Raw genomic sequence first — 57,671 nt, 5'->3', positions numbered from 1 at the left:
TATTGGAAACCAAACATTGGACGAGAAACTAGAACTAATACTGGAAAAATTAAAAGAAGTTAATATTGTTATCCGCAATGACACTAGTATGTAATTTTTTCACAAATAATCTTGTGGATTATTGTCAACTGGGCACACAGGTGGATATTCCGGATCATAGCCTGTCCCGATTTTCGGGATTGACCCCTTTCTGACGATTTAAATTGACCCCCAGCTGGTGATGCAAATTGACCCCTATCAAAAGTTATTTTTCAGGAATGAAGTAAGAGGATATTTTGAAGCGCAGTTTGTCTCGAAGCTCGGGATTGACTCTTCTGATCAATGGTTTTGGTTTTTTAGTAAATCCTTAAGATAACGGTTCGAATTGTGCCACCCTTTTCGGTCTAAATGTGCCAGTATGGAAAATGAAATCTTCAAAATGCTTGAAAATTAAGTTTTGATTTGCGTTATGGGTTGGATTTCAGCCCCTAACGCAGTTGAGAACTTTGATATTAATTATAAATTGAAGATTCTGTAACGTAACTTTTCCAGAATTTAGGGACTTACTCCTCTCTACAAGAAATTAAAGGTAAGTCTATTTATCTATCGTCCCGTCTGCATTAGAAGAGGATTAGTAAATTTTAAGGTGAAAAACACCCTATTAGGGCGGGATTTTGGTTTTTGATTGTAATTAGAAAGCAAGTTGGGATTAGTTGATGGAATTGAAAAGAGAATTGATAAATTAGGGATGACTAATCAGGATTGGAAATCAGGTTAATTTGAGGGATTTTGTATTGGTTAGTCAGAATGCGAAAAAGAAAAGCCATCGCTCATTTGTCACATTTACAAAGCCACTCAGGCCAACCGACAAACCAAGCTTTGCAAAAGAGCCAAATCTCTGGCCCTACGAGAATTCCAATATTTGCCGGTATTTTGATTTACTGGCGTTTTTTTGATTTCCAATATTCGCCAAAATTTTGTAGTTTTGGTAAAAATTGGAACTAATATGCCAAAAGTCATAGAGAACAGATTAATTGATGAATTTAAAAACCGGGAGTATTTTACTCGGGAAGACCTGTTTGAATTCTATCGTTATTTCGAGCCTGATCTTAAAAAGGGAACCTTTGGTTGGAGAATATATGATCTCAAAGACAAAAACATCATTAGACAAATCAAGAGGGGTCTATATGTTATTTCATACAAGCCCAAATACAAACCGGAAATATCGTCAGAGCTTATTAAGCTCGCCAAGCGAATTACAAACAAATTTGAGGATGCCAGATACTGCATTTGGGAAACGGAATGGCTCAATGAGTTTTCACAACACCAAGCCAGCAGACGTATCATCCATATTGAAATAGAAAAGGATTTCACTGAGTCCTTGTATTATGAACTAAAAGACTCATCAAGAAACGAGCTATATCTCAACCCTGATGATAAAGTCATCGACTTTTACATCGCTGAAAGTGAATACCCAGTAATTATTAAAAAACTAATTACGCGCTCCCCTATTGCCAAAAGAACGGAGAAAAGAGTGGAGTTTTATACTCCACTACTTGAGAAGATTTTGGTGGACCTCTTTGCAGAAGAAAGACTATTCTATTACCTGCAAGGCTCTGAATTGATGCACATCTATGAAAATGCTATTAGCAACTATGGCATAAATTTCACCAAGCTTTTTAGCTACGCTAAACGAAGAGAAAGAGAACAAGAAATTAAGCAGTTCATGACGAACCACATGCACCACCTCGTACAAGACATCATTGAATGATAAAGGAACATTGTTTTACTGATGAATGGTTAGAGGGTTTTAAGAAACAAAAAGACCACAAACGAATTGACAAAATCATTTTGGAAAAGATGATTTATGCTTTGCATTTGCTGGAGAGGCTGAAAAGCAATGGACTTGATTTTGTTTTCAAAGGAGGTACTAGTTTGGTACTTTTATTAGAAACAGGAAACCGATTCTCCATTGATATCGACATAATCAGTAAAACTGACCGGAAAGAAGTGGAGAGTATTTTGCAAAAGGTTATAGACTCTTCCAATTTCACGAGTGTTGAACTAGACGAACATCGCAGCTACAAAAAAGGAGTACCAAAAGCACACTACAAATTCAAATTTGATTCCAAGCGACAAGGTTCTGGTACCATTCTATTAGATGTTCTAATCGAAGATTCAATTTATCCAGATGTGGTCGAAAAACCTGTGATTACCAAATGGATCGAAACAGAAGATGAGACTCTGGTCACCATGCCATCTATTGATTCAATTACAGGGGATAAATTGACTGCATTTGCTCCTAATACTATCGGCATCCCCTACTTCAAGGGTAAAGACAATCAGCCGTTCTCTATGGAGATATGCAAACAGCTTTTCGATCTGAGTAAACTCTTTGAGAACATTAAAAACATGGATGTGGTGGCGGCCAGTTTTCAGGTATTTGCTGAGCATGAAATTGTTTATCGGAAAAATGGAAACCCAGATGCAGAACTCACTCCGGATATAGTACTTCAAGACACGATTGACACTTGCATCATCCTGGCCAAACGAGATCGAGGCAATGATGATGAAAAAGCAAAGTTCAAAGAATTGCAAAAAGGGATTATTGCGTTTGGTACTGGTTTTCTAATGGAAGGGAACTTTAGAATTGATGATGCAGTATCCGCATCTGCTCGGATTGCATACCTGGCAGCAAAAATCAAGATGAATGACCTTTCACCTATTGTTTATTATGAAGGTCAAGACATTAAAAATTGGACCATTGAAGATCCGAATTGGAACTTCCTGATGCGATTGAAAAGACTTCCAGATAAATCTGCTTTCTTCTATTGGTTCAAAACTGTTGAACTTTTAACTTCCAAACAAGCATAGCTATGAGATTGAATGAACAAGAAACACACTATCATTTAATCGACCCCATTCTTTTTTCTACAATTAGTCTTGCGAAAATGTACATTCAGTTATGGATGGGGTTTCAAAATGAAAAAATCTCCACGATTCAATTAAAGTGAGTTATTTAATGTTTACAGGACCTTCTCAGTATGGATTAGATGATACAGCTCAGTTTACTACTTATTCCTTAATTCAAATTACATCTTCATTGATTTCCTTAAATGAAAGTTATGAAAATTTAGTAGTCCAGTCTCTCTTGGAAGAATCGCATGAATTTAGTGTATCAGAGTTTTTCAAAAAGCATATGGAAATAAAAGGAGAGCTTAAATATGCAAACAACATTTAACTCAGTAGAGAAAATCCCTTATACCGATCCCTATCGGTAGGCCCTGTTTGATACATTCATCTATCAGGGTAACCGAACTGAATTGAGGTGGTAGTAGGTTTTTGACAGCCTTAATCATTGTGATTTAGATCAGTGAATGAAGTTGATGGTTGTGTCTTATTCGTGATTGCAAAAGAAACTTGGTGTTAGTTAAAAGAGTTAAAAAGTAAATCGATAAATTCGATTTGACTAATCAGGATTCGAAATCAGCTCAAATTGAGGGGTTTGTTTTCGTTGGTCAAAATGTCAAACCGACAATATAAAGTTATGAAACTACATATTTTTGGAGCATCGGGAAGTGGAGTAACAACGTTAGGGCAATTACTTGCAAAAAAATTGGGAGTGAAATATTTTGACAGTGATGACTATTTTTGGCTTAAAACAGAACCACCTTTTACTCACAGACGAGATCCAAACGAAAGAAATCAACTTATTTCCAAAGATTTAAGTGAAAAAGAAAATTGGATTTTGGGCGGTTCAATCATTCATTGGGGAAACAATTTATTTCCCGATTTTGACTTGATCATATTTCTATACCTTCCAAAGGATATAAGAATTGAAAGACTTAAAAAACGGGAATTGGAAAGATCTGGTGACATCATTTACACAGACCCAGAAAGAGCAAAACAATTTAATGATTTTATCTCTTGGGCAACAGATTATGACCACAATACAGGACTTGCCAACAGGACCTTAAAAGCTCATAAGACTTGGTTGGCACATACCAAAAATCCTGTTTTGAAAATTATTGGAAACCAAACCTTGGACGAGAAACTAAGACTAATACTGGAAAAATTAAGAGAAGTTAATATGATTTTCCGCAATGACACTAGTATGTGATTTTGTCACAACTAATCTTGCGGATAATTGTCAACTGGGCACACAGGTGGATATTCCGGATCATAGCCTGTCCCGATTTTCGGGATTGACCCCCTTCTGACGATTTAAATTGACCCCCAGCTGGTGATGCAAATTGACCCCCGTCAAAAGTTATTTTTCAGGAATGAAGTAAGAGGATATTTTAAAGCACAGTTTGTCTCAAAGCTCGGGAATGGCCACTTGGATTAATGGTTATGGTTTTTTAGCGTATCCCAAACATAACGGTTCGAATTGTGCCACTCTTTTCGGTCTAAATGTGCCAGTATGGATAATGAAATTTTCTAAATACTTAAAAATTAAGTTTTGGTTTGCGTTAGGGGTTGGATTTTAGGTCCTAACGTAGTTGAGAACTCTGGAAATTATAATCAATTGGATTTTCAAGCCTATAGCTTGTTCAAAATCTAGGGATAAACCATTATAGACTAGAAATTAAGGATAAGTCTATTTTTCTCCGTCATTCCATCCGCATTAGAAGGAGATTAATAAGTTTATTTTAAAAATACAGCAGCAAAAATACAGCATAACGTGATATTGTCACCCAACAAACGAAAATTCTCTATTTATTTGAATTTCGAAAAGCTAGACTGTATATTTACGTGAAATAATCACGTAAAATCATGTTGATCAGATTTGTAATAGAGAATATGTTCTCTTTTGGAGAAAGAAAAGAGTTTACAACTATTCCTAATAATAGACTAAAGACTCTACAGGATCATAAGTATAATGTAGATGGTTTTGAAATACTTAAACTTTCATCTATTTATGGAGCAAATGGGGCAGGTAAATCAAATTTGATTAAGTCTTTATTTCAATTTCAAAAATTGATTACGAAAGAGGAAATCCCGTTTAAATTAAAGGATACGCAATTTAAATTCGGAAATCAAAAGGAGCAAATCCTAGCTATTGAATTTATTCAAGACAATACGGCATTATATTATGCAATCGTAATCTCTGAAGATAAAATATCAACCGAAGAACTGTATGTCTCAGGTTTAGGAAAAAAAGAAGATAAGTTAATTTTCGAAAGAAAAACACTAAATAAAGAAACTACAATCAAATTTTTAGATGACTTTGAGAATGATGAAAAAAGTCAGGTTCTAAAAACAGTCTTATTAGAGGAATTTGTGAAACCAAATGAACCTGTATTAAAACTGCTTTCAAACAGAGATAATAAATTCTTAAAAGACGTAAAGAAAGCTTATCACTGGTTTTCAGAAACCTTAGAAATCATAACTCCAGACTCTAAGCCTAGAGCATTAGCGCATATAATCGATACTGATATTGAATTTAAAAAATACGCAGAAGATCTAATGTGTTCTTTCAATATTGGAATTACTTCATTGGGAACAGAAAAAAAGAACATTCGTGATTTTTTTGGTGAAGACAATGAGAATGAACTTGATAAACTGATTAAGGCTGTCGAGGACGCTCCTAAAAAGATGATTGGATTAACAAGTAGACGTGGTGATGAAATAATTTTGGTAAAGGAGAATGATACCATTTGGGTGAAAACTTTAAAAGTTGGACATTCTTCAAGCGATAAAACTGCATTTTTTGATTTGGACGAAGAATCTGATGGAACAATAAGATTATTGGATTTTGTTCCAGCCTTCAAGAATGTAATTTCATCAGAAAAGGTCTATATCGTTGACGAAATAGAAAGGAGCATACATCCCTTATTAATAAAAGAACTTGTTAAAAAATTCTCTTTAGATAAAAAGACAAAAGGTCAATTGATATTTACAACACATGAATCTAACTTATTAGATCAAGAAATATTTAGGCAAGATGAAATTTGGTTCGCAGAAAAAGACATAAACGGATCCACAGATTTGTATTCATTGAGTGATTTTAAAGAACATAAAACCATAGATATTAGAAAAGGATATTTAAATGGAAGATATGGTTCTATACCTTTTTTAGGTAATTTAGAAGATTTAAAATGGCACGATTATGATTTTAACAAATAGGCTTTTTGAAAGACAAGCTCCAAGCAGAGAAGCAAAAAGCTTATATATTTTCTGTGAAGGCAAAGAAAGAGAATACAAGTATTTCAAATATTTTGAAAGAATTGACTCTCGTATTAATGTCGAGGTATATAAATTAAATCCACATGATGACAATTCGCCCCAAGGTCTTCTTGATCTTGCTGAAAATTCATTTATTGGAGACAAACCAAAATTTACTTTACAAGAAAACGATGAAGTTTGGATTGTTTTAGATTCTGATCCTGACAAATCAAATAGTCGGGAGGAGCAAATAAAAAAGATTAAATCTGAATGTGATTTAAAAGAGAATTGGTTTGTTGTAGAGAGTAATCCATGTTTTGAAGTCTGGTTATTTTTCCACCAAAATGATAAAGTTGAGGAATTTGAATCTGATGATGTTTGTAAAAGTTGGAAGAAAAAAGTAAATGAAAACTACGAGGGTGGATTTGACTCAAGAAGACATCCTATTTTTATAGAAGAAGCCATCGAAAATGCGGAAAGAAATTTTAAAGCAAATGAAAATAGAAAACCTTTGAAAGGTTCATCTGAAGTTTATCTTTTGGCAAAAACTATTTTTAATGTCATCAAGGACAAAATTAGAAAAGTGAAAAACAACTTATAATTAGATTTTTTTCGAAGAAGATCAATGAATGGCGATTATTCTAAAAATGGCATTGCCAAGACAGTCATTAAATACGCTTGTTCAAGACATTTGACTTTAATTATTAAAATTACCCTGTTTGATATTCCGGAGCATGTTGAGGCCTCAAAATCGGAATCAATTGGTGATGCGAAAGTAACCTGATTGGCACGATTCGACTGACACTCCGGCGGATATTGACCCCCTAAAGTAAGAATTTCATACAGATTCAGGAACATAGCTTGTACCTCTTACAGGATTGACCCCCGGTTGATGATGTAAATTGCCCCTCCCAAAAGTTATTTTTCAGGAATGAAGTAAGAGGATATTTTGAAGCACAGTTTGTCTCAAAGCTCGGGAATGGCCACTTGGATTAATGGTTTTGGTTTTTTAGCGGATACCATACATAACGGTTCGAATTGTGCCACTCTTTTCGGTCTAAATGTGCCAGTATGGATAATGAAATTTTCTAAATACTTAAAAATTAAGTTTTGGTTTGTGTTAGGGGTTGGATTTCAATCCCAATTGCAAGAGAGAACATTGGCAAAGATGATAAATTAAAGTCTGAGGGAAAAAGTATTGGATATTCCGGAGCAAAGCTTGTCCCGATTTTCGGGATTGCCCCCTCAGAATCGGAATGTTTTTGTTTCGTGAAAGTGGCCTGATTGGTCAGATTCGACTAACATTCCGGCGGATAACCTGTCCCGCTTGCGGGATTGACCCCCTATCTCGGTTTAACTTGTGCATTGGTCCTCGTTTAATTCATGAGTTTTTTCTTTGGTTCTATAGCGTTTCACCACTTTTAAAAGGTTTAGACACTTCTCTTAGCCTATCCTTTTTTGTGATTCTTAATGTTTAGAATTTTAAAAGCACAAAAACACCCTGTAGTTGGTATTTTTTTTATGATTAATTTTTAAAAACTTAGTATTTTATAAGTTTTTACGTAGAATACTGTTCCTTCTACTACAGCTTATGTCATTGTTTTCTGATTTGTAATTTTTACCATTACATTGTTTTTATAAAACCACGAAGCATGAGATTTAGGATTCATTTGAGCAAAGCGGAAAGGAGTAGTTACCTCCCCATTAATTATCAGTATGAGCTTTCTTCTGCAATCTATAAGACGATTGACAGGGCTAATAGCGCTTTTAGTCAGTTTCTGCACGAGCAAGGTTTCTTGCTTATAGCAACAAATACCGACTATTTACATTTTCAAGACTGTCATTTGAAGGCTTCAACATTGTCAAAGAAGCTGGGATAATTCATCATTTTGGAGATCATGCTTCATTTGAAATAAGCTTTATGGTTGATAAGGCTACTGAAGGTTTTATTCAAGATTGTACTTGGTTCATTGGTATTTGATGGCTATAAATCGATTATCAAGAGAAATGATGGTGATTCTTTTTAAATCCAAGGCTGATTTGAGAAAAATTGGGGGTGTTCTTTCACATTTTTCAATCAATGTCTATCCAACTATTCTTACAAAATTATTAGATTAAGGAGAAAATGGTCAATTTGGGTTTGAATATTTATTACATCATAGTAATAGTTATTCTTTCGAAAGTGGTTTTGATTTCTCAAAAGAATTGGATGATATCTTTATATAAAATAAGGTTTTTAACACATCGATTTCATTATAATGTTATAATTAAGATGAGGATTTGGGTGCTAATCTTAATTTGCAAAAATTTACATTTATCTTGTCATTAACTAAAGATGTGATTACTGATTAAAATTTTATAACCTTAATATCTAAATCTATTTCGAATTCTCCCCTATGTTTGACCAATTCTACCAACAAGCTTCCGATCAGCTAAAGGTTTCATTTCTCACTGCTATCCTTGAACAAGACGAGCAGCTTAAGGAGAAGTTTATCAACTATTACCTCAAGCCTTCTGACAAACAGTTGGCGCTGACTGTGACAGATCAAGATGATTTTATATTGGCTAGTAAGGATCTGATCAAAGCAAATCTTGAATCCATCAGATTTGATGAACTGAATTTGAGTGACTTTGTACCTACTCACAATGGATATATCCAAGGATATGATGCACTGGAACAAATGGCTGAGGAAGAAATCAGTAGAATCATAGGCGTTCATGTTGCTGAAGTGGAGAGATATTGTTCTATCAATCATTTTGATCTGGCTTTCTTATATATGATCGGCATATATAGAGCTTGTTTGGAAGCTAAGCTAAACAAGGAATACTATGAAGTTCCTGAGCCTACCCTGACGATGCTTAATGTATTTGAAAATCATTTAGACAGCTGTCTGCCTATCTTCAAGGCTATACAAATTCCCGAAGATCAGCTCTTCACCATTGCAACAGTTCTTTTTGATCAGCATAATGAATTAGAAGCTAAAGATTCACATTTTCTATTGTTTTTTGAGGCATGTCTATACAGCCTAATTCATTCTGGATCGGAAGCGAGTATCCTGCTTGATGTCATAGAAGAGAAAAACAAAGCAACACATTTGCCATGGTTGTACACCGAACTACATAGAAAAACTGGGGGAATTGAAAGCTACGAGAAATCTGCACTTAAATATTATCAATCAAGTGTCCATGTAGCTCTAGACCTTTTGGATCTATATAAATCCACAAATAGCAAAAAGTTCAGAAACATCGCCAAGCAATTATGGGATAAAGGTCATTTTCATCATGAATTTGCTGAGCTGTACTTTGAGGTTCTCAACCTAGACGAAGACCCAGACTTATACCTAGAAGTCACACAATACCTGATTAAGAGAAAATTCTCCAAAAAACATTACAAAATTATCCAAAAGCTGATGAAAGAGGAAGGTCGGATGAAGTATTTGAGAACACTCCAAAATGACCACCCTGCATACATTACAGCCTTATGTATGGAAGGTAAATATAGTGAAGCACGCAATCATGCACTTCTCCATACAAACAGATGGAACATTGTCGAGACAATGACCCCTTGCTTGGAGCATGACCCAGAGCAAGGTATAGTCGTCCTTGCGCAAAAAGTTGAAGAACTTCTTCTCAACGAACGAGGAAGAAATTTATATGCAAGAGTAGCTACAATTCTAAAAGTTGCTAGGGAAATACCAGCTATTCGGAGTCAAACTGAAGTGCTGATAAATAAAATAGTCTATACCAACGGTCGCTTGAGTGCATTGAAAGGTGAATTGAGAATCGCTGGTATTATTTAATCAGCTTAATAAGCTCTTTTTTAACCATTCGGCTTATGAATATTTCCAGAAACCATATCTAGTATCTCCAAACCTTAACTAAATTGTTTAAAACGTTTTTTTAAAACAACGTTTTTTATGTAATATTGTTGAATATAAAAAACACTAATGGAAAAGCTTATTCAAAAATATTACCAAAAGCTTGACCGAACCAAGCTGCTCAAACTTAGATCACAAATGTTTGATATTGATTGGTCCAATAGGTTTATAGGAATCAAAGGTGCTAGAGGCGCGGGAAAAACCACCCTACTCTTCCAATATATTTTACTGAAGCAGCTTCCTACTCAAGAAACACTTTATGTAAGTCTAGATGATTTATATTTTACCGAAAATAGCATTTTCAGTTTGGCGGAGCAATTTGTAAATGAAGGTGGTAAATATCTTTTGATAGATGAAGTCCACCGATATGCCAACTGGTCTTCTGAGCTTAAGAATATTTATGATGACTTTCCCGACTTACAGGTAGTATTTACAGGATCATCCTTGATTCATATAGAAAATGCCCGTGGAGACCTAAGCCGAAGAGCTGTAGTCTATGAACTTCATGGTCTGTCGTTCCGAGAGTTTTTGGCATTTCAGGATATTGGCCAATTTGATAAATTGTCTTTAGACGATATATTGAACAGGCATGTGGAGCTAGCTAGACCAATTGTAAATAAGATAAAACCCCTTTCATTTTTTAAGGATTATCTGACATACGGTTACTTCCCCTATTATCTTGAAAATAAAGATGCTTATTTGCAAAAATTGATGGAAACTATCCTCATTGCGCTAAGCACTGACCTTCCTTCAAGCTATAATCTTAGCTATGCAAGCGTTGAAAAGATCAAACAATTACTGCACATCTTGGCAGAAAGTGTTCCTTTCAAACCAAATATTACCAAACTTAGTGAACGCATAGGGGTAGCTCGCAATAGCTTGCTTGATTTTCTGCGTTACTTGGAAGAATTACGAATTGTCAAGCGTTTGTATGCAGACACCAAGGGGATTGGACTTTTGCAAAAACCCGAGAAGCTCTACCTCAATCATCCGAATATTTTTTATGCGCTTTCTTATCAAGAAGCAGATAAAGGAAGTATTCGGGAAAGTTTTTTCATAAATCAAGTTTCCGTGGTCCATCCAATCGAATATTCAGCAAAGGGTGATTTTAAAGTTGGTAAAGATCTATTTGAAATTGGAGGAAAGTCAAAATCACAAAAGCAAATCCAAAATGAACAAAATGCTTATATTATAGCTGACAACATCGAAATAGGCCATAAAAACAAAATCCCCTTGTGGCTTTTCGGCTTCCTTTATTAACCTATGAACATCACAGGAACTCATATCGCATACCTCCAAATCTGTCATAGGAAACTCTAGCTTTTTGCCAATGGAATACAAATGGAGTATACTTCCCAGATAGTGGCTGAAGGAAAACTAATCGCAGAGACTACCTATTTGGATAGCGCAAGAAAATACACTGAGCTAGAGTTGGATGGTATCAAAATAGATTTTTATGATGTCAAAAACAAAGTGATTCATGAGGTAAAGAAATCGTATAAGGTAAAGAAGCGGAGCGCAATCTGTTGGGAGGAAACAAAAAAGGAGGCGCAAAAGTATTTATCCAAATGAACCTGGCAGAAGAAGTGCCGAATTTATCTGTATCCGTTCAGCAGCTACTAATGAAAACATGTTTTTAATAGTGATGGAACTTTAAGGGATTGGATGCAGTCACAGTGGCTGTACTGTACAAGAATAAATGGGTCATAGAAGTGTTTTTCAAGCAGATTGAGCGGAATTTCGAGCTTAAATATTTTTTGTCGGACAGCTCGAACGGAATCAAAATCCAAATATGGATGGCTTTAATCTTTAATCTCTTGTTTACAGTGCTACACAAGCGAATAAAAGAAGCGGAGGATTTTTCCACCATGGTCATGGTGGCATCAAAAAATTTATGTTCCTCTGTCAGTCTGGAAAAATTTCAACTCTATACCGAAGCTTACTTTAAAAGTATATTTTAAAAAGACATTCAAAACGTATAAATCCAATTATTTCTCACTGGATAGGGGGTACTTTTTGAACTATAACAAAAAAGTCCTCTAATATCATTTTAGAGGACTTTATTCTAATTTTCGTAATTATGGTGGACGACAGTAAAAATTGACACAGAAATACTTTTTAAACACCAATTCCGGAGTTGATGACTCGTAGTCTATTTCGTTGCCAGAATTCTTTCTTTCATCTCCTCAAATTGCAAGGAAATACACTATAAATGATTTTAATTTTTGAGATTCTGTTTCCTTTAAATTTGAACTATCGATATGTATTATTTTATTAATCTTACTAATTTTAATTGAAAGTCGCAAGTATCTGATTGCATCTTTGTCAAAGCTTCATTTTGATTTTTTTGACATTGAGTAAATAGCTACAAAGGTCTATATCAATAATATTTTAGGGAGAATTTCCCCAAATGCTTTGATTAAACCCTCTTTCAAAATAAAGCATGTAAATGCATACATATACCTAGCACGTCTAGTCCACCTATGATTAAAACGCTATCTACGAATTTCAATTAAAATGGTTATTTTTTAGTAAATTACGTCTTAATCACCTTACGCTAGATGGCATTATAAATTACGATACAAAATGAAAGGAATGAAGTTTAAAATATTGATACTTTTCTTACTTATTTTCAAATTAAGTTACTCTCAAAGTGACGAACTTGACGGCAACAAATTGACCTATGTCAGAAATGTTATAGAATTATTTAAGCAGAGTAATGTTGATAGTATTTCAAGTGTAATGAATTACCCATTGCGGAGAGCATATCCGATACCGAGTGTAAAAAACGAAATAGAATTTAAATTGAGATTTACTGAAATATTTGACAAAACACTTATTGACAGAATTGCAAATTCAAAGATAGAACAGTGGTCTGATGTTGGTTGGAGAGGCATTATGTTGGACAATGGTGTTATTTGGATAGACAGTTACCAAGGACAAATAATTGCTGTAAACTATCAAAGTGACTTTGAAAAAAAACAAATTCAAGAACTCATTGAAAAAGAAAGAGAAAAACTCCACAGCTCATTAAAAACTTTTGAAAGTCCGATATATAAAATAATGACTCAAAATTATCTTATCAGAATAGACAAATTATCGGACTACAAATACAGGTATGCTTCTTGGAAAATTGGCGAAGAAGAATCATCAAAACCTGACATAATTATAAACAACGGGGAATTAGAGTTTGAAGGAAGTGGTGGGAATCACGTTATTACTTTTACAAACGATATCTATACATACAAAATTTACAGAAATATTATCGGAGAAGAGGACTCGCCAGACACTACTCTTGAAGTTGAAAAAAACGGAAAAATAATTCTAACGGAAAACGGAAAACTAATAGCAGAATGAAAAAACAACGACCCTCTAGTCGTGTATACGGCATCGAGCCATAAGCACTCAGCTTGTCCCACCAATGCTGGAGTGCGCATACACCACGACGCACGCAGTCTTCCAAAAAGGAAGCAGGCTCACAGCACTACCGAGTTATCGGCATGCGGGTCTCCCCGAATCATTCCTAAAAGAAGTGAAAAGTAAGTTCGGGGCAGGTTGTATCACCTATACATGCTTACCCTTCTCTTAAATCTTCCTCTTCGAGATTTCTATAAACTCAGTTACAGTTCACTGGATTATATATTGTTTTTTAAGGTAATAGAATAACCTTCACTCCTTCCCTTTCCCTAAATTACACTGATCCTAATTTTTTTTTTGACTTAGAAAAGTTCAATATTTGAATAATTATATACTTTATTAGTTTTTCGCTAAAAGTAGACGAATGGTCGAGAGGGATACGGGACACGGGAGTAAGACGATTGAAAATAGGGTGTTTTTGGAAATAAATAATATTATTTTACATAAATTTGTATTATTTTAATATAAAGAGGTCACTAAGTATAGAATGTATATTTTACCGAGTAGGCGATAAAAGAAAGTAAAAAGTTTGATGACTCTCATTTGTTACCAGTATTTAAATCAGGAAATTTTCCATAATCGAATGAAAATATCAAATATGATACGGAAAGTCTAATTTTTGTAGGGTAAGGTAATGTTGTTGTTTTAATGCTTTTGCCCCACCTATCAACTATAGTTGCAGGTGAAGTAGCATTTTTTCGGTGTTAAAAAGGTTATGAAAAAATTGACCAAGTAATAACTTGGCTCAGCAAGATTCTATCAAGTCTCCTCTCCAGGATTAGCTTCATGGATTTAATTAGGTAAATTTTGGTTAAAAAGTAAAATGCATACACTTATAATTTAAAAATATTTCCCATAACTAATTTTTGCGCATTGAAAATGCATTTTTGTCCATTTTGGGAGGATTACCTAAAGCATAATTAAAGGAAACACTATTTAAATAGGCGAAAACCTCAGCAATTTCTTCCTTGCTCATTCCCAAATAATGAATGATCTCTTCCTTCTTTTCAAAAAGATTCCCTGAAGTGCTATAACTTCTAACTAATTTTTGCATAGTCAAATATACTATGAAATTTTATCCTGTCAAAAAACAGAAACGCAACAAAAAAAGCCATTCGCTAATACGAATAGCTTGCCAAGTATGGCTCCCCCTATCAACGATGGTTGCAACCGGAATAAGGCATTTTTGGTTTTAAAAGAAGTAATGAAGGAGTTGACTAAGTAATGCTTTTACGCAGCAAGATTGTAAAAAGTAATCGCACCAATATTGTCTTTATGGATTAGATAAAATGATGATTAGATAGTAAAGTATATTTGCATTGAATGAAGAAACTTTACATCATAGCAGGTTGTAATGGAGCAGGTAAAACTACTGCTTCTTATACCATTTTGCCTGAAATCCTGGACTGTAAAGAGTTTGTGAATGCAGATGAAATTGCAAAAGGATTCTCTCCTTTCCAACCAGAAAAAGCTGGTATTGATGCGGGAATATCCATGCTGAAAAGAATCAAAAAGTTGTTGGAGTTAGGGGAGAATTTTGCTTTTGAAACGACACTTTCTACAAGGAGTTACGTACAATTTGTTGAAAGAGCAAAGGATTTAAATTATCAGGTGACCTGCTTGTTTTTTTGGTTAGATTCCGATGAATTGGCCGTTTCTAGAGTAGCAAGGCGAGTAAAAGAAGGCGGACATCATATACCTGAAGATGTTATTAGGAGAAGATATTAGGGCGGTCTTGAGAATTTTTTCAGATTATTTCTGCCCAAAGTCGATAACTGGCTATTTGTAAATAATTCTGGAGACACTTATGAAATAGTGGCAGAAGGAGGCGTTAATGACGTTACAATTAATAACAAGGAATTGTGGGAGGGTTTAAAACAAAAATATTATGGAAACTAAAGAGCAACTAAAAGAGGAAAGAGACAAAATAGTTAAAGGGCTTGAAGAAGCTTATAGGAAGCTAGTGGAATTCAAAAAAGCGAAGAATAGTCCATTAGTTGTCATGAAAAATGGTGAAATCGTGGAGATTGATCCAAATGATGTGCAACCAACCCTTTCATACAAGCGTAGTCAAGGTTGATTCATTAGCTCTAATTTCACGTTTTTAAAAAACTTGCAACCATAAAAAAACCTCCTCAAATTAAAATAAATGGGGATAAAAAAAAAGAGGTCAGAAATGATCTCTTTTTTGAATTTGCTCCCCATACCATGATCAGGAACCTTTTGTTTAAATTAAATATATCTTTTAAAATGATACGGATTCTCAATATTAAAATTAGTAAATGGTATTAATCCGCCTGTAGATGAATAATTTTATAAACTTTGCTATAAAATACTAATGTCTATCCAACACTAACAATCGTTTGTATTCTATTTTAAGGTTAAATTTTAACTTTAATATCTGTACTAGTATTTATGTTCATTTTTCCCCAACAATCAAAAAAGCAAACTAACTTATTCAAAATTAAAGATACTCTGTGCTCACCTATGTGATGTAAAAATTTAATAAAATGATAAAATACTATCATTCATTCTAGTGGATATATGTAGTATCATTATCATGAATATGTATACGCCAAAAAGAACTTTCATTTACTCAGCCCTTGTAGTTGTTATAATCCTGCTTCATTTTTCGGGTACCGCCAAACTCAGTATTTATGCTTTAGATGAAGCAAAAAACGCAGTAGCGGCTTTTGAGATGTATGAAAACAATGATTATTTACTTCCTAAATTCAATGATCAACCTCGATACGACAAACCACCTCTTCACTATTATTTTTTCATAATTGGCTATAAAATCTTTGGTTATAATCCCTTTGGAGCACGTTTTTTTCCTGCTCTTGCAGGACTTTTATGTATGCTTGTCTGTGCCAAATTTGTGAAAGCACAATTTGGTCATCGGGCTACATTTTTCTTTTTACTTCTTATTGCTGCTAACATACATTGGATGGTTCAATTCCATATGGCTGTTCCTGACCCCTTTTTAATCTTATTTTTAACAACATCTTATTTATATGGATTTAAATATTATGAAAGTAGATATCAAGTAATTAAGTATCAATATTATTCCTACCTCCTACTAGGCTTAGCGGTCTTGAGTAAAGGACCTGTTGCGCTATTGCTCTACATCATCACTTTTATACTCTTTATGCTTTTCCAGAAGCGTCTTAGTCTAAAACCTTGGTTTCGTTTTTTTCCTGTATGCTTATTTATTTTAGTAGCAGGTTCATGGTATGCTTTGGTAGGATTAACAACCGACGGGAATTGGCTAGGAGAGTTTTTTCTGAAGCATAATCTTTCCCGCTTCAGTAGTCCAATGGAAGGTCATGGTGGTTCATTTTTGAAAACCTGGTTATTTGTATTCATTGGACTATTCCCATTTGTTATATTTTTACCGAAGGCAATGCATTTTTTATATGTCAAAAAGTTAAGAGAATATGGGGATTCAATTTCAAAAAATAGCTTTTTGCTTTTTGCCACTTTAGCAGGTTTCATAATACTGATATTTTTCAGTTTTGCTTCTACTAGATTGCCCAATTACACGGTCCCTGCCTACCCTTGGTTTATGATGTTGCTAGCGGTTTACTTTGGGAAAGTTAAATCAATTAGCCCCCTTATATTTGTTTGGGGACTAAGTTTACTTTTTGTGTTGACGATTGCTTTTGGAGGATATTTTGGGCTTGCCGAAATCTCCTATTTATCCGATAATAAACGCCTCGCAATATATTTTTTAGCAGGTCTAGTTCCTCTAATTTTCTCCATGGTTTTCATTAGAAAAAAACAGAAACTGAGAGCATTTGCAGGAGTTTCATTAAGTTATGCAACAGTCTCCTTTATCTTTTTCCTTTCAGTAATGCCTGCTTTAGATCAGCAAAATCCTGTCTTACTCACCAAATCAATATGGGACAAAGGCGAGCGAGTTTACTATTATGAAAATTTCAATCCTGCATTCGTGTTTTATTTACGGGCACCCATAGAACGATTGGATCCTTTCACAGCTAAAAGTGGTGATTTGATTATTAGTAGAAAAAAGTATTTGCCAAAACTGGAAAGTGAAGGTTATCTCTATGAAATTATCGCAGAAGAAAATGACTTATTTGAATCTCCGATAACGGTAATTCTTCGCTTGAATTCTACTCCTTAGCGAGACTAATACAGATATAGATTTTGTGTATATGAATTGATTGAGACGAAAGTTCAACCATGCTAATGGAAGTTTCAAAACAATAGCCTTTGCCATAAGATAAGAGGCATATCCAATCCACATCCCTGCCAATACGTCCAAAAGAAAATGCTGCATCAAATAAACTCTACTCACTGCCACAAGAAAGGCTAAGGCAAAAAGAAGAAACTGATAAAAAGGGTTTCTTGCTTTAATTTGAGCTAAAAGAGCTGCTATCAGAAAAGCTGTTGCTGTATGTCCCGAAGGAAAAGTATTGTAGAAAGCAATTTTAACACCTTCTACTGCATGCAGCGACAAATCATTAAAATACAGCATTGGTCGAGGGGCTCCATGAAAAAATACTTGCTTTCCAAGTAATATGAAAATAAAATGAATGAGTGCACCTACACTTAATATAAACCCGTAGGCAGATTTTTTGAAGAAAATTATTGGCACAAAAAGCAACAACATCAATCCATCACCGAGGTGTGTTACATACTTGAAAAATAAATCCGAAATCGGCTGATGAAGATGATTGATATAAATGGAGAAGCCTTCATTGCTGTAATTCAATAAAATTACAAAAATCACTATGCTGCTGAAAAGCATGTAAAATGTAAATGCAGGAATATCTTTATTGAAAGTCATTGATAAAGATTTTTTAAAAAAAGCGAGTTGTTAAAACTCGCTTTTTTGCTACATAAAATTTGTTTCTAAGTATTAAAACCTTCCAGTAATTTGAATACCAAATAACGTGGGTGGGCCTGCTATAAAAGTAGGTGTACCAAATAATAATCCTGTATTTCCAGCGTCAATGAGATATTCTTCATTTAGCAAGTTGGATCCATAAATCGCAAACTCCCATTTTCTATTTTGTGTGTAGTAACCTGCACGGGCATTAAGCAGTCCATAACCATCTTGTGATATACTTTCTTGGTTTTCTTCTTCAAAAAATACCTGCGACTTATAAGTATAAGATGGTCTAATAAATAATCCTCCTTTACCAATAGGGAAATCTCCTAGAACTCCAAAAGAAAAACTATGCTTCGGTGTTAATCTAAATCTATTTCCAGCAAGTTCTTGTGCATTACCATCATTGTCAGTATCATCAAACTTAGCATCGATAAAACTATAATTACCGAAAACTGACAGGTTTCTTGTAAAGGCATACCTAAAACTAGTCTCAAAACCAGCGGCACTTGCATTACCTGCATCTCTTGTGAATGCTTGGATTGTCCCACCTTGATTCTCTACGACAGTAACTTGAAAATTTGAATAATCATAATAATATGCGGCTAAATCATAGCTAAATTTTTTATATAATCCCTTTAATCCCAATTCGTAAGACCAAACGATTTCCGCATTAAGTTCCTCTGCTCCGTCAGGATTTACTTGAATTACATTTGGTCTTCTACCCCTGGAGATATTGGCATAACTATTCAAGTTGTCGTTAATAGTATATGCCAAAACGCCACGACCTACTACAGATGTAAATGATCCTTCACCTTTCACTCTTCCATCGGTAGGTCTGAAGATTAAATTAGGAGCTGCTCCAAACGGATTGCCTAATGCTAAACTTACAACACTTGGCGATCCTTCATATATCGCCTCGTATCCATTGTTCACTATTTCGTGCGTGGCTCTTAATCCCAAGGTAATTGCTAATTTATTGAAATTGTAAGTTCCGTCTGCGAAAGCCTCGTAAGCATTGACTTGACCATAATTTTGATTACTTTCAGTATGTCTTCCTTTTAAAGGGATCCCCAGGAGCGCTCCTGCTGCTAAAAATGGTGTACCATCATTGTTGAAGTTTGGCAATATAGGAAATGCGCCACCTGAAGCTGCATTTAACAAAGGACTCACTAAGGCTACGAAACTATTCTCATTTGTAACGAAAGGAACTTTTTGATATCCATTTTCATGGAAATACGAACCTCCAAAGAATCCAGTGAAATTTCTTTTATTGTCGTAGGCAAATCTAAGTTCTTGACTAAATTGTCTTCCGAACGCTATTTCTGAAAACGATAAAACAGGAAGTTCACTTCCATCTGCATCAAAAGCCTCATCTGAATCAAACTGTCTGAAAGCTGTGATTGAATTCAAAGTAAGGTTGTTGTTCAATAATTGATCGACCAACAGGGTAGTTCCCCAAACATTTCTTTTTATTCCCAAATCTTCGCCTGATTCCAGGTTAGTGGTTCTAAATGGATTTGGTTCTCTTCCTATTGGAGCGACAGTTCCACTTATGAAAGCTGTTCCAGGATAATTATCTTTTTGGTAATTATAGATCAAATCTACGATCGTTTTTTGTGTTGGCAACCACCTTAAAGAGCCTCTCAGTGCACCTGTTTCTTTTCCATTTAAATTACCACCAGAGATATTTTCTATAAAACCATCTCTTTTATTGTACTGACCCGCAAGTCGAAAAAATAATTTATCGGAAATTGGAGTATTTACAAAACCAGAAGCTAGCTGTTGATTATAATTGCCGTAGCCAAGTGTAAGCTCTCCTGCAAAGTCCCTTTGCGCTTTGTTTTGTACGAAATGAACAGCACCAATTTGTGCCCCCCTACCAAATAAAGTCCCTTGAGGACCTTTTAATACTTCCACCCTTTCCATATCAAAAACTTCAATAACCGAGCCTCTTGACTTAGAAATAGAAACACCATCTTGAAAGACAGATACCCTTGGCTCTACTCTAGAATCGCCATTGTCGGAAGTTATCCCTCTTATTACAAAACCTGGATTATTGGGACTTTGTAACTGTACTTGGAGACCAGGAACAAATTCAGAAAGCGCATCAATTTCACGAATATTGAAATCATTGATAAATTTTTTATCATAGGTTGTTACTGCAACTGGTACTTTTTGTATGTCTTCTTCCCTTCTTTGAGCCGTGACAGTTGCCCCTTCTAAAAGTATATCGTTTTCTGACAGAATAAAATCAACGATAACTTGATCAGAACTATCGAGTGTGAAGGATCTTACTTCGCTAGAATATCCAATAAAACTCGCCTCTAATGTATAGGAACCAGGCTGAATGTTAGTCAATCGATATTGACCTCCAATAGAAGTACTTGTTCCTAAATTCGATATCTCTTTTACACGGATACTTACCCCAGGAATTGAAGCACCAGATTTATCTACCACTTTCCCACTAACAGTTCCAGATGTTTGGGCATGGCTTAGACTAAATATGTTTATGAGAATGGTGATTAGTAAAATTTGTTTCATTGATGTGTTTTTTAATTCTCCACAAATATGATTATTGCTCAGATCAAAGCGATTAATAAATAATTAAGATACGAGTTTTTAATATTAAGCTTTTTGGAAATTTTTTGTTCATTTAAATAAAACATCTCAATTTCCACAAGGCAATTTCCAAATAGTGGAAAATAATAACCAGATAAAATTATATTAAAAATGGTATTAACATAATATTAAATAGCAACCATTTTTGAAGAAATACACTTTTCAATAGAAATAAAGATTCACAATTATTTAACTTTCATTTAAACTAATCACTGCTAATACTCTTGAGATAAAGTGTGTTATTGCATTTTTATTTAATTACCCGAATTTAATATCTCAAATATGAAAGTAAGTGTTCTCATGGCGGTGTTCAATACGCCATTTGATTTAGTCAAAAGAGCTCTAGACTCCGTGATGAACCAAGATTTTTGTGATTTTGAATTTATTGTGATCGATGATGGCAGTTCTTTGGCCTTGAGTCAGCAACTGTTGGAATACAGCGTAATTCATCAAAATAAAGTAAACTATATCCGCTGCAAAAATGAAGGTCAATCGTATGCAATCAATCGAGCTGTACATTTTGCAAAGGGAGACTACATTACCATCATTGACAGTGATGATGAATATAAAATCAATCATCTTTCTACTTGTCTTCAAGAAATCCAAAACGCTGATCTGATTTCTTCACTCACGGAAACGATTGTATCCAAAAAAGAAGATTATTACGTCGCTGATAAAAACGATTTACATCAGAACATTCATGTTGACGATTGTATTCTTTTTGCAACTCTCTTTGGTAAAAAAGAAGTCTTTAAAAGCATTCATTTCGAAAATAGGTATGCAGCAGATTCATTTTTTTACGAGCAAGCTTCCAGAAAATTTAAAGTCAGAAAATCACTTCACAGAACTTATATTTATTACCGAAACACCTCTACCAGTATCACCGCCTTACAGAAACAAAGTAGAATAGTTAATTTTTAAACCATGATTCAAACTTCAGGAAATGTAATTTTTGCTTCTCTTTTTACTGGGGTCTATGACGTCAATCGCAATGAATTGCTACCAGCTGATGATTTTCGAATAATACAAAAGTGGTGCGAATCCATTCAAAAACTGAATCTAAGAGGAGTTGTTTTTCACAATAATTTCTCTGAGGAGACCATCAAGCAAGCTAATGCAAAGCATATTCAATTTGTAAAGGTAGATTTCGATAAACGATTGAATGCGAATGTTTACCGATATATTGTCTATTTGGATTTTTTGAAAAAGAACCAAGAAAGCATTCAACATCTATTTATGACAGATATCGCAGATGTTGAAGTTATAAAAAACCCTTTTGAAGAGCTCCTTTTTGCGCAAAAACCTGACAGTTTATTCTGCGGTGATGAAGAGGAAAAATTAAACAATCGCTGGATGTTTGATCATTGCAACCATTTACGAGCTTTGGTTCCAGGGTTTTTGGAATTTGAAGAAGAAAACCAAACCCAAACCTTGTTGAATTGTGGAGTCATTGGTGGAAGCATTCAGGTTATCATTCCATTTTTAGAACTGCTTTCACAGATTCATCTAGAATATACCATTAGCAATAAGACACCTTTTACCCTAGACATGGGAGCGTTTAATTATATCGCTAGGACTTATTTCAAAGAGCGATTGACACATGGATACCCAGTCAATACTCGATTTAAGTCATACGAATCCAATCGAGAAGATTGTTGGTTTAGGCATAAATAGGATTTACGATTATCTGCAAAGACTCCAGTTTACAATGATTTCACTAATAAATATGCAATTATTAATCGACTACTCCGTTGATAGCGCCTGAAAAAAGTTGTCACATTTTGTTAGTGTAGCTTCTTGTAATCATCTGCCTACAATAAAACCGTGAACAATAGTTCAGTAATAGTTCAATAGTTGATACAATAATATATTGGCTATGAACATCAATATTTTCTTGAAGTTCAGCTTGAATTTTTTGAACACATTCAAATAGAATAGTTTTTTCTTTGTCAGAAAGATGAAGTGCTTCTGAAACCTCGTAATGAAAAAAGCTGTGACTTTTTAATTTATCATTCAATGAAGTTGCCCTGATTAAGTCAGGATGAAAAAACAAACCCCAACCCATCATCTTCTCATGCTGTTCAATTTCATTATCTATTTCAATAGTTTGATTGGGTGCAATACATATTAAATTACCGTCTTGAAAGTCAATTGGTTTTCTGCCATATTTGACATTATTCTTACAATAGTTTTTGAACATAACAGAATAGAAGTCAGTAGAAATTTTAGAATTCCCCTCCACCTGTTCACTTACTTTACTGAAATCTAAAACAGCTACTAATGGGTGATGACTGTTCCCCAGATTGAATAATTTATATAAGTCCGCAACGCTACGAAGATGAATTACTTCTCTCATTTCCTTTCAACTAATTCTTTCAAATGTTCAACGTAAAAATGACCCCGTTTTTCTGCAAAGAAATCTAAAGATAATAAGACCGCACATTGAAGAAAAAGCCCCAATCCGAAGCCTTTCCAAAATCCATAATTTGATAAGGCATACATTAAAACAATCCCAAAAAACATCATGGCTATTTCAAAATAGCGATAATTAACAAAGTTATTCATCACCTTCTCCATCCTTGGAATTTCTTCTGATTGAATTTTATGAAATTCTTGCTTTAATATATTTTCTACTCTCGCATTATCTACAGGACTTCTTGTAAAAACTGTTGCCCCGATAATTATTTGAACTATAGAAAAAAAGACTAGAGGAATGGCTATACCTTTCCAAAAGGTCTCTTTTATAACAAAGAAGAAATAAATGGATATAATTACGGCGAGAATACCGAAACCTATAAATAATAAGCTTTCAGCTTTTTCAGCATTGAAATACTTCTCAATTAAATTCATCTTTCTATTAATTTAAAGTCCAAATTGTGATTTAATACCACCTAGGAATATAGCATCATCATATTGTTGACGGTTTGCCATAAGGGTTTTAGCATCTTCACCAGCAGTATACCGCAGTTGATTTTTGCCATCTGTAGCAGCTTCAAAGATTATTTCCGCCACTGTATTTGCTGGAGAAGCATTTTGAGCCATTGATGGCATAGCTGTCATCAAAGCACCGACAATATTTTGATATTCTGTCATACTTTCATCATTACTAAAATCAAAAGATCTTCCACTAAAATCCGTTGCTATCATACCTGGTTCAACAATTTTCACCTGTCCTCCAAATTGCCCTACTTCATAGTAAAGTGATTCGGAAATTCCCTCTACTGCAAATTTTGTCCCATGGTACAATGTACCCAAAGGAAAAGTCATCTTCCCTCCTATCGAAGAAATATTGATGATAATACCTTTTTTATTTTGTCTAAAATGAGGTAAAACAACTTTAGTAACATCTAAAAGCCCAATAACATTAGTATTGAACTGTCTTAGAATTTTATCCCTACTAAATGCTTCCAAAGGCCCATATTCACCAAAATCAGCATTATTGAACAATCCCCAGACAGCTGTATGGTAGAATTGCAGTGCAACTGGACAATAATTACATTTAAGAACTATAAATTAGCTGAAATAAAAAATCAATCTATTAATCCCATACAAAACTGCATGTTAGACATACAAATGGAAGTTTTTAAATCTTCTCGGTATGACAGCTATATATATAAAGACACAAAATTCGGACAGTTTCCTATTTGGGACGGTGGACTTAAATTGCTTATCACGTCTGACAGCAAATATGAAATTATAGAACTACTGAAAAAATACCTAGACAACAGTGATGTTTGCCATTTCCAGATTTATACCCAAGAAAAACACATTGGAAAGTGTTATGACGGTTTTATGCATTGCTAGCTCGACAGCAGTGTCTATAAATTTACGACAGAACAAAAAAAATACGCTGACAATGAGATTGACAATTATCTAAAAAATGAAGGACAGAACGACTGGTACTAACACAGGTTTTGGATTATCTAATGTCCTAAAAAATATCTTTAGAAAATTCTAATTTTAATGTAATATTTCAAGATTTGAGCCACTAAATAAAAAAAAGCAGATTTGAGTTCCGATTTTTATAAAACATCTATACTTCCTTTTTCTGGAATAATCATCAAATTGTGTAGGGCATATACCAATTCACAAGAGGATTTTGAAGATTATTACCAGGAAGTATGTTTGCAAATTTGGAGGAGTAAAGAAAACTTTCGTGAGGAATCCCAATGGAGCACTTGGGTTTATCGAATTTCGCTAAATGTTTGTTTGACTTTATTGAAGAAAAAGAAAAGCAACAGTCAGCCTTTTGTATCCGATTCTTTGCCTGCTCAAGAAACAGAAGACAATTATGCATTTTCTGACGAATCTCTAAATCTGCTCTATGATGCTATTCGAAAACTATCAGAAATTGATAGAGCCATTATCATGCTCTATTTAGAAGAAAAATCATATCAGGAAATCGCTGATATTATGGGTACAAATCCAAACAATATTGGTGTTCGTGTTCAAAGAATTAAAATGAGATTAAAAAAAATATTAGATGGAAAGATCAATTGAAAATATTTGGAAAGAAGGCTTTCAAAAGAATGATAACTTAATAGCACCGGAGATAGATAACCTTTACAACCAAAAATCAATTCATATCATTGATAAGTTCAAGCGGATGTTTCGCAACAACTTGATCGCAATTGTAATAGGATCATTTCTCTTTCTGATTATTTCCTATTATTTGGACATTCCGGTAATGGGAGCACTATTTTTTATAACGCTGATGGTGCATGTCTTTATAAACAAGAATTTGTTGAATAAATTGGAAAGGATTGATCAAGGACAAAATAGCTATCAATACCTCAAGGCTTTCAGCAATTGGATCAAAAAACAAATAGCCATTAATAAGCGATTCTCTAAATTTATGTATCCCATTTTCTTTTTGTCTTTTGTTTTGGGGTTTTGGTTTAAAGATGCTGAAGGCACTGACCTGGGACATAGACTTGTTGATAAAACTCTAATACGTTTTCCGGAAACCTATTTGATTCTTGGAATACCCTTGATGGCTATAATCATTGCCGTCTTAATTATGGGGCTATTGGCATATTTTGGTGGCCGGATTTATAGTTGGGATTTGAACATAATTTACGGAAGGGTATTGAGAAAATTGGATGAATTAATGACTGATTTAGAAAGTTTACGCAGTTAAAAACCCCTCTCAAGACTTGATTTAAAAGCTTTTTTAGATTTAAAAAAAAGATGGTTTTTTGTGTAATATTTTTTGCCTCCAGCCACTAAATAAAAAACAATAAAATTAAGTGGTATGACATTACAAGAGGCAACAAACTTTTTCGAAAGTTTAAAAACTGAAACTTCTGCAACTTCTGAAATAAAAATTTATGAAAAATTTCTGCATGTTCTGCACGAATTGAAAAATAGAGGATTCTCAAAAGAAGAAATTCAATCTATCGAAACTGAATTGAAGAATTTAAATTTAGGATCGAATCCTAGGAATAGGAAAAAGTACTTCGCAAAAGCATTTCGTAAATTTGAAAAATACTTAAAGGATACGTTTTCTTTAACTTCAATTGGACATTATACTAATTTGGGTATAGCTATTGGTTCATCTTTTGGAGTGCTTATTGGAGTTTTGTTATTATCAAGTCTTGAGCGGTCTTTAGGAATCGCCTTTGGAATTAGCCTTGGTTTGCTAGTTGGTATAGTAATCGGTCGTTATATGGATTCTCAGGTAAAAGCTGGAGGAAATTTGATTTAACAAATACCACTGCAAACATTCTCTATCCCCTGATTACTTAAACTATTATTTTCAAATGAATTTCCCCAAAAAATTTTGGTTAGGATATCTATGTTTAAAATTTAACAAATATGGAATCGAACATGACGAAAGCGACAAACACTGGAATGATTGTAAAATGTGCGAGATTCCATCTAAACTCTAAAAACAAATTATAAATAGATGAAATCATTAATAATAACAACACTTTTAACAGCATTCTCAGTCATGAATGTACTTTCACAAGATATTTCAGGGGTGTGGCATGGAATTGCAACCAACCCAGACAATAAAGAAATAACCTTTGTTTTTCTTTTTGAGAGAAATGGTGGAGCTTATAATACAACTATGGCTGTCCCTAATTTTGATATATCTGGCATTAAACCAAAAGCGACCACTTTTAAAAATGGAGCACTAAATATCGACGGTTCAAATGTTGGTATGAAATACGAAGGAAAATTAAACGAAACCACACAGTTAATTGAAGACGAATATACTGAAGGTGGTACTAAGCTCATTTTAAATTTAAAAAAGGGAAATCCAAAAAGTGCAGCCCTCAGCAGACCACAAGTGCCGGAAAAGCTCTATCTATATTTTGAGGAAGAAGTTATTTTTGAAAATCCCAGGGCTATTTTAGTACAGGCAGCAACAATTACACGTCCAATAGGAAGAGAGAAATTCCCAGTGGTTATTTAATCAGTGGAAGTGGAAGACACGACAGAGATGGAAGCATTCCTACCCACAAGCCTTTTTTAGTGCTTTCAGATTACCATACACGTAAAGGCATTGCTGTATTGCGTTTTGATGATCGAGACTTCGGAGAGTCTACGAAAGAAAATAGTTAACAGCACATAATAACACTTATTCAACTCCAATTTTAAAATCTTTAGGTGCACCTGATGAGAATATCAGAAAATTCATTCAGAATGAAACCGAAACTGTTTAAAAACCTTGGAACGTCTATTTCTCATACTATAATCCAGCTGATGAATTTGAAAAATTAACTATTCCTATATTGTCTTTAAATGGAAGCAAGGAAACTCAAGTTAATACAAGCACCAATCAAAGTACCATACGAAATGCTTTAATCAAAGGTGGGAATAAGAAATATAAGGTGATGGAGTTAGAAAACCTGACCCATTTATTTCAAGAATGTAAAACAGGTAAAATGAATGAATATAAAGAGATAGAACATACGATGTTTCCAATTGCCATGAATTAAATTTCTTGTTGTATTTTGGAAATAGTTCGTTAAAAATAAAAAATGAATACAAGCAACAGCCAACACATATAGTAAACCATACAAAACACGACTAATAACCAATTTAATAAAAGTGCACCACCAAGAAAAAAAGAATATTTTGAAAAAGAAAAAAACAAAACGAATACTCAGAACCGTATTTATTCTTGCAAGCATAGGCTCCTTGTACTTCGTACCATGGATTTTGGTAAAGGCTTGGATTTTACCACTCCCTGATACGGTTCAAGAACAAATAGATGAAGCAATTGAATATGGATTTGATGGTCTGATTGTTTACGTGGATCAAACTGGAAAGCCACCAGAGTTTTATGCCGCAGGCTGGCACGACCGAGAAAATAAAATACCTGCCTACCCGCAAGCGCTATTTAAGATTGGCAGTATCACCAAATTATATTTGGCTGTTGCTACCGCCAAATTAGTTAAAGAAGGGCGTTTATCTTTAGATAAAACACTCGCTGTATATTTTCCAGAACTCGCCGGAAGAATTCAATATTCGGACAAAATCACCTTGAGAATGATGCTTCAGCATCGCAGTGGCATTCCCAATTTCGTGGACCATCCAGATTATTGGAAAAAACCTCCAAAAGGCCGACAAGAAATACTTGATTACGGACTGGATTTGCCTGCTGACTTTGAACCGGGTGAAGATTATGGTTATTCAAATACCAATTACATGTTGATTGAAGACCTCATGGATAAAATATTGGGCTATCCACACCAACAATACATAAAAGACGAAATCTTAAACCCACTTGGGCTGAAAAACACTTTCGGTTCGCTTAGCGAAGTGGATTTAGACGACGTGATGAGTGGCAATTATGTTGGCGTTGATAAAGATTTTAAGTATGAAGACACAGGCTTAATGCTAGCTACTGCTGAGGATGTGGGTAAATTTTTGAAGGCATTAAACGATGGCTCGGTATTTAAGGAGGGGGAACAGGAGATATATTCTTCTATTTACGTGTACGAACATACAGGTTTGCTCCCTGGCTATCAGAGTATCGCGAAATACCACAAAGATATGGATATGGTAGTCATCCAATTCAATAATACTACCAACTTTGATGGGTATGAATGGAGTATAGCGGAAATGGTCTATAGCCGAATTGTAAAAATACTAAAGAAGCAAAATAGCTAGTAGTTCTGTTAGAAATTATGACAATGAAAATACTAAAAATATAACTCAGTGATATTAAAATAACAAAATGAAACACATCTTACAAGCAATTTTGACTTTCGGAATCATCATCCTCATTCAACAGTTTGGAAATGCTCAGACAAATGAAAACCAACAGTTTTTACAAAAAGTAGGTGTTTTGGATAGTCTCTTTTCTGGGGTCCTAAACGAGTCAAGAAAAATCTACATTCAACTTCCCGACAGCTACAACCCTGAGAAAAAGCAGAAATATCCGGTATCCTTTATTTTAGATGGAGAAATATTTCTTCCAACACTTAACGCTGTGCATCATTTTTACAGTGGCGGATTTATGCCCGAAATGGTACTGGTCGGCATCTCCAATAAAAAAAACAGATTAAGGGATTTAACCACATCAACCATAAATACCCAATTTGGGATGCCTTTTAATGAAAAAAATGGGGAAGCTGATAATTTTAGAAAGTTTGTCGAAACAGAACTTATTCCTTTTATAGAAAACAAATATCCAGTTACCCACTATAGAACATTAATTGGTCATTCTTATGGAGGCTTGTTTACTATTTCCACGTTAATTAATCAACCTGGTTTATTTGCGAATTACTTAGCCATCGACCCAAGTCTGGATTGGGATAATCAAAAATTATTGAAAGAAGCAGATGAGATCCTTGCCACTCAGAAACATGAAAACAAAGCTTTGTTCATTTCTTTGAGCGGGCAATTGAATTTGCAGGACTCAGAGGTAACAATCGATAATGTGATGCAGGACACAACGAACTTCACTTTGTTCTCCCGTTCGAATATTGCCTTTTCAAAACTAGTAGAGGAAAACGTTAAAAACGGATTGACTTTTAAATGGAAATTTTATCCCAGAGATATACATGGAACCATTCCTCTTCCGTCTATCATGGACGGTTTAATTTCAATTTTTGAATGGTATCAAATGGAAAACACTGATAAAATAAATTCATTTGACACACCTAAAGAAGAGCTTTTTAGTATAGTAAAATATAGGGAAAAGAAGCTCAAAGACCATTTTGGATATGCCGAACCACCTTATCCAGAAGAACTTTTAATTATGTCAGGTTACATGAATATGGATATGCAACAACAAGAAAAATCGAAAATGTACTTTGAACTTGCCATGGAGTATTATCCTGAAAGTGCAAATACCTATGATTCTATGGCAGATTATTATGAAAGAAATGGTGATAATGGCAATGCTCTAAAGTTTGTAACTAAAGCTTTTGAAATTAGTGGAGATAATTATTATAAAAAAAGGATAGAATCACTTAAGAAAAAATAGAAGGTCTAAAAAAAATATAGGCACGAATTAATTTATCTTCCAGATATATTATTTAGAAAAAATATTGAGACAAAAGACTAATTCAAATTATAATATGAATAAAGATATCTCACTTTCAAAATCAGCAATAATAGCTGGAATTGGACTTTTAATGATGACATTAACGGTTCCATTTGCCGAATTTAAAATAATCCCAGATTTAGTAAATCCAAATAATGCATTAGAAACTGCATCTAATATCACAAATAATTCATTCTTGTTTAATGTTGCTATATTTCTGATCTTTATTACAATAGTAGCCGATATTGTTGTGGCTTGGGCACTTTATATATTTTTAAAGCCTGTAAGTAAAAATCTTTCCTTACTCACAGCTTGGTTTCGCTTGCTATACACTGGGGTTTATCTTGTTTCCGTAACAAATTTGATTAAGGTTTTTGCCCTAACAAAAGGGTCTTCCTACTTTATTTCAAATTCTCAGGAGCAAATTTCAGAGTTAATGCTATTTTATATAAAATCTTATAAATATGAATGGTTTTTCGGCCTAGTGTTATTTGGTCTATATCTTATTCTTCTTGGCTTTTTGGTATTAAAAGCAGGATATATACCCAAAATAATGGGTTGGTTATTAATCATCGCTGGGTTAGGTTATGTCGTTGGCCATTTAAAAGTGTTTTTGTATCCGGATTTCAATACAAGCTTTACTGTGGTTACTGCATTGGGTGAATTGGTATTTATGCTTTGGCTCCTCATTAAAGGTTCAAGGACAGAGGAATTACAAATAGGTTAATAAACTTGCTGCAACAATTTATATAAATAATAGTGGTTTAATCACTAAAAGTGAAGTAAATAAATAAAAATTTGAATTTTGGATCAAGATAGAACTCCTTTGATTCTTAGGCCCTAGGATGTAAAATGATACATTCTATTATGTTAAAAAACCTGATCATATAATGGTCTGAAAGAATAATTAAATCCAATAATTGGAGTTGAGCTTAAATTAAGCGATTTTCTTTGCGTAAGTCAAAATTTTAAAATCCAGACGCTCTTTCAAGCACATTTGCTGTTCCGTTGCGCTCCACACCAATAGAGCTTTCACTTTTCTACCATTCAAAGGATAATAGCTTAAATTATTCTATAACATTAAAGACAGGTATAAGCTGAGTTTTAAGCTATGAGAGTAAAAAACATTTTAACACAATTCAATCAAATACTAACTTATTCCAATCAATTGGATAAGAATTGCTTCACTTATGGTAATGCTGTGAATGCTTTACTTCAGTCAAGTTGTCTACAGGTCCATTCGATCAAACATATCAAAGATTTCTCCATTTACCTTAAACCATATTATTTCAGGAAAACCCAAGTGAAACTGATAGCTCCAAACCTCATTCCAGTCTATATTTTGTTCCAGCATCCATTTTCTGATTATTGAAACTATAATTTCGGGGTCATCTTCCCAATATTCAACTAGGGTTTTTGGATATCATGTAAGACATCTTCTTGGTTTGCCTATTTTTGATGGATTCAGTTGGACTCATTTTAAACTCCATTCCAAAATATTGTTGATTGGTAAATCCTGTCACCTAGGCTATTTCGGATATAAACATTGAGCATTGAGTTCTTTTTAAGCAATTAGGCAGCTCTTTTGATTCTTATGGTTTTGATGAAATTTAGTATATTTGAAAAGATTCGAGGGGAAGATTACACCAAAATCAAAACTCCAATTTTTCAAAACTTCAATTCATTCAAGGCATAAAATTATAGCATATAAAAAACCTTACCTGACAGATAGCACTGAATTAAATCTATACAAAGGGTTATTAAAGGCCCTCTAACTGATAGGTTGTAGGGAATCACTCCATTAGTTTTCGATCAATCCTATTTGACCATCAAAACAAACAATAAGACATGAAAGAACTTCCAATTTGGATTTTAAAGTCATTTACTCTCCTGATCACTTTACTTTTTGAACATCAAGTTGTTTGGGGACAATCTCAATTGCTTTATAAGACAGTAGGGCAGGATTCACTCTACATTGAATTCCAGTTACCTGATTCAAAGTCTGATCAATCAGTACCGTTGATCGTATTTTACTTCGGAGGAGGTTGGAATACTGGAACAATTGAGCAATTCCGACCACATGCTGAGTACTTCTCTAAAAGAGGCTTAGCAACAGCTTTAGTCGATTATCGTGTTTTTACAAGACATGGGACCTCCCCATTTGCTTCATTGAGAGATGCAAAATCAGCGATCAGGTTTTTACGGAAAAATGCAGATAGTTTAGGAATTGATCAAGACAGAATTATAGCGGCTGGAGGATCCGCAGGTGGGCAGCTAGCAGCTGCCACAGCGTTGACTGAAGGTTATAATGAACCTACAGATGATCTAGAAATAAGTTGCAAACCAAATGCTCTAATTTTATTCAACCCTGTAATTGACAATGGTCCAGCAGGATATGGCTACGAACGAATCAAGGAGCAATACCCCTATTTTTCTCCCTTACACAATATAAGAAGAGGTGCACCGCCAACGATAATCCTAATAGGAACTGAAGATCAGTTGATTCCAGTAGAAACGATAGAATACTACACCATGGCCATGAAAAAAGTAGGAAGTATTTGTGAATTAAATTTATATGAAGGTCAAAGTCATGGATTCTTTAATTTTAAAAACATTGAAAACTATCAAAGAACAATTATGGAAGCCGATCTATTTATTCAATCTTTAGGCTGGTTAGAAGTAAAATAAGATTGCAAATAACAAGACATACAACGAACTTATTAGATTTCAATCTCTAAAAAATTAAAGTGCAATATTCTCTCCTATCTCTAAGTTTTCAAAACTTTCAATTTTTTCTATTCAAAAACTAATCTCCAATAAACTCGGACCTTCAACTCAAAATTGCACATAAGAGCAGTTTATTTTATTTCTTGACTCAACTTTTAAAAAGTTCCTCAATTGGATTATAGCGGTCTATTGCTGATCTACATATCAAAACGATACTTCAATTTTTTTTTGAAGCCTTTCCACCAAAAGCTCGGTTTCATTCAGTGTTAACCTAACCTTTTATCTCCAAAAGATTTTGAGAGGTTTTATACTGGTTTTTGGTCGTTCCCTAATGACTTCAAAAAGCATTGAATAAATATGAAGGAGCCTTTGAGTTAATTATAGCATAAATGATTCCAGCAAAAAGTTTGGACGGAGTTACATTAAACTTGCAAAAACTGAGAAAACTAGCATATCAAGAATTGAACAATATGCAGAATTGTTGGCGAAAAGGAAAAAAATTGAGAGAGAGTTCGTACTTGTAATTAAAAGGATTTCTGAAGAACCTCAATAAAAATATAATTATATACAATCATATCAGGAATTGATTTTGTTACAAGTGATCTTGCTCATAATTGTCAACTAGGCGCACAAGAGTCAACCGTTTAGGGTTCACGACCCATTCAAATATGGTTTTTCGATTGTTTTTAAGTGGTTATTGATTGGAAAAGCTGATATACGTATTGATTATTTTAATTATACGCTTCTTCTCAGGTAGCTTCAATTCCATGGGAGATTGCTCGCATATATTCAATGTCTATGAATTACTTCTCCGCTGTGGCGGGCCTAATATCAATGAATCTCGGAACTAAGCTAAATCAGGTTTTTTTCCATTGTAACTAACAAACTTCAGATTATCTGTGTTAATTTTTAAGAAAAGTTATATAAAATCTTGACTGAGTAAATAAAAAATTTTATATTAAGTCATCCTTTTAATAACTACGTTTTGATTTATAAATGAATTTCTCTTCAATGCTCTCAAAATAAACCTTAAAAATTTGAGGGTTTTATCACCATACTAATAAAAGCACTGGTCTTGTTTAACCATTTAAAATAATTATACAGAAAGATGATTATCCGTAGTTAGAGTAGTATATCTATTAATTTCATAATACTATATAGAAATTAGTTAGACTGTCTATTAAAAGTAGTCCCACGATTCAAAAAATAAGTTTCAACAAAATTATATTGGGCTGCTTGGAAGGTTTTTAACATGATTTCAAATAATAATATTATGAATGAAAATAAATACAGTAGCCTTCTTCTTGACCAAGTCAAAGATCTCGCATGGGTTGTCGATTCTAATTTATTATTGGTTTATGGGAATAAAGCCTATTTTAATGTAATAAATGAAGTAACCGGTACTGATAAAGCATTGCATACTTCCGTTTTAACGGAAGGGTTTGGATATGGATTGATTGATAAATGGAAAAATTATTACCTTCGTGCATTATCAGGAGAAAATTTTGAAGTTGAAGAAGATTTTTATAATCCAGTCGACAAAAAGCTTCAGTATTCTCGTATCTCCCTCTCTCCTATTTTTGATAATCATGGTAAAGTTGAAACGATAATTTGCCGTTCTACCGATATTACTCCTTCACTCGATCCAAAGGATCATGCAAGTAGTCTAATGAATGCTTCTCAAGATGTGTTGTGCACGATCGATACAGCTGGTAAATTTTTATTTGTGAGTGCCGCTTCCTTAGATCATTGGGGCTATACATCTGAAGAATTAATAGGTATGCCTTTCAAAGACTTACTTATTAAAGAAGATTATGAAAAAATAAATCAGATTGTTGATGAAACCAGTAAAGAAAAAGAATTCAAATCAATCCCTATTAGACTTAATAGGAAAACGGGGGGTATTGCTTATAGCTCGTGGAGCACTACTTGGAATAGGGAATCCAAGTTGATTTATTGCGTGGTAAGAAATATCAAAGAGCAAATAGAGCAAGAAACAGAAAAAGAATTACTCCGTCAAATCAGCTTAAGCTTTAATACTGAAGAGGATTTAATTCCTGCTGCTAATGGGTTATGTGAAAATCTTTACAAGTTTGGAAGTTTTGATTTAATAGAACTTTGGTGCCCCAACATGGAGCAAACTCAACTAAAATTAGTTGGTCATAGCAAACATAGCCAAAGCTTCTTTGAAATTGAGCCATTGGAAACAACGTTTAAAAAAAATGAAGGATTGCCAGGTAAAGTTTGGTCAAAAGGAAAGCAGATTCTTTGGAATGGTGATCAGATAGACCAATTCTTTATCAGAAAAAAAGGAGCCTCACATCTTGGGCTACAAGCCTTAATAGGTATGCCTTTAACCTTTAATAATGAATTGGTTGGTGTTCTCCTAATTGGTACCAAGCGCGATGAAAAATACCTAAATCAACTTTGTTCAGTATTAAAAGGCCTAGATAATTTTATTGGATCAGAAATTCATCGTAAGCGACTGGAAAATAACCTCAGAAATGTATTTGATTCGACACCTGAGATTTTATGCATTACCGATTTTAAAGGGCGTTTTTTAAAAATGAATAATGCTGGGTATGCTCTTTTAGGATATTCCAAAGATGAAGTATTGTTTCATACTTTAGATGATTTTAGCATCAAAGAAGATCAAGGGGAATTTGTTAAAAAAGTTAAGAAAATATCCAATGATGATCCAGTTTTTAACTTTGAAAATCGTTTCCTATCAAAAGATGGACAGTTAATTTGGTTGAATTGGAATTGTAATCCAATCCTTGAGGAAGGATTGGTTTACGCTGCTGCAAAAAACATCACAGCAGAAGTAAAATTAAGAGAGTTAAATTCCCAAGCTGGATCACTTGCAAAAATTGGATCTTGGGAAGTAAATCTTGAGCAAAAGACTGTATTCTGGTCTAAAATAGTTCATCAGCTTCACGAAACGGATCCAGACACTTTCATTCCTGATTTAGCCCTTGGAATTAACTTCTATCGTAAAGATTTTAGACCATTAGTTTCTAAAAGCATAGATGCATGTATTCATACTGGTGAAGGTTTTGATTTTGAAGCAGTAATCATTACCCAAAAGCTTAAAGAAAAATGGGTAAGATCCATAGGAAATGTAGAAATAGTAGAGGGCATACCCAAAAGAATATTTGGTAGTTTTCAAGATATAACTGACAGAAAACAGTCAGAAATCAGGTTACAAACACTTTCTGATGACCTCCCAGGCGTAACATTCCAATATGTAATCACGCCAGATGGAAAGAACTTCATGCAATCTGTAAGTAAAGCATCCATCAAAATTTGGAGGCTTAGTGCAGATAAATGCGAAAAAGACAATAATCAAGTATGGGAACAAATAATAAAAGGAGGAGATTACGAAAAAGTACAACAGTCCATTGAAGCATCCATAAAAACTCGGAACAAATGGCATTTTCGTTGGAGAAATATACTTCCAAATGGTGATAAAAGATGGCATGAAGGGTTTGGGACTCCTAATTACTTACCCAATGGTACAGTAATTTTTAATTCAATGATATTTGATATTACAGATGAAAAACTGGCTATCGATTTATATGAAGAAGCATCAGAATTAGCAAAAATTGGGAACTGGGAATTAAATCTCCGCAATCAAAATGAGACTGACAATATGTATTGGTCACCCATGCTAAAAAATATCATGGAGGTGAATGATGATTATAATCCAAGTCTAACAGGAGGCTTCGAGTTCTATGAAGAAGAAAGTAAGGCTTTAATTCAAAAGAGTGTTGAACAATTGATTGAGTCAGGGAAATCTTTTGATCTTGGCTTATTAATTCAAACAGCCAAAGGGAATAGCAAATGGATTCGGTGTATTGGAAATGCTGAATTTCTGGAAGGAAAATGTCAAAGAATCTATGGTAGTTTTCAAGATATCCATGATTTGAAAACCGCAGAGTTACAGCTTAAAACTTTAACCGATAATCTTCCAGGCGTTATTTTTCAATATTTAATGCATCCAAATGGAGAAGATCAAATTTTATACATCAGTGAGGGTAGTTATAAAGTTTGGGGTCTTTCACCTGAGGAGTGCAAAAATTCACCTGAAAAAATATGGCAGCAAATTAAAGCAGGTGGAAATCAAGCAGAACTAATAAATTCAATAATTGAATCATCTTTAAACCTAACACCATGGCATTCGGAGTGGAAAAATGTGTCCTTAGATCAAAGTGTTAAATGGTATGAAGGGAGAGGATTACCACAAAGATTACCAGATGGAGCAATCTTATGGAATTCATTAATTATAGATATTACCGAAAAGAAAGCATTTGAAAGTAAGTTTCAAGAAGCTTCTGTTGAAATGATGACCATTTTAGAAAGTATATCAGATGCTTTTTATGCAATAGATCTTGAGTGGAATTTCACTTATTTTAATAAAGAAGCTGAAAATCTTTTAAAAAAGAAAGCAGATGAAGTTTTGGGAGGTAATATTTGGGAAATTTTCGAGCCAGCCAAAGGTACGGTATTGGAAGAAGTATACAGGCGTGTAGCCTTAACTGGTAAGTCTGAAAGCTTTGAATATTATTATCCTGGAGATTGCTGTTGGTATGATATTACCACTTACCCATCCAGCGGAGGCATATCTATTTATTTTAAAAACATCGACGAGCGCAGAAATGCAGCAGAAAACCTAGAAAAAGCTTACCGAGAAAAAAATCAAATCTTAGAAAGTATCGGAGATGCATTTTTTGCAGTAGATGAGGAGTGGATTATAACCTACTGGAACAAACAAGCCGAAACAGTCATGGGTAAAAATAAAGAAACTGTAATTGGTAAAAATATTTGGAAAGTCTATCCCGACGCAATAGATTCTGATTTTTACAAGCAGTATCATAAAGCCATGTTCAGTGGGGAAATCATAAACTTTGAAGAACATTATACTGCTTTAGATATGTGGATAGAGGTCACCGTTTATCCTTCTGGAAATGGGTTATCTATATATTTTAAGGATATCACACTGAGAAAAAAAGCAGATATCAGACTGGTACAGGCGAATGACCGTTTTGAATTGGTTACAAAAGCGACGAATGACGCCATTTGGGATTGGGATATAAAAAATGACAATTTTTACAGATCGAATAATATCTACAAGATTTTGGGGCACAGCGCTTCAACTAAATTGAAAGAAAGTCAATTTTGGCAAGATTCTTTTCATCCTGAAGATGTAGCAGCATTGAAAAAGAGTCTTGAAATCACCTTAAAAGATCCTCAATCCGAGCGCTGGACAATGGAATATAGAGTTTATAACGAGCATCAAGAAGAACGTTTTATAATCGATAGAGGAATTATTGTAAGAAATAAAAATGGGGAAGCCATCAGAATGGTTGGCGCTATGACCGATTTAACAGAACAAAAAAAGTTAGAGAAAGATCTATTTCAATTAAGTAAATCCTTAAAAAATTATGCCAAAGAGTTGGAAAGGTCAAATGAAGAGTTGGAGCAATTCGCATTTATTACGTCACATGATTTGCAAGAACCCCTACGAATGATCTCAAGTTTTATGGATCAGTTAAAGAGAAATTATTCAAATAAATTGGATAATAAAGCACTTCAATATATACATTTCGCAACCGATGGAGCGAAACGTATGAAACAGATTATATTGGATTTACTACTTTATTCCAGAGCAAATAAGCCTTCGGAGCAAATTGAGGAAGTTGATCTTAATGAAATAATTAATGAATACACTCAGTTAAGAAGAAAACTCATCGCAGAGAAAAAAGCAATAATCAAATTTGAGGTACTTCCAAAACTAAACATTAATAGAGCGCCGATAACACAAGCTATTCACTGTTTGCTTGACAATGCACTTAAATACTCAAAGCAGAATGTATCTCCTGAAATTGAAATTGATGTAGAAGAAAAAGAAACAGTATGGGAGTTTACTATCAAAGATAACGGGATTGGGATAGATAAAAAGTTTCACGAAAAAATCTTTGTTATTTTCCAAAGACTTCATAACCGAAAAGAAAATGACGGTACTGGTATTGGTTTATCCATTGCAAAGAGAAGTATTGAATTTCTAGGAGGTAAAATTTGGCTAATATCTGAGGTAGGAATAGGGACTACCTTTTATTTCACAATTGCTAAAACAAAAAATCAAATATGATGAACGTAAGAAGTTTAAAACTAGCACATATACTGCTGGTAGAAGATAATGAAGGTGATATTTTGCTCACCCTAGATGCCTTTGAAGAAAGTAAAGTTGACATTAAGGTAAGTGTAGTAAGGAATGGGCAAGAAGCTTTAGATTTTTTGAATAAAGAAGGTGAGTTTGCGGATGCTCAAAGGCCGGATTTGATTTTATTAGATATTAATATCCCGATCTATAATGGTCTTGAAGTTTTAGAAAAAATTAAAAATGATCAAAGTTTAAAAAGAATACCTGTGATCATGCTCACAACTTCTTCCAATCAAAAAGATGTTGAAAGTGCGTATAAAAACTATTGTAATAGCTATATAAAAAAACCATTAGAAATGGATGACTTCTTGGCTGCAATAAAAAAAATTGAGGAATTTTGGCTACAGCTAACCATACTATCTGCATAACAACTTAATTAACAAAATATGATGACTAAAAACTTATCAATTTTGGTAATAGAAGATAATGAAGGAGACTTTATTCTTGTAGAGGACTTCCTAATTGAATCTTATAGAAAAATAGATATCAAACAATGTCCTGATTTTGATACCGCAAAGAAGTGTTTGTCAGAGAGAAATGTCTTTTACAATGTGATTTTTCTTGATTTAAACTTGCCTGATTTAAGTGGTATCGAACTCGTTTCAGAAGTTATAAAAATCAGTCAAAATACGCCTATTATTGTTCTTACGGGTTATTCTGAATTGAATCTTGCAAAGCAAAGTCTAGAATTGGGGGTTTATGATTTCTTGATTAAAGATGAAATTAATTCCAGTTTACTTCAAAAGAGTATTTCATTTGCTCAGTCTAGAAAAAACTTTAGAAAACAATTAGAAGGTGAACGAGAAAACTACAAAAATCTGTTTAATCTTAGTCCCCAACCGATGTGGTTACTTCATCCAGAAAATTTAAAAATCTTAGATGTTAATGAAGCTACAATTGAAAAATACGGATATACAATTGAGGAGTGTTTATCCCTTTCATTTATGGATCTACACCCAACTCAAGACAGCTTATTGTTAGAAGCCAAACTTAAAAACGAATCCACGAATAAATCTAACAATCAGTTTACCCAAAGAAAAAAAAATGGTGAAGAAATTAAGGTTAAGTTATCCATAAAAAAGATTCTGTTTAACACTGAAAAGTTTGGAATTATTGTCCAAGCAACTGATCTTACTACAATCATTAATTATATTCGGACCATTGAGGAACAAAACGAAAAACTCAAGAATATTGCTTGGACACAGTCACATGTGGTTAGGGCTCCCCTCTCAAGAATTTTGGGGATTATCAATTTAATAGAAGCTGAAAAAGATAATTTAGATGACATATTATTCTGGCTTAAAAAACTAAGGGACTCAACAGATGAGATGGACGGAGTTATTAAAAAAATTGTTGAAGAAGCACAACAAATAAATATTGATAAAATAAATGAGTAAAACTGTTTTTATAATTGATGATGATCTTCTTTTTCGGTTAATTTCTGAAAAAATGATTTCTAATTTTGATCGTTCCTTGAATTTTGTTCATTGCGAAAATGGATTAGAAGGCTTGAATAAATTAAAACTACACAATAAAGATGAATCTGAAATCATCATTCTTTTAGATTTGAATATGCCCGTATTAGACGGATGGGGATTTTTGGAAGCTATTCAATCAAATCAGTTGGAAGCATCCCATCATATCAGTTTTTATATTTTATCATCATCAACAGATCAAAGTGATCTAATAAAATCGAAGCAGTATCACTTCGTTAAGGGATTTTATGAAAAACCTTTGAGCAAAATAAATGTAATTGAAATTTTAGCAGGTAGTTAAATTTTCATTTAAACTAAATATTAGCAATGAATCCAGTTCCTAAATATCTTACTTCTAATTAAAAGGTCAAATCAAGAAAACTAGAAGATATCAAAACGATGCAGTTAATCTCCCCTCCCCCCTAAAGTAGTGCATTGGGAAAATACTTATAAAGATCGTGCAAATATGTTAATTGAGGAAGGGAAAATTTATCAAGCTTGATTCCCATCTATAACGCTTTCTAAGCAGACTGACTTATGGGATTTTATGAAGAATGTTGACAATTTGGTCATTCCAGAAGACCTGCAAAAAGCATTGAAGAAATGTGAAGGAGCCTTTGAGTTTTTTTTATAACATAAATGATTCTAATAAAAGGTTTGTATTGAGGTATATTAAACTTGCAAAAACTGAGAAAACTAGCATATCGAGAATTGAACAAATTGCTGAGCTATCGGCAAAAAGAGAAAAACTGAAAGGGAGTTAGTACTTGTTATTAAAAGGATTTCTCAAAAACCTAAATAAAAATAGGATTATCCGCATTGACACCAGTATTTGAAAATTTCACTTATAATCATGCGGATAATAGTCAACTGTCAACAGACCACAGCTGATTGTAATGAACTTCATACAATATTATAAATGGCTACTGGTAAGAAAGTGGATATACATTAAAAAATTTAATAGAATGTTGATCAAAATCTCCCTAATACTTTTTTAAATCCTCATAGATGGGGCTTTTTTAATTGCTTAAATGCCCTGCAGTTGATGTTTTTTAGTGGAGGGGAATGAGTAGGTTTGGTAAAACCAGACATGTTTGTTATTATTAAAAAAAGTATGGTTATTTCAGACTTATGTATAAGTTTAAGTGCATAATAAAAACAAAACCTCGAATGAAAAGAATACTTTTATTTTTATTCATAATCTGTGTAACCAATTCATTATTTGGCCAAACAGAGAATTATAAAAAAGTGATTGACAGTTTTCAATCGAACTATAACACTGGAATTTATGATGAGATTTTTAACAGCTTTTCGCCTGAAATGCAAGAAGTTTTACCGCTTGAAAACAACAGGCAATTTTTAAAAGGCTTAAAAACTCAAGTAGGTAAAATAGTGAAAAAGGAATTTGTGAATAACGAAGACGGAACCGGCGCCATTTACAAGACTCAATTTGAACTAGCAGTTTTAGGAATTTATATCACGCTTGACGACAAAAACAAAATAGCCGGATTGCTTATAAAACCTTATGAAGAACCTGAAACAACTGAAAGTGCAAACATAAATGCATTAGACAACTACCCAAATGAAATTGCTGAAATCATATTTTCAAAAACCAATAACCTACCAAATAACACTCAACTTTCCATTGCCGTAATTCAAAACGGTAAGGTTGATTATTATGGAGTTATAAGAATTGACGAAACTATTAAATCAATTGAAAATCAGAACGGAATATTTGAAATCGGTTCAATAACTAAAGTCTTTACTTCAACCGTTTTAGCTTCATTGGTCAAGGATGAAAAAATCAAACTAACGGATGAAATCAATACATTTTATCCATCTGACTTTAAGGACAATATCAAAATCACATTCGAAAGTTTGGCTAATCACACATCAGGTGTGGCTCGTCTACCTGAAAATTTGGATCTATCAAACACGTCCAATCCCTACAAAAATTATGGAGATAAAGAAATCGAAGAATACTTAAAAAGCTTATTAAGACGCAATAGCGAACCTTCAGAATCTTATGCCTATTCAAACTTAGGAACAGGATTATTGGGACACACTTTGGGCATTTCTCAAAAAACCACATTTCAGGATTTATTACGAAAGAAAGTCTTTGAAAAGTACGATATGAACAATTCGTTTACGACTTCTAAAAACTTGGAAAACCGACTTATTAAAGGAATGGACAAAAAAGGAAATATCGTGACTAATTGGGACTTTGATATGCTGTTTGGATGTGGTGGGATTTTATCAACAACACAGGATTTAACAAAATTTGTGTTTGCCCAATTTGACGACACAAACAAGGAACTCGAATTAACAAGGAGACCAACTTTTGAGATTGACAAGGATTTTAAAATTGGCTTAGGTTGGCATATTTTGAAATCAAAAAGTGGAAATGACTTATTTTGGCATAATGGTGGAACAGGCGGATATTCTTCATCATTGACAATGGATGTAGAAAACAAGAAAGCAGTAATAATTTTATCCAATGTTGCTCAGATTAACAAAAACATTGACGATTTAGGAATTGAATTAATAAACAGAATAGAAAAATAACGACATCATCGTCGAGAAGGTAAATGGAGAATCCCACCCCTAAACCTCTTACAATCTGTTACTTTACACAGAAGAACCAAATCTTGAAGAAAAATCGGGAGACTGTGAATCTCTTGATTGTTCAGGATGGATTTGATTTCGTTTGATTTCACGAATGCAGGCTGGGATCATTTAAAGTATGATAGTAAACGTAATTCCATAAGATAATCAGGAAGGATAACTTTTCTTGAATCAAAAAAAGTTGGGGTTAAATTGAAGAATTAAAAAGCAAATCGATAAATCAGTCTGACTAATCAAAAATGGAAATCAGCTCAAATTGAGGGGGTGTTAGGCCAGTCAGAATATGGAAAAACATAACCTTATGAAAAGAACCTTTATAACACTTACAGCGATAATAATCTTTTGCAGTTGTGACCCTATAGCTGATATGGAAGCTAATATCAAAAATCTTACAAATCAGGACTTAATTATTGAATTTGTGTCGTTTGACCAAGACTTAAGCAAAACTTTAGTAATCCCTAAAAATGAAACTAGACTCTTTGAGTCGGTTTATGAAATTGGAAATACTTTTCTCGAACCTCGCTTAATTGAATATGATTCCGTGGTGGTCAAAAATAATGAAAAACAAATCTTAAAAGTCTATAAACCGAATGATATTGAGAAAAACATCTATAACATAGAAGAGTATTGGTTGTTAAGAGAACCTTCAAAAAGATTTTTTAAATACGAATATGAAATCAATAACGAGGATTTAGAATAAAACTTTTGCCAGTTGAAGTAATGTGAAATCTCATGCCTAAACCACTCGTAGAACATATGCCGATGCGCTTGACTATCAGGACAGGTAGTGAACCTTCGATTATTTTTGTCGGGGTTATCCTTATTTGTATTCTCGAATGCTGGCTGAGATCATTTGGAATATCATCTTGGGTACTAAAGGTAAATAAATGATGTATTCTTTGAATATTCCAGCGGATATCCTATCCCACTTTCGGGATTGACCCACTATTTAGGTTTGATTTGTATCATTGGCTCTCTATCAATAACAATAGAAATTTTAGATTAATATTTAAGTACCAGCAATTCTCCCAATACCAAGACAAATTCTTTTTACCTGTATAATAGTGCTTTAAAATACACTTCTTATAGTAATTATCTAATGAAAATCAATACTTGAACAGTATAGTGCGATTTACCGCTCTTTTTATTGAAATTTTAAAAATTAGATTTATATTTGCATAAAATAATGCTATATAATGCACTTTACAGAATTAATAAAAACGATAAAAGAACGCAGAGAAGCGCTACAAGTAACACAAGATACATTATCAGAATTATCAGGTGTTGGATTGAGAACAGTAAAGCAGTTTGAAAGCGGAAAGGGAAACCCAACACTTTTAACATTGCATAAGCTATCAGATGTGTTGGGTATGGAGGTTTGCCTAAAAATAAAGAATGTAACACCTACTAAATGAGAAAAGCCAAAGTATTATTCAAGAATGAAGAAGCGGGTATCTTGACCCAACATGATGATGGTTCGTTTTCATTTCTTTATCATGATGACTGGGTAGCCAATAACAGGAAGCAAAGCATCAGTCTCACCTTACCTAAAACTGAAAAAGAGTTTCATTCTAAGTACCTGTTGCCATTTTTTTACAACATGCTTCCCGAAGGTTCCAATAAGCAAGTGGTCTGTAAACTCAATAGAATCGATCGAGAAGACCACTTCGGTTTATTGATGACTACTGCAAAAAATGACAGCATAGGTGCAGTTAGAATTCTTAAACTAGAAGATTAATGAGTTTGCCAAAAATTAAATATTGTCCAGGAACATTATCTGAAGGTTTTGATACGTATAGCAGAACTGCTCTGAATAGAGTTTTTCAAGGCAAGAAAGTACATCATGTTTTACCTTATGATTCTCCAGCATCCAACCCAGACACCGATCAGCTGTTTGAAAAGAATAGAAAACGCATGTCGATTTCAGGTGTACAAGAAAAATTTTCTGTATTGCTTGACAAAAACAAGCTAAGGCTTTCAAATGAAGATGAACATGGTACCTATATTCTGAAACCAATTCCGGGGGCAGGTAAAAAGCCAGATCAAATGCCTGCCAATGAACATTTAACTATGCAAATTGCAAGACAGGTTTATGGAATAGAGACCGCAGAAAATGCTCTAATATTTTTTAAAGATGGTACACCTGCCTACATTACCAAAAGATTTGACGTAAAAGAAGTTGGCTCCCTACCTACTGGGCAAGCACAAAAATTAGCTCAGGATGACTTTGCTTCCCTAGCAAAAAGAACCCCACAAACCCATGGAGAAAATTATAAGTATCTGGGGAATTATTTAGACATATTTGAATTAATGCGCAACTATTTAACAACTTACAAGATAGATGCACCAAAACTTTTAAAAATACTTATCTTTAATTATCTCTTTTCAAATGGAGATGCACACTTTAAAAATTTCTCTATATTAGAAACCCCTTTTGGAGATTATCGACTAAGTCCAGCTTATGACTTGCTTAATAGCCGTATTCACATAGATGATAAAGACTTTGCATTAGACGATGGTCTGATGCCTAGAAATCTAGCCCAAGGCAATATCGCGATGCAATTTGCCAAACTAGCAGAGAAAGTAGAAATCAATGAAAAAACTTTTCAAAATATTATGATATTGATGATTTCCAAATCTGATTTTGTTGAAAAAATGGTCGCTGCTTCCTTTCTAAATGATACTACTAAAAGAAATTATTTCCAGTCATATCAGAGCCGTTTAAAACAATTAAATAAAGTATAAGATATGAATTTATAAATGATATTGAATTTGAGTCTTAATGCTATCAAGTACTATAGATAACATTTAGCCCAAAGAGAAATGGCCTAATAAAATAGTGCTGATTAATTTCAAAACCTACTTGGTTCGTCAATTAAAATCAAGATGAATGTAGCTGCTGAGTTTGCAAAGAGATATTAAATAGATTCTTTCAATCTGACTATACTGACCAATTTGGTATTGTGGTTAAAATTGACAGAATTAATCTTTCACCACTTCAAACTAATCAGTTATCGTGTGCATTATGGTAAAACTAACACCAATGGATTGTAGGAAAAACGATAACTCTAAGCAATCTAAGGTAGATAAATTCAAATTATTAGAAAAATTAAGTATATGCGGTAAGAAAACTTGCATATCAAAAATTGAACAAATTGTTGAGATGTCGACAAAAAGAGAAAAACTGAAAGGGAGTTAGTACTTGTTATTAAAAGGATTTCTCAAAATTTTAAACAAAAATATGATTTTCCAAAATGGCACCAGAATGTAAATTTATCACAAATAATGTTGCTGTTAATTGTTGAAGAAGCACGCAAGTGTCAACAGCTTATGCTCATTGGTGTAGTCCACAACAATCAACTGTAGTAATTAGATTTTTTTATGCAGCTTTTGGCGCAAAAGCGGATATATCTAAACAAAAAAATAGATATATCTGAAAATGATCATCTTATCAAACAATTTGAAAATAGTCAAGGAGGCTGGATGTTGTATTTCCTAGTTATAATGTTAGGCAAAACAAAATTTCCATATCCAACATCATACAGGTCATATATAAAATAGATTTAATTGGCCTTAGTTAGTAAGCATCCAGACTTATTAAAATTGTAAACTAAACACTCTAATTAATAAAAACCGAAATTCAACGAAATGCAGGTATGGTCGGAATAGATTTAATGGACTCCGAAACTTCTCCTGTAAGGGATTTTAGGAAAATCGAAATATGTTTTAAATCATCTTCAGATAATGTTTTGTTAAGCTGTGTTTTTGCCATTATATCTACAGATTCTTCCAAATCCCAAACACTCCCATCATGAAAATAAGGATACGTTTTTTCTATATTTCTTAAGGAAGGTACTTTGAATTTATACAGATCTCCAGGGTTTTGAGTAAGTTTATACATCCCTTCATCCATATTAATTTGCGGAGCAACCTTTGTATAATCAAGCATTTCTCCGAATCTTCTAAACTGTACGCCACCCAAAGCAACACCATCATGACAACTTTGACAGCCAGCCTCTAAAAACACCTTCAATCCTCTCTTTTCCTGAATGTTTAAAGCTTCAAAATCTAAAGCCATGAAATCATCAAACCTTGATCTTGTAGTTAACCTCCTTTCAAAAGCGCCTATTGCCGTTGCTACATTATTATAGGTAATAGCATTAGTATGTTCTGGAAATGAACTTTCAAAGAGTTCGACGTATTCTTTCACATCTTTGAGTCTATCAAGTAAAACTCCTTCATGCGGAATTGCCATTTCGACTGGATTAAGTATTGGACCTTTTGCCTGCTCTTCTAGAGTAGCGGCTCTTCCATCCCAAAATTGAGATTGATGTAGCGAAGCATTCAAAACAGTAGGTGAATTTCTATCCCCTTGCATCCCCTCAATGGCACCTGATGAAGTAGAGAAATTGTCAACACCATAAGTATCTAAATTATGGCAAGTGTTACAGCTTTGTGTCCCATTGACACTTAACCGAGTATCGAAATAAAGCATTTGACCCAAAAGCTCAAGGTCAGATTCTAGTTCATCAGGGTTTTGCTCTAATGGATAATAAAAGTTCCTTGCGTTAGCCCAAAGTTTTGCATCATCAACATTGTAACCAACTGGCAAATTGCTTTTAACTTTAGGTTTATGGGTGATTAAAATAACAATCAGTGTTATAAATCCAACTGTAATAAATAGAATGATATTTGATTTCATCGTGCTTGATTTTAAGCAAAATAAAAAAAGAAATTTTTACCAAATAGTGACTTAGGTCACAACAAAAATCTATAATTATAGGCTTTAAAAATATATAAAAAAATGATTATCCGCAATTAGGCCAGTAATTAAGTTGAAAACCTGAAATATAGCGGATAATTGTCAACAGTCCGCAGTCCAATGAAGATTTAAATCTGATGATTATACTATTTTGGATGGCTACTGGCATGAAAGGAGATATGCCTAATAATTATATTCAGTTACGCCAGAATGCGACTTTATCACAAATAAGCTTGCGGATAATCATCAACAAATTATTTAGGCGTAAAAAGCAAATAGTTTGTTCGCCTTGTTGTAGTCCACAGCAATCTAATATTGTATTTAGATGATTTTAAGTAGTTATTAGTTTAAAGCAGTAATTAGGTAAAATATTTTTGGAATTCAGTATAACCATTTTTTAATGCCAAGGTATTTGGTCCAAATTTTCTCGTCTTGTACCCTGCATCCTTCAATTTCTCTAGATAGGTTTGATAGTCATTTTCTTCCAAACCTACATTTTCAAAAATAATGGCTTCAGGTTTTGAATTCTCAATATCAAAAATACGGATAACCTCTAAGTCATAACCTTCTGCATCTATTTGCAAAAGATCTATTTTTCCAATCTCAAACTTTTTTAACAAGGTTTTAGGACTAATAACTTCCACTTCTTCTTCACTGATCCATCTACTCCTATCACTTGGAATTTCAATGCCAAATTTGGAACAAATTAAATTCCTATCTTTCGTGTTTTGAGATTTAAAATTGATTCATATTCTCGAAAGCAGCCCTATGTATAAAAGAGAAATAAAAATTTAGCAGATGATATATGGACTTCTTAATTAGAATTTTTCAACCTACCGAATAAAAAATAAAATCTAGCAAAGACTTTTATTTTAATATAAGCTGAGTTTTCAAATACAATTTAGTTCAATTGAAAGCAAGTTGAAAATAATGTTATTCGTTGATGCCAACAAAACACATTTTTTGTAATGCTAAAAATTCATAATAAAAAAAAAGCTTATGTACATTAAAAAAAAGTGCTGATCAATAAATTTTTATCAGCACTTTTTTTTTTAGTTAAATGAAATTATAAATCCCTTTTAGCAAGATAAAAATCTACCATTTCATAGTCACTAGCTTCCCTTTCAAGCATTTCAGCAACTGTTTTGGGTGGAGAAACTATCACTTTGTCCCCCTCTCTCCAATTGAGTGGTAAAGATACTTTATATTGATCAGCCGTTTGTAAAGCCACAAGAGATCTTTTTATTTCATCCATATTCCTACCCACGTTGAGCGGATAATACATGATTAATCTGATTTTTCCTTTTGGATCTATAAAAAACACAGCCCTAACTGCTGCAGTTTCACTCTCTCCAGGCTGAAGCATCCCATATAATTTAGACACATTCATATCAATGTCTGCAATAATTGGAAACTCAAATAGTACTCCTGTGTTTTTCTTAACATTATTCACCCAAGCAATATGCGAATGAATAGAATCTATACTTAAACCAACAAGTTTTGTGTTTTTCTCGTCAAAATACTTTTGATCAAGTGCAAAGCCAGTCATTTCAGTGGTACATACAGGGGTAAAATCGGCAGGATGAGAAAACAAAATCGTCCAACTTCCCTTGATGTGATCAGAGAACTGCATTGGACCTGTTGTTGTCATAGCTTTAAAATCTGGTGCTGTATCACCTATTCTTGGTATTGTAATTTGATTTTCCATTTTAATTTTTGTTTTTGTTTGATATTTCAAAGTTGAGGATTCTAAATAAAATAGTGTGTGACAAATGTCTCCATAGAAATTAAAATTTGATAACTTTTATCTATGAACCATATGTTAGGATAAAGACTATAGGCTATATCTATGTTAGACAATAGATCTTCATTTCTAACATGATTATCCACAATGACATCAACATTTGAATATTTCACTTAATAATAATAATGCACATATAGTCGAATTTCGTCTATGAATGGACAAGGCCTGATTGTAATGAACTTCATGCCGAATCATAAATCTTTTCCATTATGAAAGCGGATCTGCAGCATCTTTAATTTTAATCAGCTTCAACGATTTTTTGGTTAGTTTTAAAGGAGTAAAGCTTTTTTGAACCATCATAAATTTGAATAAAGCATACGCTTTAGAACTTTATGATTTAATTGAAGATTCTAAAATCCCTCATTGGGTATATGGACATCATCATACGAATACCCCATCATTTAGCATAGGGAATACAAATCTTGTAACCAATCAACTTGGATATGTACAGTTTAGTGAACATAGGTTATAGGAGAGGAACAAATTTTTTGAATTATAGAAACACAGGTTTGGAGTGAGACGGCAAAAGCTTAAGTAAGCTATTAAATTCATTTTATCAGAAAAGAATCATTATGCCGTCTTTTAAAACAAAGATGCAAACCGACTCAAACAAAAATCTTTCTATCTCAAAGAAGACTAAAATAGGATGGGTATAATTAAAATGTATAATCAAAACACTTCAGTACTCTGTCTCTCTGTCCTCTTTTCTTTTGGTTGCCAGCAAGAAACTGATATCTCAAGGAGAATTCATGAGACCCTTTCGTATTTGCTCCTACTTGAGAAAGCATCCAATCATAGGAATAACCAATCACTATTCCGCTATTTAGCGAAAAACCAAATAGCCCAATCAAGGAATCATAATTTTTCATTTCACTTTTGCTCGTCATCCCTCTAAACCCTAGTCCAAAAATAAATGAATCATATTTTGTTTGGGCATTGATATCAAACTGAGAGAAAACCCCTTGAGCTTTGTAGTTTGCCATGATTGTAAGATATCTTTCGCTATCATCACCCCAATACCTCCTACTTCCAATATCCTTCTGCCACCCGGCCTGAATTCCATATTTCTTTGGTAAAAATTCAAATTCAGAACTTGTGACATGCATCATTTTTGGATTATTCAAATGGTGACCGCTAATCCCTAACCAAAAGTCAGGATTTGCATATAACAATCCAAAACCAAAATCTAAATATCCAAATGGATCCATTTGCTGAAGTAAATCAATTGTATTTGGATTAATCCCTCTATTAAAAACATCAATCTGATCACCAAAAAGCAAGTTTTCCAAATTTCCTGTTCGTCTAGCATAGGTGATTTGAGTACCCATCCGAATACTTGAATATTCAGATATACTTAAGTTATAGGCATATAATAGGGCGACTTCTGAAGTATTCAGACTCATGTTTTGCTCATTGAAGGAATTAACCACCAGTCCAATTCCGCTTCTCATATCAAAACTATAATGATCTATAAAAGCAGAATATCCATTAAAATCAAAATCTAATCCAGGCCATTGTTTTCTATAATTGATCCCCATTCTAGTCTGCTCACTTGAACCAGTCAAAGCAGGGTTTAAATTCAAAGGTCCGGCATAAAACTGGGAGAAATGAAAATCTTGTGCATTTCCAAAATTTACAATTAAAGCTAAAATTACAATTAATATTCTTTTCATTATCTAGCCAGTAGAAATACAGACGAACGGTCAATTAGTCGTCCATCTAGCGTGGTAAATTGAATCCTGTAAGCATAATTTCCGATAACAGCATCTTCCTCTTTGAGTTTTCCGTTCCATCCAGCTGCATCAAGATCCTTTGATTCGTAAATCAACTCTCCCCATTTATTCATGATCATTACATGTATATCTTTGATGTAAAGAAATTTAGGATAGAAATAATCATTAACACCATCACCATTTGGAGTAAAAACATTGGGAACTTCAAAAAAGAAATCAGTGATAACTATTTCTTTTCGCATCTCTACGATACACCCATCCAAATCTTTGAGTTTAAGTGTAATTTGATAAGTCCCAGGTTTTGCATATTTATGAATTGGCTCCCATTGAGTACTTGTAGAGCCATCACCGAATTCCCATACAATTTCTTTATATACACCTTGACTTAAATTGCTAAACTGAATGTCAAAATTGACCAGATTTTCATAGGAGAACTCATAAGAATTTGATTTAAAATCAAATTCTGGAATCAAAGGATCTTCTTCAATAACTTGGAAAGATTGTTCTAAAGGACATCCTCTTGAATCTTTTACTGTTACTATAAAGACTCCTAACTCATCTGTTTCCATAGAAGCACCATTATTGGAAACATTTCCTCTATTCCATTGAATGGAGTATGGTGCAATTCCTCCAGAAATAGAAACTTCAAAATATGATTTCAAGCCTCTTGGATCACAAATTCTTTCAGTTGTTCTTGACACAGAAATCTTCAAGGCCTCAGGTCTTAATATAGTGAATTGACGAACGATGCTACAACCATTGGCATCAATCAATTCAAGGCTATAAGAACCTGGTCCAATATTATTCAGATTTTGACTGTTTTCTCCATTACTCCAATTGAAGGTATAAGGCGCTGTTCCACCAAAAGGAATGATATTGATAGCTCCAGAGTTAGGATCTTCACAATCAAAAGCATCTGAAACATTTCCAGTCAATTCTAAGGGTTGTGGTTCGTTAATCACAAAGTCTTTTTTAATCACACAACCACCCGCATCTATAATTGTAACACTATAGATCCCCTTTTCTAAATTATTAAGAATTGGTTCCTGCGGTCCATGACCCCATTGTATCAATAGCGGTGCTTCTCCACCCACAATATTTAGATTGATTGAACCATCTTTTAAACCAAAACATGATATTCTGTTGACTTCTTCTCGTAGTTCAAAAATGGGTGCCTCAATAAGCTCTGTTTCAAATTTTACTTCACAACCTTTCGCATCCGTAATTATGGCGCCATAAAGCCCAGGTGATAAGTTCTCCATACTGAACGATTGTGATCCATTTGTCCAGATTATTGTATACGGAGCAGTACCGCCTGTTGGAGTAATTTGAATTTTTCCATCATTGGATTTATAACAAGTATTGTCTGTCTTTAAAATATCAAAATTAAGTGGTGACTCTGGTTGGTCAATCTTCAGTCCTGATAGTTCACTTAAAGAACAACCATTTGCATCCGAAACAGTTAGCTCGTATTCTCCCGATCTAAGACCTGTGAATTCATAAAGCAATTCATCTACCAAGACTGATTCCGCAAATGGGAACCCATCTACACTCTTACCAACTAATTCAAATCTATAAGGACCTACAGATGCTTGGGTGATATTAACCTGTAGACTACCATCCTTACCTCCAAAACAAGAAACATCTTTAAAGATTAAGTCTTCTTCAGTTATTAAAAGTTCTTCTGGAGCAACCAGCAAATATTGCGCTGTTTGCAAACAATTCTTCTCATCAATCACAGCAAGTTCGTAAGCACCAGGAAGTAGGCCTTCTATTTTAGACAAATTAGATCTAAATCCATTGGGACCTTCCCAGAAAATCCTATATCCTCCATTTCCTCCAGTAATTGTGATGTCTATAAAACCATCGCTTCCACCCTTACAGCTTATTTGAAAACCATTATAAGAAGAAATATTTGCATCTATAACTATTGGTTCAGGCTGATTGATTTCAAATTCTCTGGTAATTACGCATCCAATTTGATCAGTAATCAGAAGTTCATATTCCCCAGCAATTAAATCTCTAATATCCCTAGAAGTAGAAGTGAATCCATTTGGCCCGAGCCATAAGTATCGGTAAGGTGGTACTCCGCCTGAAACAGTTAAGCGGATGGCGCCATTATTCCCCCCAAAGCAACTTACATTATCTATAAGCTCTTCTATAATTATTTCTTCGGGTTCATCTATGGTTACAGTCAGGCTTTGGGTACATTGTAGAGCATCCATGAGTACTAATTCATATACTCCGGAGAATAACCCTCCGAGATCTTTGTTGGAAGAAGTATAGCCATTTGGCCCTGTCCATTGGTATACATAAGGACCCACCCCACCTGTAACATCAATAGTCAACGCGCCATTATTTTCCCCAAAACACAGGTTATCTGATTTATCCATTAAGGAAACCACGAGAGGATCCGGTTCAGTGATCACAAATTCTTCTATATATTCACAGGAATTCTCATCCGTAGCAATTAAGAAATATTTCCCAGGGCCAATGTTGCGCAGATCTTCCGGTACAAAAGTTCTTCTAATTTCTCCAACCCCATCCTTTACCCAAAGGAATTGGTAGTTTCCTGTGCCACCACTGAACCCTCTTATAAAAATATTGCCATTACTTTCAGCCCCACACAATACATTTTGAGGAAGGGCATTAACTGTAATTGGAGCTGGTTCTACCAATTCAAATTCTTTTTCAAGGATACAATCATTGGCATCCTTGATCACCAAAGTATACTTACCAGCACCGAGGCCTGACAGATTCAAGGCTGTGGAAGTAAATCCATTAGGACCCATCCAGGCATAGGTGTATGGTGCTGTCCCACCACTTACCTGTAAACTAATTGACCCATTAAGGTCTCCGAAACATGCGATATTAAATCCACTATAATCAGATAGCACTTCATTACTGATTGCTAAAGGAGCATCTGGCTGGCTGATGGTAATATTTCCAGGTAATGCAGTAACACAACCATTTAAATCTAATACGGACAATGTGTATACACCTGCCTTTAGGTTCTCGAAAATATAATTATTCAATCCTGTGATTCCAGAGATTAAATCAACCTGTTCTCCTTCGAAGTCTACACCTGCCAAATTATAGCGGTAGTCCTTAACTCCTCCAGTGGCCAATAATGAAATCTGTCCAGTATCCTCGCCATAGCACAAAACATTTCTTCGCTGATCTACGATTTCCCTAAGCTCCAATGGGGCTGGCTGTCTAAGGGTATAGTCTATGTCCTGTGCACAGCCATTGGCATCCGTAACTGTTACTATGTAAGTACCTGCAATCAGGTTATCTAACAAGGCTTGATTTTCCATTCCTGAAGGAATTTCGCCACCATTTGTAGCCACCCATGCGTAGGTGTATCCTCCTGCTCCGCCACTGACATCAAGGGATATGCTACCATCACTTGCGCCAAAACAACTGATTTCAAAACCGTTATAACTTGAAATTTGCTCAGTAACTACAACCGGAGTTGGTTCTGTGATTTCAAAACTCTTTGTCATAAGACATAAGCCAGAATTATCATCTACTGTGAGGATATAAGTCCCTGGGTTTAATCCAGAAATATCCTTGGAATTAGCACTAAATCCATCAGGACCCAACCAAGAATAGTTATAATCATCAGGATCCTCAGTAGGCAATTTACCACCACTTACAGTCACTTGGATAAATCCATCTTCAGCCCCAAAACAAGACACTCCAAAACCATTGTAATTCAGGTGATCCCCTTGGATAACAATGGGGTCTTTGACGGTAATGCTAAGGGTAAAGCTGTCACCTTCACAACCATCTGCACTGATAGGTGTAACTTCATAAACAACAACTGAAGGGGTATTACCTGGATTGATTAAGGCATCAGATGAAATTTTATCCTGAGGGGAATCTTCATTGGTTGGACCAATTATACCTCCAACATTTTGTATCACCATCCAAATATACTTCGTCCCTAGAGGAATGATGTCTCCATTTTCGCCATGGATAGGCCCTAACTCAAAATCATCTTCTGAGCATATTACAAGTTCTTTTGGGGAGATTACTGGGGTTGGTTTGACTGTGATTCTGACTTCAAACGTCTCTCCGGGGCAACTGCCGTCAACTTCTGCATATGGTGTTACAGTGTAAACAACAACCTGCTCTTCGTTGGACATGTTTGTCAGCTGCTGTGTGATGAGGGTCTGGAATGAAGGCTCGTCAACATCTCCAGTTACGTTTTCATTGTCAACTACTGTCCAGGTGTAAACGGTATTTGTCGGCACAATATCATTTCCTGATACGCCGCCTCCATTTACTGGCTCTACTACAAAAAACTCTTCCGAACAAATCTCAGATTCTACATCTTCTATGGTTGGCTTCGGATTAACTGTGACTCTGACTTCAAACGTCTCTCCAGGACAACTGCCGTCTGCTTCTGCATATGGTGTTACAGTGTAAACAACAACCTGCGCTTCATTGGTCAGGTTTGTCAGCTGCTGTGTGATGATGGTCTGGAATGAAGGCTCGTCAACATCTCCTGTTACATTTTCATTGTCTACAACTGTCCAGGTGTAAACGGTATTTGTCGGCACGATATCATTTCCTGATACACCCCCTCCTTTTAATGGCTCTACTACAAAAAACTCTTCCGAACAAATCCCAGATTCTACATCCTCTATTTCTGGAGTAGGTGTTACTGTAACACTCAGCTCAAAGGTATCCCCCGCACAATCACCGGATATGGGTGTTACTTCATAAACAATCGTCTGTGACGTAATAGTAAGGTTACGAAGGATCTGGATAACTCTATCCTGTGGATCAGCTTCAAGTAATTGCCCCTCAATATTGGCATTATCTGTTTTGATTGTCCAGGTATATTTCGTACCTACAGGTACAATATCATTATCCTGACCGTTGACAGCAACAAAATTCAGATCACCGTTAGAACATATTTCAGGTGCTATCTTGTCCTCGATCACAGGAGTAGGATTCACCGTCACTTCTATCTCAAAAGGAAGACCCTCACAGCCACCTACTGCCTCAGAATATGGCGTCACTGTGTAGATCACCGTACGAACTTCATTGGTCAAGTTTGTAAGTGTCTGAGAAATCTTGGACTGGCGATCCGAGACATCACTTTGACCCGTGAGGTTTGTATTGGAAGCTACCGTCCAAGTATAAGTAGTATTGGCAGGAATGATATCTCCAAGTTCAGCAAGGGTAAGAGGATCTACCTCAAAAGTGTTTTCTGAGCAAATCTCTGCTTCTTTTTTAGCTATCTCTGGCGTAGGATTAATCGTCACGGTGACAGTAAACGAATCACCCGCACAAGTACCGACTAGTGGTGTCACCGTATAGACAAGCGTCTTAGGAGTATTGGTCAGATTGCGAAGCGTCTGGGAAATTTTTTGCTGCGCAGTAGTAATTTGATCAGATTGACCCACTACATCAGCATTTGCAGCTACTGTCCAAGTGTAAGTGGTACCAAGTGGCACGATGTCTCCACCCAGTACATTCACAGGTTCAAATTCAAAAAGACCATTGGAGCAAATCTCAGGTGCTATCTTGTCCCCAATTACGGGAGTAGGATTCACCGTCACTTCTATCTCAAATGCATCACCCACACAAGATCCATCATCTCCCGAGGTTGGTGTTACCAAGTAGATTACCGCTTTAACAGTATTAGTGCTGTTGGTCAAAGTCTGTGAAATAACACCCACTGCACTGCTTGGCTCTGCTCCACTGATCCCAGCATCCGCCGACTTAATAGTCCATGTATAAGTAGTTCCTGCTGGCACAATGTCTCCACCCAGTACATTCACAGGATTAACCGTAAATGCATCCCCCGAACAAATAGGCTCTGGAGCTTTGTTGGAAATAACAGGCGTAGGATTCACTGTGATCGTAAAAGTTTTTCCCAGGCCA

49 protein-coding genes (1 of these 49 running past the window's edge) are annotated in these 57,671 nt (G+C 34.3%); 38 read left to right on the top strand and 11 right to left on the bottom strand.

The window, feature by feature from the left end; translation table 11 throughout:
- From IEV57_RS16960 to IEV57_RS16905, 13 genes are all read left to right on the top strand, one after another.
- Positions 1-94 carry the 3' portion of an AAA family ATPase gene (locus IEV57_RS16960; protein WP_188444237.1) on the top strand. 479 nt of this gene lie to the left of the window's left edge, so the window shows 94 of its 573 coding nt (coding positions 480-573); its start codon lies beyond the left edge, outside the window; it ends in the stop codon at positions 92-94.
- An 891-nt stretch (positions 95-985) separates the two neighbouring features.
- Positions 986-1,750 (top strand): DUF6577 family protein, encoded by a 765-nt coding sequence (locus IEV57_RS16955; protein ID WP_188444236.1) that lies wholly within the window; start codon positions 986-988, stop codon positions 1,748-1,750.
- On the top strand, positions 1,747-2,853 hold the full coding sequence (locus IEV57_RS16950; protein WP_188444235.1) for a nucleotidyl transferase AbiEii/AbiGii toxin family protein: 1,107 nt from the start codon (positions 1,747-1,749) through the stop codon (positions 2,851-2,853). The genes IEV57_RS16955 and IEV57_RS16950 overlap by 4 nt, the downstream gene beginning before the upstream one ends.
- Positions 2,854-3,001: 148 nt before the next feature.
- Positions 3,002-3,220 (top strand): hypothetical protein, encoded by a 219-nt coding sequence (locus tag IEV57_RS16945; RefSeq protein ID WP_188444234.1) that lies wholly within the window; start codon positions 3,002-3,004, stop codon positions 3,218-3,220.
- Positions 3,221-3,526: 306 nt separating this feature from the next.
- The gene (locus IEV57_RS16940; RefSeq protein ID WP_188444233.1) at positions 3,527-4,099 is read left to right on the top strand and encodes an AAA family ATPase; all 573 of its coding nucleotides are present in this window, start codon (positions 3,527-3,529) and stop codon (positions 4,097-4,099) included.
- 656 nt (positions 4,100-4,755) lie between these two features.
- The gene (locus IEV57_RS16935) at positions 4,756-6,108 is read left to right on the top strand and encodes an AAA family ATPase (RefSeq protein WP_188444232.1); all 1,353 of its coding nucleotides are present in this window, start codon (positions 4,756-4,758) and stop codon (positions 6,106-6,108) included.
- Positions 6,092-6,748, top strand: coding sequence for an RloB family protein (locus IEV57_RS16930; RefSeq protein WP_188444231.1), 657 nt, complete (start codon positions 6,092-6,094; stop codon positions 6,746-6,748). The genes IEV57_RS16935 and IEV57_RS16930 overlap by 17 nt, the downstream gene beginning before the upstream one ends.
- Positions 6,749-7,799: 1,051 nt before the next feature.
- On the top strand, positions 7,800-8,027 hold the full coding sequence (locus IEV57_RS19555; RefSeq protein ID WP_373282268.1) for a hypothetical protein: 228 nt from the start codon (positions 7,800-7,802) through the stop codon (positions 8,025-8,027).
- Positions 8,028-8,543: 516 nt separating this feature from the next.
- Positions 8,544-9,947: a hypothetical protein gene (locus IEV57_RS16925; RefSeq protein ID WP_188444230.1), complete on the top strand. Its 1,404-nt coding sequence runs from the start codon at positions 8,544-8,546 to the stop codon at positions 9,945-9,947.
- Between the two features lie 147 nt (positions 9,948-10,094).
- Positions 10,095-11,285: an ATP-binding protein gene (locus IEV57_RS16920; protein ID WP_188444229.1), complete on the top strand. Its 1,191-nt coding sequence runs from the start codon at positions 10,095-10,097 to the stop codon at positions 11,283-11,285.
- An 81-nt stretch (positions 11,286-11,366) separates the two neighbouring features.
- A complete protein-coding gene (locus IEV57_RS16915; RefSeq protein ID WP_229744551.1) occupies positions 11,367-11,597 on the top strand; it encodes a Dna2/Cas4 domain-containing protein in 231 nt (76 codons plus the stop codon).
- Between the two features lie 89 nt (positions 11,598-11,686).
- Complete coding sequence (locus IEV57_RS19550) at positions 11,687-11,986, top strand: transposase (RefSeq protein WP_188444228.1); 300 nt, start codon at positions 11,687-11,689, stop codon at positions 11,984-11,986.
- Positions 11,987-12,611: 625 nt separating this feature from the next.
- Entirely contained in the window at positions 12,612-13,382 is a 771-nt protein-coding gene (locus IEV57_RS16905) for a hypothetical protein (protein ID WP_229744550.1), read from the top strand.
- 919 nt (positions 13,383-14,301) lie between these two features.
- Here IEV57_RS16905 and IEV57_RS16900 read toward each other — a convergent pair.
- On the bottom strand, positions 14,302-14,496 hold the full coding sequence (locus IEV57_RS16900; protein ID WP_188444226.1) for a hypothetical protein: 195 nt from the start codon (positions 14,494-14,496) through the stop codon (positions 14,302-14,304).
- Between the two features lie 269 nt (positions 14,497-14,765).
- On the opposite strand from IEV57_RS16900, the gene IEV57_RS16895 reads away from it, so the two are divergent.
- The 3 genes from IEV57_RS16895 (at position 14,766) to IEV57_RS16885 (ending at position 17,586) form a co-directional block, all read left to right on the top strand.
- Positions 14,766-15,170, top strand: a complete 405-nt coding sequence (locus IEV57_RS16895; RefSeq protein ID WP_229744549.1) for an ATPase — start codon at positions 14,766-14,768, stop codon at positions 15,168-15,170.
- A 160-nt stretch (positions 15,171-15,330) separates the two neighbouring features.
- A complete protein-coding gene (locus IEV57_RS16890) occupies positions 15,331-15,522 on the top strand; it encodes a DUF8506 family protein (RefSeq protein ID WP_188444225.1) in 192 nt (63 codons plus the stop codon).
- Positions 15,523-16,008: 486 nt separating this feature from the next.
- Complete coding sequence (locus IEV57_RS16885; RefSeq protein WP_188444224.1) at positions 16,009-17,586, top strand: ArnT family glycosyltransferase; 1,578 nt, start codon at positions 16,009-16,011, stop codon at positions 17,584-17,586.
- Here the strand turns inward: IEV57_RS16885 and IEV57_RS16880 are convergent.
- Together IEV57_RS16880 and IEV57_RS16875 are read right to left on the bottom strand one after the other, a co-directional pair.
- Positions 17,536-18,252 (bottom strand): phosphatase PAP2 family protein, encoded by a 717-nt coding sequence (locus IEV57_RS16880; RefSeq protein ID WP_188444223.1) that lies wholly within the window; start codon positions 18,250-18,252, stop codon positions 17,536-17,538. The two genes, IEV57_RS16885 and IEV57_RS16880, sit on opposite strands and share 51 nt — an antisense overlap.
- Positions 18,253-18,324: 72 nt before the next feature.
- Positions 18,325-20,838: a TonB-dependent receptor gene (locus tag IEV57_RS16875; protein WP_188444222.1), complete on the bottom strand. Its 2,514-nt coding sequence runs from the start codon at positions 20,836-20,838 to the stop codon at positions 18,325-18,327.
- A 360-nt stretch (positions 20,839-21,198) separates the two neighbouring features.
- On the opposite strand from IEV57_RS16875, the gene IEV57_RS16870 reads away from it, so the two are divergent.
- Together IEV57_RS16870 and IEV57_RS16865 are read left to right on the top strand one after the other, a co-directional pair.
- Positions 21,199-21,837 carry a glycosyltransferase family 2 protein gene (locus tag IEV57_RS16870; RefSeq protein ID WP_188444221.1) on the top strand — a complete coding sequence of 213 codons (639 nt, stop codon included), beginning with the start codon at positions 21,199-21,201 and terminating at the stop codon, positions 21,835-21,837.
- Positions 21,838-21,840: 3 nt separating this feature from the next.
- Positions 21,841-22,590: a hypothetical protein gene (locus IEV57_RS16865; RefSeq protein ID WP_188444220.1), complete on the top strand. Its 750-nt coding sequence runs from the start codon at positions 21,841-21,843 to the stop codon at positions 22,588-22,590.
- A 100-nt stretch (positions 22,591-22,690) separates the two neighbouring features.
- On the opposite strand, the gene IEV57_RS16860 is transcribed toward IEV57_RS16865, so the two are convergent.
- Genes IEV57_RS16860 through IEV57_RS16850 form a run of 3 tightly spaced genes read right to left on the bottom strand, consistent with a single transcriptional unit; the run spans position 22,691 to position 24,393 of the window.
- Positions 22,691-23,272 (bottom strand): hypothetical protein, encoded by a 582-nt coding sequence (locus IEV57_RS16860; protein ID WP_229744548.1) that lies wholly within the window; start codon positions 23,270-23,272, stop codon positions 22,691-22,693.
- Positions 23,269-23,766, bottom strand: coding sequence for a hypothetical protein (locus tag IEV57_RS16855; RefSeq protein WP_188444219.1), 498 nt, complete (start codon positions 23,764-23,766; stop codon positions 23,269-23,271). Before IEV57_RS16855 ends, IEV57_RS16860 begins: the two co-directional genes overlap by 4 nt.
- 12 nt (positions 23,767-23,778) lie before the next feature.
- Complete coding sequence (locus IEV57_RS16850) at positions 23,779-24,393, bottom strand: SDR family NAD(P)-dependent oxidoreductase (protein WP_262891054.1); 615 nt, start codon at positions 24,391-24,393, stop codon at positions 23,779-23,781.
- A 531-nt stretch (positions 24,394-24,924) separates the two neighbouring features.
- On the opposite strand from IEV57_RS16850, the gene IEV57_RS16845 reads away from it, so the two are divergent.
- From IEV57_RS16845 to IEV57_RS16755, 19 genes are all read left to right on the top strand, one after another.
- Positions 24,925-25,416, top strand: a complete 492-nt coding sequence (locus IEV57_RS16845; protein WP_188444218.1) for an RNA polymerase sigma factor — start codon at positions 24,925-24,927, stop codon at positions 25,414-25,416.
- Positions 25,400-26,056, top strand: a complete 657-nt coding sequence (locus IEV57_RS16840; RefSeq protein ID WP_188444217.1) for a hypothetical protein — start codon at positions 25,400-25,402, stop codon at positions 26,054-26,056. Before IEV57_RS16845 ends, IEV57_RS16840 begins: the two co-directional genes overlap by 17 nt.
- A 114-nt stretch (positions 26,057-26,170) precedes the next feature.
- Complete coding sequence (locus IEV57_RS16835) at positions 26,171-26,623, top strand: hypothetical protein (RefSeq protein ID WP_188444216.1); 453 nt, start codon at positions 26,171-26,173, stop codon at positions 26,621-26,623.
- A 201-nt stretch (positions 26,624-26,824) separates the two neighbouring features.
- Positions 26,825-27,337 carry a hypothetical protein gene (locus IEV57_RS16830; protein ID WP_188444215.1) on the top strand — a complete coding sequence of 171 codons (513 nt, stop codon included), beginning with the start codon at positions 26,825-26,827 and terminating at the stop codon, positions 27,335-27,337.
- 319 nt (positions 27,338-27,656) lie between these two features.
- Positions 27,657-27,863: a hypothetical protein gene (locus IEV57_RS16825; RefSeq protein ID WP_188444214.1), complete on the top strand. Its 207-nt coding sequence runs from the start codon at positions 27,657-27,659 to the stop codon at positions 27,861-27,863.
- 139 nt (positions 27,864-28,002) lie between these two features.
- Positions 28,003-29,040, top strand: a complete 1,038-nt coding sequence (locus IEV57_RS16820; RefSeq protein ID WP_188444213.1) for a serine hydrolase domain-containing protein — start codon at positions 28,003-28,005, stop codon at positions 29,038-29,040.
- A gap of 67 nt (positions 29,041-29,107) precedes the next feature.
- Positions 29,108-30,361 carry an alpha/beta hydrolase-fold protein gene (locus IEV57_RS16815; RefSeq protein WP_188444212.1) on the top strand — a complete coding sequence of 418 codons (1,254 nt, stop codon included), beginning with the start codon at positions 29,108-29,110 and terminating at the stop codon, positions 30,359-30,361.
- 94 nt (positions 30,362-30,455) lie between these two features.
- Entirely contained in the window at positions 30,456-31,148 is a 693-nt protein-coding gene (locus tag IEV57_RS16810) for a DUF4386 domain-containing protein (protein ID WP_188444211.1), read from the top strand.
- Positions 31,149-32,269: 1,121 nt separating this feature from the next.
- A complete protein-coding gene (locus IEV57_RS16805) occupies positions 32,270-33,109 on the top strand; it encodes an alpha/beta hydrolase (RefSeq protein ID WP_188444210.1) in 840 nt (279 codons plus the stop codon).
- Between the two features lie 1,312 nt (positions 33,110-34,421).
- A complete protein-coding gene (locus IEV57_RS16800) occupies positions 34,422-39,299 on the top strand; it encodes a PAS domain S-box protein (RefSeq protein ID WP_188444209.1) in 4,878 nt (1,625 codons plus the stop codon).
- Positions 39,296-39,739 (top strand): response regulator, encoded by a 444-nt coding sequence (locus tag IEV57_RS16795; protein WP_229744546.1) that lies wholly within the window; start codon positions 39,296-39,298, stop codon positions 39,737-39,739. The genes IEV57_RS16800 and IEV57_RS16795 overlap by 4 nt, the downstream gene beginning before the upstream one ends.
- A gap of 18 nt (positions 39,740-39,757) precedes the next feature.
- Positions 39,758-40,768 carry a response regulator gene (locus IEV57_RS16790; protein ID WP_188444208.1) on the top strand — a complete coding sequence of 337 codons (1,011 nt, stop codon included), beginning with the start codon at positions 39,758-39,760 and terminating at the stop codon, positions 40,766-40,768.
- Complete coding sequence (locus tag IEV57_RS16785) at positions 40,761-41,147, top strand: response regulator (protein WP_188444207.1); 387 nt, start codon at positions 40,761-40,763, stop codon at positions 41,145-41,147. Before IEV57_RS16790 ends, IEV57_RS16785 begins: the two co-directional genes overlap by 8 nt.
- 304 nt (positions 41,148-41,451) lie before the next feature.
- Complete coding sequence (locus IEV57_RS19545) at positions 41,452-41,610, top strand: YdeI/OmpD-associated family protein (RefSeq protein WP_188444206.1); 159 nt, start codon at positions 41,452-41,454, stop codon at positions 41,608-41,610.
- A 406-nt stretch (positions 41,611-42,016) separates the two neighbouring features.
- Entirely contained in the window at positions 42,017-43,411 is a 1,395-nt protein-coding gene (locus IEV57_RS16775; RefSeq protein ID WP_188444205.1) for a serine hydrolase, read from the top strand.
- A 361-nt stretch (positions 43,412-43,772) separates the two neighbouring features.
- Positions 43,773-44,171 carry a hypothetical protein gene (locus IEV57_RS16770; RefSeq protein WP_188444204.1) on the top strand — a complete coding sequence of 133 codons (399 nt, stop codon included), beginning with the start codon at positions 43,773-43,775 and terminating at the stop codon, positions 44,169-44,171.
- Between the two features lie 496 nt (positions 44,172-44,667).
- Positions 44,668-44,886 (top strand): helix-turn-helix domain-containing protein, encoded by a 219-nt coding sequence (locus IEV57_RS16765; RefSeq protein WP_188444203.1) that lies wholly within the window; start codon positions 44,668-44,670, stop codon positions 44,884-44,886.
- Entirely contained in the window at positions 44,883-45,209 is a 327-nt protein-coding gene (locus tag IEV57_RS16760; RefSeq protein WP_188444202.1) for a HipA N-terminal domain-containing protein, read from the top strand. The genes IEV57_RS16765 and IEV57_RS16760 overlap by 4 nt, the downstream gene beginning before the upstream one ends.
- Positions 45,209-46,216 carry a type II toxin-antitoxin system HipA family toxin gene (locus IEV57_RS16755; protein ID WP_188444201.1) on the top strand — a complete coding sequence of 336 codons (1,008 nt, stop codon included), beginning with the start codon at positions 45,209-45,211 and terminating at the stop codon, positions 46,214-46,216. The genes IEV57_RS16760 and IEV57_RS16755 overlap by 1 nt, the downstream gene beginning before the upstream one ends.
- 895 nt (positions 46,217-47,111) lie before the next feature.
- Here the strand turns inward: IEV57_RS16755 and IEV57_RS16750 are convergent.
- The 3 genes from IEV57_RS16750 to IEV57_RS16740 form a co-directional block, all read right to left on the bottom strand.
- Positions 47,112-48,173, bottom strand: a complete 1,062-nt coding sequence (locus tag IEV57_RS16750) for a cytochrome-c peroxidase (RefSeq protein WP_188444200.1) — start codon at positions 48,171-48,173, stop codon at positions 47,112-47,114.
- Positions 48,174-48,592: 419 nt separating this feature from the next.
- The gene (locus IEV57_RS16745) at positions 48,593-48,892 is read right to left on the bottom strand and encodes an FkbM family methyltransferase (RefSeq protein ID WP_262891053.1); all 300 of its coding nucleotides are present in this window, start codon (positions 48,890-48,892) and stop codon (positions 48,593-48,595) included.
- A gap of 407 nt (positions 48,893-49,299) precedes the next feature.
- On the bottom strand, positions 49,300-49,941 hold the full coding sequence (locus IEV57_RS16740) for a peroxiredoxin (protein WP_188444199.1): 642 nt from the start codon (positions 49,939-49,941) through the stop codon (positions 49,300-49,302).
- A gap of 400 nt (positions 49,942-50,341) precedes the next feature.
- Here IEV57_RS16740 and IEV57_RS16735 point away from each other — a divergent pair, with 400 nt between their 5' ends.
- Positions 50,342-50,509, top strand: a complete 168-nt coding sequence (locus IEV57_RS16735) for a metallophosphoesterase family protein (RefSeq protein WP_188444198.1) — start codon at positions 50,342-50,344, stop codon at positions 50,507-50,509.
- 184 nt (positions 50,510-50,693) lie between these two features.
- Here the strand turns inward: IEV57_RS16735 and IEV57_RS16730 are convergent, their stop codons facing one another.
- A complete protein-coding gene (locus tag IEV57_RS16730) occupies positions 50,694-51,710 on the bottom strand; it encodes a PorP/SprF family type IX secretion system membrane protein (RefSeq protein ID WP_188444197.1) in 1,017 nt (338 codons plus the stop codon).
- Positions 51,710-57,643, bottom strand: a complete 5,934-nt coding sequence (locus tag IEV57_RS16725; RefSeq protein ID WP_229744543.1) for a PKD-like domain-containing protein — start codon at positions 57,641-57,643, stop codon at positions 51,710-51,712. The genes IEV57_RS16730 and IEV57_RS16725 overlap by 1 nt, the downstream gene beginning before the upstream one ends.
- Positions 57,644-57,671 lie beyond the last annotated feature (28 nt).

The sequence above is a fragment of the Belliella aquatica genome (genome assembly GCF_014637795.1).
Classification (GTDB): domain Bacteria; phylum Bacteroidota; class Bacteroidia; order Cytophagales; family Cyclobacteriaceae; genus Belliella; species Belliella aquatica.
This window is presented reverse-complemented; position numbering and strand designations above follow the sequence as displayed.

What these genes read in the sequence shown, in the direction of transcription:
- IEV57_RS16955 (WP_188444236.1), top strand. Translation starts at nt 986, where the DNA reads ATGCCAAAAGTCATAGAGAACAGATTAATTGATGAATTTAAAAACCGG.
- IEV57_RS16950 (WP_188444235.1), top strand. Translation starts at nt 1,747, where the DNA reads ATGATAAAGGAACATTGTTTTACTGATGAATGGTTAGAGGGTTTTAAG.
- IEV57_RS16945 (WP_188444234.1), top strand. Translation starts at nt 3,002, where the DNA reads ATGTTTACAGGACCTTCTCAGTATGGATTAGATGATACAGCTCAGTTT.
- IEV57_RS16940 (WP_188444233.1), top strand. Translation starts at nt 3,527, where the DNA reads ATGAAACTACATATTTTTGGAGCATCGGGAAGTGGAGTAACAACGTTA.
- IEV57_RS16935 (WP_188444232.1), top strand. Translation starts at nt 4,756, where the DNA reads ATGTTGATCAGATTTGTAATAGAGAATATGTTCTCTTTTGGAGAAAGA.
- IEV57_RS16930 (WP_188444231.1), top strand. Translation starts at nt 6,092, where the DNA reads ATGATTTTAACAAATAGGCTTTTTGAAAGACAAGCTCCAAGCAGAGAA.
- IEV57_RS19555 (WP_373282268.1), top strand. Translation starts at nt 7,800, where the DNA reads ATGAGATTTAGGATTCATTTGAGCAAAGCGGAAAGGAGTAGTTACCTC.
- IEV57_RS16925 (WP_188444230.1), top strand. Translation starts at nt 8,544, where the DNA reads ATGTTTGACCAATTCTACCAACAAGCTTCCGATCAGCTAAAGGTTTCA.
- IEV57_RS16920 (WP_188444229.1), top strand. Translation starts at nt 10,095, where the DNA reads ATGGAAAAGCTTATTCAAAAATATTACCAAAAGCTTGACCGAACCAAG.
- IEV57_RS16915 (WP_229744551.1), top strand. Translation starts at nt 11,367, where the DNA reads ATGGAGTATACTTCCCAGATAGTGGCTGAAGGAAAACTAATCGCAGAG.
- IEV57_RS16905 (WP_229744550.1), top strand. Translation starts at nt 12,612, where the DNA reads ATGAAAGGAATGAAGTTTAAAATATTGATACTTTTCTTACTTATTTTC.
- IEV57_RS16900 (WP_188444226.1), bottom strand. Translation starts at nt 14,496, where the DNA reads ATGCAAAAATTAGTTAGAAGTTATAGCACTTCAGGGAATCTTTTTGAA.
- IEV57_RS16895 (WP_229744549.1), top strand. Translation starts at nt 14,766, where the DNA reads ATGAAGAAACTTTACATCATAGCAGGTTGTAATGGAGCAGGTAAAACT.
- IEV57_RS16890 (WP_188444225.1), top strand. Translation starts at nt 15,331, where the DNA reads ATGGAAACTAAAGAGCAACTAAAAGAGGAAAGAGACAAAATAGTTAAA.
- IEV57_RS16885 (WP_188444224.1), top strand. Translation starts at nt 16,009, where the DNA reads ATGTATACGCCAAAAAGAACTTTCATTTACTCAGCCCTTGTAGTTGTT.
- IEV57_RS16880 (WP_188444223.1), bottom strand. Translation starts at nt 18,252, where the DNA reads ATGACTTTCAATAAAGATATTCCTGCATTTACATTTTACATGCTTTTC.
- IEV57_RS16875 (WP_188444222.1), bottom strand. Translation starts at nt 20,838, where the DNA reads ATGAAACAAATTTTACTAATCACCATTCTCATAAACATATTTAGTCTA.
- IEV57_RS16870 (WP_188444221.1), top strand. Translation starts at nt 21,199, where the DNA reads ATGAAAGTAAGTGTTCTCATGGCGGTGTTCAATACGCCATTTGATTTA.
- IEV57_RS16865 (WP_188444220.1), top strand. Translation starts at nt 21,841, where the DNA reads ATGATTCAAACTTCAGGAAATGTAATTTTTGCTTCTCTTTTTACTGGG.
- IEV57_RS16860 (WP_229744548.1), bottom strand. Translation starts at nt 23,272, where the DNA reads ATGAGAGAAGTAATTCATCTTCGTAGCGTTGCGGACTTATATAAATTA.
- IEV57_RS16855 (WP_188444219.1), bottom strand. Translation starts at nt 23,766, where the DNA reads ATGAATTTAATTGAGAAGTATTTCAATGCTGAAAAAGCTGAAAGCTTA.
- IEV57_RS16840 (WP_188444217.1), top strand. Translation starts at nt 25,400, where the DNA reads ATGGAAAGATCAATTGAAAATATTTGGAAAGAAGGCTTTCAAAAGAAT.
- IEV57_RS16835 (WP_188444216.1), top strand. Translation starts at nt 26,171, where the DNA reads ATGACATTACAAGAGGCAACAAACTTTTTCGAAAGTTTAAAAACTGAA.
- IEV57_RS16830 (WP_188444215.1), top strand. Translation starts at nt 26,825, where the DNA reads ATGAAATCATTAATAATAACAACACTTTTAACAGCATTCTCAGTCATG.
- IEV57_RS16815 (WP_188444212.1), top strand. Translation starts at nt 29,108, where the DNA reads ATGAAACACATCTTACAAGCAATTTTGACTTTCGGAATCATCATCCTC.
- IEV57_RS16810 (WP_188444211.1), top strand. Translation starts at nt 30,456, where the DNA reads ATGAATAAAGATATCTCACTTTCAAAATCAGCAATAATAGCTGGAATT.
- IEV57_RS16805 (WP_188444210.1), top strand. Translation starts at nt 32,270, where the DNA reads ATGAAAGAACTTCCAATTTGGATTTTAAAGTCATTTACTCTCCTGATC.
- IEV57_RS16800 (WP_188444209.1), top strand. Translation starts at nt 34,422, where the DNA reads ATGAATGAAAATAAATACAGTAGCCTTCTTCTTGACCAAGTCAAAGAT.
- IEV57_RS16795 (WP_229744546.1), top strand. Translation starts at nt 39,296, where the DNA reads ATGATGAACGTAAGAAGTTTAAAACTAGCACATATACTGCTGGTAGAA.
- IEV57_RS16790 (WP_188444208.1), top strand. Translation starts at nt 39,758, where the DNA reads ATGATGACTAAAAACTTATCAATTTTGGTAATAGAAGATAATGAAGGA.
- IEV57_RS16785 (WP_188444207.1), top strand. Translation starts at nt 40,761, where the DNA reads ATGAGTAAAACTGTTTTTATAATTGATGATGATCTTCTTTTTCGGTTA.
- IEV57_RS16775 (WP_188444205.1), top strand. Translation starts at nt 42,017, where the DNA reads ATGAAAAGAATACTTTTATTTTTATTCATAATCTGTGTAACCAATTCA.
- IEV57_RS16770 (WP_188444204.1), top strand. Translation starts at nt 43,773, where the DNA reads ATGAAAAGAACCTTTATAACACTTACAGCGATAATAATCTTTTGCAGT.
- IEV57_RS16765 (WP_188444203.1), top strand. Translation starts at nt 44,668, where the DNA reads ATGCACTTTACAGAATTAATAAAAACGATAAAAGAACGCAGAGAAGCG.
- IEV57_RS16760 (WP_188444202.1), top strand. Translation starts at nt 44,883, where the DNA reads ATGAGAAAAGCCAAAGTATTATTCAAGAATGAAGAAGCGGGTATCTTG.
- IEV57_RS16755 (WP_188444201.1), top strand. Translation starts at nt 45,209, where the DNA reads ATGAGTTTGCCAAAAATTAAATATTGTCCAGGAACATTATCTGAAGGT.
- IEV57_RS16750 (WP_188444200.1), bottom strand. Translation starts at nt 48,173, where the DNA reads ATGAAATCAAATATCATTCTATTTATTACAGTTGGATTTATAACACTG.
- IEV57_RS16740 (WP_188444199.1), bottom strand. Translation starts at nt 49,941, where the DNA reads ATGGAAAATCAAATTACAATACCAAGAATAGGTGATACAGCACCAGAT.
- IEV57_RS16730 (WP_188444197.1), bottom strand. Translation starts at nt 51,710, where the DNA reads ATGAAAAGAATATTAATTGTAATTTTAGCTTTAATTGTAAATTTTGGA.